The sequence below is a fragment of the Mariniflexile soesokkakense genome, assembly GCF_039650365.1.
Lineage (GTDB): Bacteria > Bacteroidota > Bacteroidia > Flavobacteriales > Flavobacteriaceae > Mariniflexile > Mariniflexile soesokkakense.
In genome coordinates this window covers 1-57,671 of sequence record NZ_JAZHYP010000003.1, presented here as the reverse complement: position 1 = coordinate 57,671, position 57,671 = coordinate 1, and the positions used below count along the sequence as shown (strand labels likewise).

Sequence of the window (57,671 nt, the reverse complement as noted above, 5' to 3'; positions counted from 1 at the left end):
TATATAAAACCAGTTGGTTCTACAGCATTTCCAGCACCTGGCCCTAATGAAGACCCATTGAATGAAACGCCTTTATTAAGGGTTTTTAGTTTAGATAAATTAAATTTCAACAACGACCCGCAATCTAAAGGAGATGGTTTTTTCGATTATGTTGAAGGCATTACCGTATTATCGCAAAGCGGAAAAATTATTTTCCCAAGTGCAGAACCTTTTGGTGAATATCTTTTCAATAAACTAGCACTTGGTGGTAGTGAAGATTACAATAATAACGCTACATACAACGAAAATCAAGCTAAGTATGTTTATGATGTGCTTTATAATAGCACTAAAACAGCTGCTTTAGAAGAAGTTGAAAAAAACAAATTCAAATTAAAAGGGCGCTATAAATCTAGCGGGGGTGATGGTATTCCTATCGGGTCGTTTAACGTGCCACGAGGTTCGGTTCGTGTTACCGCAGGTGGTCGTGTGTTGGTAGAAGGGATTGATTATACCGTAAATTACCAGTTAGGGCGTGTTCAAATTTTAGACGAAGCTTTAAAGGCATCCAATACTCCAATAGAAGTTTCAACTGAGAATAATGCGGTATTTGGACAACAAACCAGACGCTTTACAGGCATTAATGTAGAGCATAAGTTTAACGAAAATTTTGTGTTGGGTGGAACGCTTTTAAATTTAAACGAGCGTCCCATTACTCAAAAAGCAAATTACGGAACAGAACCTATCAATAATACTATTTTTGGCTTTAATGGTAATTACTCAACCAAAGTGCCATTTTTAACCCGATTAGCAAATGCCTTACCAAATATTGATACCGATGTAGAATCGAATTTATCTTTACGTGGTGAGTTCGCTTATTTAGCACCGGGATCTCCAAAAGGCACTAGCTTAAAAGGAGAGGCTACATCCTATGTGGATGATTTTGAGGGTACTCAAAACTCTATCGATTTAAAATCACAACAATCTTGGTTTTTATCAAGCAGGCCGTTAGATTTAACAGCATCGCCTGGTGATGATAATAATGGGATTCAAAATGGTTATGGTAGAGCCATGCTAAACTGGTATAATATTGATCCTATTTTTTATACAAGCCAGCGACCAAACGGGATTTCAGATAACGATTTGTCAAGTTTATACACTAGTCGTGTTTTTATAAAAGAATTATTCCCAGACAGGGATTTGGTACAAGGGCAAAATACGGTTTTAAATACTTTAGACTTAGCCTACTATCCTACGGAAAGAGGGCCTTATAATTTTGATCCTAACACAACTAACGATGTTATTAGCAATCCTGCAACGTCTTGGGGAGGTATAACGCGACAATTAACTTCAACAGATTTTGAACAACAAAACGTAGAGTATATTGAGTTTTGGTTGCAAGATCCATTTCAAGAAAATCCATCGAATGCAGGAGGGAAACTGGTGTTCAATCTTGGTAATATTTCAGAGGATATTATTAAAGATGGTAGAAAGGTGTACGAGAATGGGTTGCCTAAAGACGGAAACATCGATTTGCTTCCTGTAACGGCTTGGGGTACAGTCATTCCTCAAAATCAATCTTTAGTGTATGCGTTTGATACTACGGGGCAAGAGCGCACCAATCAAGACGTTGGTTATGATGGATATGATGATGCTGAAGAAGTCTCAAAATTTGGGGCTAGTTTTGGAAGTGATCCATCAAAAGATAATTATACCTACTTTTTAAATGCCGATGGAAATATTTTCGATCGTTATAAAAAGTACAATGGTGTTGAAGGCAATACACCTGATACCTTTTCTACTACCGATAGAGGTGCCAATACGCAACCCGATGTAGAAGATATCAATCGTGATAATACCATGAACACGATTGATAGCTATTATGAATATGAGTTGCCAATTACAAGACAAAATTTACCAATCTCTAAATCAGATTTTGATAATCTTCCCGATAATAATCCTTTAAAAGAATTCTTAGTTGATTTTAAAGATAGACCTCGTGCGCTTCCTAATGGGCAAAATCCAAACGTAAGATGGTATTTGTTTAGAATTCCTGTTCAAGGCAGTCTTGCGAAACCTGTTGGAGGTATTACAGATTTAAGGTCGGTACGTTTTACACGTTTATTTCTTAAAGAATTTACAGAGCCTACCGTATTTCGATTTGGAACGTTGGATTTAGTAAGAAGTGAATGGAGGCGTTATACACAAACATTACAAGTTGATAAAGACAATCCTGCAGACGATAATACAGAGTTTTCAGTAGGTGTTATTGGAACTTTAGAAAATGAAGGTAGTTATCAAAGACCGCCGGGTATTGACCCTGAAGAGTTATTTAATAATAACACCGTTGTTCAACAAAACGAGCAATCATTACTTGTTAATGTATGTAATTTAGAATCTCAAGATTCTAGAGGTGTTTATAAAAATATCGATTTAGATATGCGACAGTATAAGCGCATGCGTATGTTTATGCACCTTCAAGAAGAGGGCACAGGCATACCTAATAACAATACAGTTGTTGGTTTTGTTCGTATGGGTAACGACCTTACAGAGAATTACTATCAAATAGAAATTCCATTAAAAATATCTGAATCTGCATCAAGATCAGGACTTTGGCCAGAAGAAAACGAAATTAATTTGCCTATAGATATTTTGGGTAAAATTAAAGCTTTAGAAATAGCAAACCCAACATTGCCTTCTGAAAAACAAAAATTTTATGATGTTATTGATGGGAAATTGGTAGACACACCAGTTGATGAGTTTTCAACATACGTAATTGGGCAACATCGTGTAACTATAAAAGGAAACCCTAATTTTGGAGATATTAGAACCTTAATGGTTGGGGTGAAAAATGGTATTCAAAATGGTTTAAATGATGGGCCGCCACCAGCATCACCCGTTTGTGGCGAAGTTTGGTTTAACGAATTGCGTTTGTCTGATATGGATAACGAAGGTGGTTGGGCAGCAGTAGTAAGTTTAGATACCAATGTTGCCGATTTTATGAACATTAGTGCTTCGGGTAGACAAAGTACTTCTGGTTTTGGTAGTATTGAGCAAGGTCCTAGCCAACGTAGTTTGGAAGATGTAAAACAATACGATGTGGTGACGAACATTAATGTTGGGCAATTGTTACCAAAAAAATGGGGTGTTCAAGTGCCGTTTAATTATGGGCAAAGCGAAGAATTGATTACGCCTAAGTACGACGCATATTATAAAGATTTAACTTTAGATTCCCGTTTAGATGCAGCCAATACTAATGCGGATAGAGAAACTATCAAAGAACAATCCGAAGATTATACAAAACGTCAGAGCATCAATTTCATAGGTGTTAGAAAAACCAGAACCACTGAGGCAAAACCACGTTTTTATGATGTTGAGAATATTACTTTAAACTATTCTTATAATAAAGTAGAACACAGGGATTTTGAAATTGAAAATGCAGTTAACAAAACGGTACGCGTTGGCGCGAATTATGCATTTAATTTTAATCCTTTAAAAGTAGAACCCTTTAAAAAGAACGACTCCTTATTTACTGGCAAGTATTGGAAGCTTTTAAAAGATTTGAACTTTAATTTATTACCATCAAGTTTCACGATAAACTCGGATATTAATAGACAATTTAACAGACAGAAATTTAGAGAAGTAGAACTTGGGGGCGGTAATATTGGTATTGAAGAATTGTTTAGAAGAAATTATACCTTCGATTTTCAATACACCCTTAATTACAACTTAACAGAATCTTTAAGCTTAAATTTTACGGCTGCTAATAATAATATAGTTAGAAATTATTTTAAAGATAATATTTTTAATGGCGAGCAAGATGAAACCTTGGATGTTTGGGATGGCTTTTTCGATTTTGGCGACCCTAACAGACAATCGCAAAATTTGGGTGTTACATACCAAGTACCAATTAATAAAATTCCAACATTTAGTTTTGTTAATGCTACTTACCAATATAGTAGTAATTTCCAATGGCAAAAAGGATCTGATTTATATGGCGAATTAGAATTAGATGGTAATACCTACGATTTAGGAAACACCATTCAAAACGCCAATACCCATAATATCAATACAACTTTAGATATGAACAGGTTTTATAGATATATAGGTTTGGTAAAGAAACCGATTTCTAGGGCAAGAACACGAGCAACAACTCCATTAGGTGGCCCTCCTGGACCTAATCAGAATAAAACAAACCAGCCAAAAATTAAAAACCAATCGGTTACGAAGTTGCTAAATGTAGGGGTTGATATTTTAACAAGTATTAAAAGAATTCAACTTAATTATTCTGAAAATAACGGAATATTTCTACCAGGTTACTTACAAACACCAGGGTTTATTGGTACTTTAAAACCAACAACAGGTTTTACATTTGGTAGCCAAAGTGACATTAGAGATTTAGCGGCAAGACGTGGTTGGTTAACCCTGTTCCCAGATTTTAATCAGCAGTACACAACAACAAACACAAAACAATTGGATGTGTCTGCCAGTTTAGAACCTGTAAAAGACTTAAAAATTGATATTGTTGGAAACAGGGCCTATTATGAAAATTATACAGAGAACTTTAGAGTTGATCCTAATACTTTTGAATACAATTCGTTAACCCCAAATACCTTTGGAAATTTTAATATTTCAACAATTTTAATTAAAACTGCTTTTGGTACAAGTGATGAAACAGGGTCAGATGCCTTTAACGATTTTAGAACTAATAGACTTGTAATTGCACAACGATTGGCTCAAGAAAAAGGTGTTAATACAAATGATATTGATGCTGATGGATATCCTAAGGGCTTTGGTAAAAACAGTCAAGCGGTATTGCTGCCTGCGTTTTTAGCAGCTTATTCTGGGCAAGATGCAAGTAAGGTAAAAACCTCTGCGTTTAGGGATGTGCCTATTCCAAACTGGGATTTAAAATACACGGGCTTTATGAAGTATGCTTGGTTTAAAAAGAATTTCAAACGTTTCTCTTTAACACATGGATACCGTTCAACATACACCATCAATCAGTTTCAGTCTAATTTAGATTATACTCAACCAAATTTTAGTGTAGCATATGATAACCAACCAAGTGCGGTTTTAAATCAATCTGGAAATTATAAAAACCCAACACTATTTAGTAATATAAATTTAACCGAAATGTTCAGTCCGTTAGTTAGAATCGATTTTGAAATGAACAATTCGGTTAAAATATTAACAGAAATTAAAAAAGACCGTTTGTTATCACTTAGTTTTGATAATAATTTAATGACTGAAGTACAAGGAATGGAATACGTATTGGGTCTAGGTTATAGAATAAAAGACTTACGTATCAATTCTAATTTAGCGGGACCAAGTAAGCGTATTGTAAGCGATTTAAATATGAAAGCCGATATATCTATTAGAGATAATAAAACCATTATTAGGTATTTAGATTTAGAGAATAACCAAGTAACATCGGGGCAAACCATTTGGGGCTTAAAATATTCAGCTGATTATGCGTTCAGTAAAAATTTAACGGCAATATTTTATTTCGATTATACCTTCTCAGAATATGCCATTTCAACAGCATTCCCGCAAACAACTATTAGGTCTGGTTTTACTATCAGATATAATTTTGGGAATTAACGCATAATCTATTTGAATTTAAAGTTTGAATAAATACATTTGCCCAATACTAACTTAAAATAATAAAATGAACATTCCATCAGAATTAAAATATACGAAAGATCACGAGTGGGTAAGTATTGAAGGCGACATCGCGACTATTGGTATTACCGATTTTGCACAAAGTGAATTGGGTGATATTGTATATGTTGAAGTAGAAACAGTAGATGAAACATTAGAAGCCGATGAAATTTTTGGAACCGTTGAAGCTGTAAAAACAGTATCCGATTTATTTTTACCATTAACTGGCGAAATAATAGAGTTTAATAGTGCTTTAGAAGATGAGCCAGAAAAAGTAAATACCGACCCTTATGGTGAAGGTTGGATGATAAAATTGAAGTGTTCAGATATATCACAGGCAGAAAATTTAATGTCTGCGGATGCTTATAAAACCCTTATAGGTGCTTAAAAAAGGGGTGCTTTTTGTAAGCATACTTTATACTGTATTGTTAGGAACAGTTTGCTTAATTAAAATAAATAAGCTCCCTAATGTTGGTGTGTCTTTTGGAGATAAAATTTTTCATTTTTTAGCATATACTGTGTTGGCTTTTTTATGGTTTAACACTTTTTTTAGTACATTTAAGTTTGGAAAAAAGAAGGCACTAATTTATGCAGCACTTTTTTCTATAGTATTTGGTATAGTTATTGAGGTATTACAAGGAACAATAACAACATCGCGATCATCTGATTTTTATGATGTTATAGCAAATACAATGGGCGTGTTTTTTACTGTAATAATAGTATTCATTAAAAATTTGATTACTATTAAAAAACAATAAACACTTGCTTATATAATAAATAAATAGTTATTTTAGCAATCTTGAAAAACAATTAAAATTATGGAACCTAAAAAAAATCCTAAAGCAAATGTTGGACGTAACAGTTCGCTTTATTTCGCTATTGGTTTAGCGTTAATGTTATTTTTAACAAATTTCGCTATCAATTTTAAAACATATGATAAATCCGATATCGAAATAGGTATGGTAAATATGGAAGAAGAATTAGAAGAGGAAATTCCATTAACACAACAATTACAAACTCCACCGCCACCGCCACCGCCACCAGCAGCTCCAGAAATTATTGAGGTTGTAGAAGATGAGGTAGAAGTGCAGGAAACAGTTATAGAATCTACAGAATCTAATCAAGAACAAAAAATTGTAAAGGTAGAAGCTGTAAAAGTAGCGCCTTCTATAGAAGAAGATGTTGAGGTTCCTTTTGCGGTTATTGAAAACGTACCTGTGTTCCCTGGTTGTGAAGGCGGCGATAACAATGCAAAAAGAGATTGTATGTCTAAAAAAATATCCGATTTTGTGAATAAAAAGTTTAATACAGATTTAGCAGGTGAATTAGGTTTGTCAGGTAGACAACGTATTAACGTTATATTCAAAATTGATAAAACAGGCAGTATAACAGGTATTCGTGCAAGAGCACCACACCCAGGTTTAGAAAAGGAAGCAGCTCGTGTAATTGCGCTACTTCCTAAAATGCAACCAGGTAAACAACGTGGTAAAGCAGTAACTGTACCTTATTCATTACCAATCATTTTTCAAGTACAAGATTAATTTTTCTTAGTATAAAGAAGGAATTTTAAAATATAAAATCCCGTTACAAATTTTTGTAACGGGATTTCTTTTTGGTATGCTTATTGAGACTTTATCATAATATTAACATTTAAACTATAATTATTATGAGTAATCCAAAGAAAACTCACGAACCCATTCGGCAAAATGGGCAAATCGTGAAAAAGTCGCAAAAACATGAAATAAATTTACAAAAAAACTCGAGCCTTTATTTTCAAATAGGCTTAATTGTTTGTTTGCTCGCAGCCTATGGGTTGTTAGAGATGAAGTTTGAAACAACCCTTCCAAAGGTTGTTGATCTGTTACCTCCAGATGAAACCTACATGGTAGATGTTACAGTTTTTAAACCTGAAGCAGCTATTGTGGAAGAGCCGGTTAAACAAAAAACGAGTCCGTCAACAGAGAAATACAAAAAAGTTCCAGATACAGCTCCCGATGATTTTATTGATAAACCAGTAAAACCGACCACGCCCGCTGCACAACCTAATAACCCTGGAGATATTACTTTAGTAGATAAACCCGTAGAACCTGAAGATGTTATTTTTGAAAAAATTGAACAAGTACCCATTTATCCAGGATGCGAAAACAAAAAATCAAATAACGAAAAACGAAAATGTATGTCCGATAAAATAACCCAATTAATTCAAAAAAAGTTCAATACCAATTTGGGAGGTGAATTAGGCTTAACGGGTAAGCAAGTGATTCGTACCCAATTTAAAATTGATAAAACAGGGCATGTTAAAGATATAAAAGTTAATGCGACGCATCCCGATTTGAAAAAAGAAGCAGAGCGTGTTATTAATATCATTCCAGAAATGACACCAGGTAGACAATTCGATAAAAATGTAGGCGTTATTTATACATTGCCCATCATATTTCAGGTACAAGATTAAATCTATCACAATTTTTAAAAAAAAGTTAAAGCCGTTATCTATCAATCGATAATGGCTTTTTTAATTACCTATTATTAAAAATATAGTATCTTTCTACCCTAAATCCAAGTTAATAAAAACTATGAAGCAATTCGTTGTTCTATTCCTACTTTTTGCAAGCTTTACAATGTATTCTCAAAATAAGGCTTATAATGAAAAACCTCCTGTATTCTCAAATTGCGACAGCTTAACAATAGATGTGTTGCAGCAGTGTTTTGATACCAATGTTTACAATCATATTTTCGATAATTTTAAAGTGCCTGAAAAAGTTACAAAAGAAAATTATAAAGGTGAAGTGATTGTGCTTTTTGAGGTGGATACTACAGGGCAATTTAAAGTGCTTTATGTTGAGGGTATGTATGATGAATTAAAAACCGAAGTAAAGCGGGTGTTTTCATTATTCCCGAAAGTAACACCGGCAACATACAATGGCAGAAAAACCTATAAGCAGTATACCATTCCAATACGTATACCTTTAGTTAATCAAACAGCAATAATTCAAGATGTAGCTAAAGAGAATAAAGAAAACACGCTATCTAAACTAGAACAACAGGCTAAAGAAGAATTTGATAGTGTGAATACGTCTTTAAAGGTATTTGAAGATAAAGCGTATTCCAGCCAGCTTAATATCCCGTTTACACATAGCGATTATGCGAGGTTTGACAGGAGCATGAATATGGTTGGCACCAACAGCCACACAGCATCCAAACCATTTTTATATGAAGATGTTTCAAAATATTACGATTTTAAAGCTGAAAAAAATAAGTTGCTAAAAGAAATGGATACTTGGTCAGGAAGAAAACTTTGGAACGAACATTTAGTACAACTACAAGGAAATGATTATTGGTTTACTGTAGACCCCATTTTAGATTTAGAAGTTGGAAAAGATACCGAAGCCGATTTTAATTCTACATATAACAACACCCGTGGGGTTTTAATACAAGGTGGTTTAGGTAATAAATTGAATTTTTACGCATCAGTTTTTGAAAGTCAAGGGCGATTTGCCCAATATGTAAATGAGTATGCCGAAAGTTTAAAAGCTTTTGGTCCAGACCCCGCCATTATTCCTGGACGAGGTATTGCGAAGCGTTTCAAAACCGATTCGTATGATTATCCTGTGGCGGAAGCTTATTTATCATATACACCTGCTAAATTCATAAACATACAATTTGGGCACGGGAAAAATTTTATAGGTGATGGGTATCGCTCACTATTGTTAAGTGATGTAGCAAGTCCACATCCGTTTTTAAAATTGAACACCTCGTTTTGGAAAATTAAATACACCAATACTTGGATGTGGTTAAAAGATGTAAGGGATGAAGTAGTGCAAGACAAAGCCTTTTTAACCAAATACATGGCAAGCCATTATTTAAGTTATAATGTGTCTAAAAAATTAAACATTGGTTTGTTTGAATCGGTGTTATGGACCAATAGCAACGACAGGGGTTTTGATGTTAATTACTTAAACCCAGTTATATTTTATCGCGCAATCGAGTTTGAAACGGGGCAAGGCGCAGGTAATGCTATTATGGGGGCGTCGGCAAAATACAAATGGAACGACCATGTCAATCTTTACAGTCAGTTTATATTAGATGAATTTTCGCTTAGCGACATCAAAGCAGGCGAGAAAAGCTACAAAAATAAATTTGGATACCAGTTAGGGGTTAAATATTACAATGCTTTCAAAGTTGATAATTTATTGCTTCAGTTTGAATATAACCGCGTGCGCCCATATACGTATTCGCATAATACCATCGTACTAAACTATGCGCACAACAACCAATCGATGGCGCATTTATGGAACTCCAATTTTAGCGAGGTTATTTTAATAGGTAGGTATCATTACAAGCGTTGGTTTGCCAATGCCAAATTAATTTTTGGAGTAAGAGGTTTTGATATTAATAGCGAAACCGATAATTTTAGTTATGGAGGCGATATTTACCGCGATTATTTTGATAGACCATTTGATACCGGTGTTGAAATAGGGCAAGGTATAAAAACCAATATATTTAACGGAAATTTACAAGCAGGTTATTTAATTAATCCAGCAACAAACCTTAAAATATTTACCGATATAACCGTTAGAAACTTTAACCCAGAAGCCGAAAACACCACTACATTTAAAAACAATACCGTGTGGTTTAACTTTGGTATTAGAACCGATTTGTTTAATTGGTATTTCGATTTTTAACCCAATTCCTGCGAAAGCGGGAATCTCATAAATTAAATTTAAAACTTTTATTACTTGGGCGTTTTCCCCCTAGGGAACCTTATACGCTACCCTTTTTTTAAGGAGAAAAACGATGTAAAAAACAAACAGTTCATCGGTTATTTAGAAATTTAGAAACAAAATTGCTGGTAAATTAGGTAGTAATTTACAATTTTAGCCTTGTTTTTTCGTAAGAAAATAAATAGCCGATGAAATACATAAATATGGCTTATATCAGGTTCGATATTCCTTCGAGGATTCTTCGAGATTCCTTCGTAAAATAAGGGTTTTTACGAAGAATCCTCGAAGGAGCGTAGAACAAGACTCGAACAAAACCCCTAAAAGACTTTTGTGAATTATCGGTAAACGGTGAATTTTAGGAAAAAAAAAGAGGGTTTTTGTAAGTTAATATTTATTATATTCGTGTACATATAATATAGTTGCCAACCATTTGGGAACAGCACTCTGAATGAAAAATGGAAATAGAAAAAGACATTCAAAATATCATAGATTATTCGCATAAGTTTGCGGAAAAAATGCTGAATAACGCAAAGGAATATTATCCTTTCGGAGCAAAAATTAATAATAACGGAGAATTAATAGCAGTTGGATATAAAGACAACGAATCGGATTTTCCCGAAAGTCAAAAAGTGATTGACGAACTGACTGCGGAATTTGAGCGTGAACTGAATATTGGAGAAATCAAAGCTTACGGACTGACTTATGACGTGCGTGTCCAAACAGATAGTTTAAAAGACAAAACAGACGCAATTCTGATTGACATTTATCATCGAAATTCCAATGAAATCCCAAAATATTATTTCACATATTCTTGGAATAAAAATAATGAACTGATTTTTGGAGAAAGTTTCGGAATGAAAAAATAAAAACGGTTGGCAACACAGTATATAAAAAATTGCTATTTTGTGCTTAACCAATGTTAGTTGCTTTGTTTGCTTGCATCTGATTTTCCTTCGGAAAATCCTCGCACACAAACACGCAACTTTCCAAGATATAAATCAACGTTGTAACATTTGACCAAATCAACAAAATGAAGAAATACAAATTATACATTCTGACTTTTTTACTTTTATTTCCAGTTTTTGCGATTGGGCAAATACCTAATGGACATTTTTTAGATGCCGACAAAACAACTGAAAAGGGATATAAAGTAAAACCGTTTAAACAAGAAAAAGAAGGGATTTACCATTATGCTATTTTGACGGAACTACCTTTTAAAAATGACTGCGATTCTGGACTTTCAGAAAAAGAACAAATAGCTTGTTCTGAAAAGAATTTGAGAAACTTTATTTATCCTAAACTTTCTTCAGAAATTAATTTCAAAGGAAATGTTTATATTTATTTGACTATAACAGAAGATGCACAAATTAGCGATATAACTGTAAGTTCATATCCAAATTCAGAATTGACAAATAAATTAATAGAAGAAGCTATTAAAAAGGTTGAATTTAAACCAGCTAAATTTGAGAACGAAATTGTAAAATCTAGACTTTGGACTTCTTTTACATTTCCTTCATCATCAAAAGAACTTTTTTCGGAATCTTTCGAAAAGATGAAACAAGATGAAAATCCTGAATATAAAAACTATGAAAATTTGATTTTTGATGCGAGTAACTACGTTTTCTCAAACCCTATATATCCCAATGGAACTGAATTTGGAGCTGCAAACAAAATTATTGGATTTTGGAAAAATAAAGATACTGGGCTAAACATCCCAATAGGTAGTGATTTTTACAAAGTGTTAACTAACCAAAAACAACAACAGTATTTATACATGATTGCTATGATGAATTATTCACTTGACCAGAAAATAAATCATAATAGAATTTTAGAATGCAAACCAATAGAAGGTCAAAAATATAGCGAACAAGAGGATGTTAAAGAAGTTCAACTTGGCGGAGCGAAAATTTTATTGGAATTTATAGGTAACGCAAAGAACAATGTTCCAATGACTTCTAAAACAAAAATATTTTATAAAGCTTACGAAAAGAATAAATTAGACAAAGAGTTATTTTAATAAAAAAAAAGTAACAACTAACGAACCTACTTCTGCGAGAGGGATTACCCATGTATTAAATTTTGATAAATTTGAAATCGTGAATGCTCTGCATTTGCAGTGAAAAGCCCACAAAGACAAAGGAGCGAGAACTTGTAACCTTTCGACTGCGCTCAAGATAAACTTCTAGCCCGACCTGCTAAGGGCACGCCCAAATAAATGGGGCGCTTTTTCCTAAATAAATTACCAATAAAAAGCATTGCTCAAAATGCTTTAATAAAGTATCTTTGCACTCGCAATATTAAGCGGTTAAGTAAATTTACTATTGGGCAATTCAAAAACGTTGGTAACAGCACCTTCTGTAATTTCAGATTTTAAGGAAATCACTAAAATGCGATTGGCATTAAGTGTGGTGTTTTCGTCGCTTGCAGGTTATTTGCTTGGGGTTGATACGGTTGATTTTAAAACCTTGGCGTTGCTGGCATTTGGCGGCTATTTTATGGTGGGCGCATCGAACGCGTTCAATCAAATTATTGAAAAAGATTTGGACGCGCTTATGGACCGTACCAAAAACAGACCGATTCCTGCGGGACGTATGAGTGTGACCACCGCTTTTATAATAGCTTCTATTTTTACTGTTTTAGGCATTGTTATTTTATACACCATTAACAAGCAAACGGCTATGTTTGGTGCTATTTCCATCTTTTTATATACGTGCGTTTATACGCCTTTAAAAACGAAAACACCGTTATCGGTTTTTGTTGGAGCTATACCGGGCGCTATTCCGTTTATGTTGGGTTGGGTGGCAGCCACCGATGATTTTGGTATAGAACCAGGTACGTTGTTTGCCTTGCAGTTTTTTTGGCAATTCCCTCATTTTTGGGCTATTGGTTGGTTTTTGTTTGAAGATTATAAAAAAGGCGGGTTTTTTATGTTGCCAACAGGGAAACAAGATAAAGGTACTGCCGTACAAACCATTATGTACACTATTTGGACGGTATTGGTTTCCATAATACCTGTTTTCGGATTTACAGGTAGTTTAAAATTATCGATAGTTGCCGCTGTTTTAGTATTTATTTTAGGATTGGGAATGTTGTATTACGCCATTCGATTGTTTAAGGAAATGACGGAAAAAGCAGCAAAACAACTTATGTTGGCAAGTGTTTCATATATTACATTGGTGCAAATTGTGTACGTAATAGATAAATTTATAAGATAACCATGGATTTAACTCAAGGTACTTTAGAAGAAAAAAATAACAGAGCCAAAAAAATGATGCTTTGGTTTGGCATTATTTCACTTATTATGTCGTTCGCAGGGTGGACGAGCGCCTTTGTAGTAAGCAGTTCCAGACCCGATTGGTTGAAAGATTTTCAATTGCCTAATGCTTTTATAATTAGTACAATTATAATTATGCTAAGTAGCGTATCTTTTATTCTGGCCAAAAACGCTTTAAAAAACAATAATAACAAGTTAACGACACTTTGGCTATTTGGTACCCTAATTTTAGGGGTTGCCTTTGTTTTTTATCAATTTTCGGGCTTTCAGCAAATTATTGATTTGGGTTATAATTTTACTGGTCCAACCAGTAATGTTACCATGTCGTACATCTATTTAATAGCCATTGTGCATATTTTGCACGTTGTTGTAGGGCTAATTTGTTTATTGGTTGTAATTTATAATCATTTTAAACAAAAGTATAATCCAACAAAAATGCTTGGTTTTGAACTTGCAGCGACCTTTTGGCATTTTATTGATATCCTGTGGGTGTATCTCTTTTTATTTTTATATTTTATAAGATAAATAAATTGATTATTTTTGTTCAACTTTTAAATAATAACCAACATATATGAGTACTACAGTTGCAAACACTGGAACAGAAGTTAAAACTTGGGGAGGTGGTAACGAGCCTTTAAAAGCAAGTTATGGTAAAATGATGATGTGGTTTTTCATCGTTTCAGATGCTTTAACCTTTTCTGGGTTTTTAGCAGCCTATGGATTTTCAAGATTCAAATTTATTGATGCATGGCCAATTGCGGATGAGGTGTTTACTCACGTGCCGTTTTTACACGGGCAAGAGTTGCCGATGATTTATGTGGCGTTTATGACGTTTGTACTTATTATGTCGTCTGTAACGATGGTATTGGCGGTAGATGCAGGTCATCATTTAAATAAAGCCAAAGTGACTATTTATATGTTTTTAACCATTATAGGTGGTTTGATATTTGTAGGGTCTCAAGCTTGGGAATGGGCAACATTTATAAAAGGAGATTTTGGTGCTGTACAAACAAAAGGAGGTAATATTCTTCAGTTTGTTGATGCCGATGGTCATCGTGTTGCATTAAGAGATTTTGTTGTAGCGGGTGAGCATGAACGCGTACAACAAGAACGTAAAAATGGTATTTGGTTTGTAAAAGAAGGAACTTTACCAACTTATACTGTTGAAGAAGTAATACATGGCTTGGAGAAACATGAGAATGTTTTAGTAAGAACGCAAATACTTAATGAGCACGGTCATAAAACAGTGCTTAGTAGATCTGAGTCTTTAAAACAGTTAAAAGCGAATGGCACACATGTGGTTGAAGGTGCTAACTTGCATGAAAACGAATATGGGTCGCCATTATTTGCAGACTTCTTTTTCTTCATTACAGGGTTTCACGGTTTTCACGTATTTTCTGGAGTTATAATTAATATCATTATTTTCTTTAATGTGATATTGGGAACCTATGAAAAACGTAAAAGTTACGAAATGGTTGAAAAAGTGGGGTTATACTGGCACTTTGTAGATTTAGTTTGGGTATTTGTATTTACATTCTTCTACCTAGTTTAATTTTATTTAATTTTAAGAAATGGCACACGCACATAAATTAGAAATATTTAGAGGTTTAGTTAAGTTTAAATCGAATACTCAAAAAATTTGGGGAGTTTTAATTTTCTTAACTATAGTTACAGCAGTTGAGGTAGTTTTGGGTATATATAAACCTGAGGCTTTAATGGGTAAAGTGTTAGGAATGAAAGGTCTTAACTGGATATTTATTATACTAACCTTAGTAAAAGCATATTATATTACTTGGGATTTTATGCACATGCGCGATGAAACCAAAGCATTAAGACGTATGGTAGTATGGACAGGGATCTTTTTAGTTCTTTATTTAATATTTATTTTATTACAAGAAGGCGGTTACGTTTTTAATGTATACGATAATGGTTATATAAAAAGAGACTTTTAACTAATTAAAATAAGCCTGCACTGAGCGATGACGAAGTGTTAAATAGATATATAAAGGCGGTTTTTAAACCGTCTTTTTTTTATTTTTGCACTTTAATTAAAAAAATAGGTTTTTAATGAACTATAAAAAAGCAGGGCGGTATTTAATTTTAGGAATTTTGTTCTTTCTTCCTGTTACTTTTTTATTGTTTTTATACCCAGCAACGCATAATTACACACCACTTGATATTGTAAACCAGTCGGTTTTAGAAATTAATCAATTTAATTCAAATTCCGAAGAGAATATTGTTTTTGAAGACCATATTACAATCCTTGGGTTTTTAGGATTAAACCCCATAGATAATAGTATTGTAGCCTCTAATTTAAAAGAGTTGATGTACGATAAATTCAAAGGGTTTAAAAAATTTCAAGTTGTTATTTTGATGCCTAAAGGTACAGAGTCTGCAGTTGAAAAATTAAAGGCTGAAATTAGTAGTTACGAAGATTTAAGATTTTGGCACTTTGTTTTTGGTGAACCTAATGCTATTCAAAATGTATTTACAAGTTTAAAAAGCAAAACAGGTTTAACAAGTGATTTATCTACAAATGATGTGTTTATAATAGATAAAGATTTAAACCAAAGAGGCCGATTGGATGATAGAACCGACAATGAAATATCGAAGAAAGCACCAACATATATTTTAAGCTCTTACAATTGCATTGAAGTAGCTGAAATTAAAAATAAGATGAGTGACGATTTACGCATATTATTTACAGAATACAGACAAATAAGAAAAGGTGAATTCGACTCGTCAACAAGAAGAGCAAACGATTTAAATGGTACGTCAAATTAATTATGGTATCAGGTTGAGCGCAGTCCAAACCTTTTAATATATTTAAAAAAATGAGCAAAAAACCTAATTATTCATACATAGGAATAGCCTTCACCATTTTAGTTTTTGGTATCATTTTTATTCCTAAAATTGTAGATAGAATTTCTAACAGTGATGTTACTAGAAATGAAAGCAGAAGTGATTTTGCTAATGATAAAAAGACTAAGCTTTCCGATTTAGCTTTTATAGAAATAAACGGAGCAGCTAAAAAAGTGCCCAACTTTTCTTTTACCAATCAGGAAGGTGAAACGATAAGTAATAAAAATTATGAAGGTAAGGTATATGTAATTGAGTTCTTTTTTACAACCTGCCCAACCATTTGCCCAAGAATGAATGCCAACCTTATTCAAATTCAAAATGCATTTAAAGGTTTTGAAAATTTTGGAGTGGCATCTTTTACAATAAATCCAGATTATGATACACCTGAAGTTCTTAAAGAATATGCAAATCATTATGGTGTAACTAATCCTAATTGGCATTTAATGACGGGCGATAAAGATGCTATTTATAAACTTTCAAACGAAGGTTTCAATCTTTACACCGCTGAAGAGGAAGATGCTGTTGGTGGTTTTGAACACTCTGGTAATTTTGCTTTAATCGATAAAAATGGTTTTATCCGATCTAGAAAAGATGAATTTGGAAACCCAATTATATATTATAAGGGGATTGTTTCAGAATCTGAAAAGGTTGATGATGATGGTACACCCCAAGAAATCACAGCTTTAAAAGAAGATATTGAAAAATTACTTAATGAATAAATTTTGTCATTGCGAGGTACGAAGCAATCTCATAATCAGGCGTTCCAATTCAAAAGATTATTTTCAGTCGTGCCTTTTTAATAATGACGTTTTTTAAATTTTTAACAGTCCCAAAAATCAAATTTAAAATAACCGATGAATAAAAATCAAGAAATTTTAGACGATAAGAAATACAATAAACTAATTGTAGCATTATCAGTAATTATACCAATAGCAGTAGCTGTTTTGTTTGGTGTTAGAATACCTAATGTAGAACCTTTATCATTTTTGCCTCCTATTTATGCCACTATAAACGGTTTAACTGCGGTTATTTTAATAATTGCGTTTATTGCCATTAAAAACAAAAAGATAGTTCTTCATGAAAATTTAATGACAACCGCTATTTGGTGTTCAGCTTTATTTTTATTTATGTATGTAGCCTACCATATGACGAGCGATTCTACAAAATTTGGAGGTGAAGGTGCTATAAAGTATGTGTATTATTTTATTTTATTAACGCATATATTGCTGTCTATTATCGTGATTCCGTTTGTATTAATCACTTATGTTAGAGCAATAACTAATAACATAGAAAAGCATAAAAAAATAGCAAAAATAACATTTCCGTTATGGTTATATGTTGCGGTAACAGGTGTTATTGTTTATGTTATGATTTCACCATATTATGTTTAACGTCTTTGCGAGAAACGAAGCAATCTGTAAAATGAAAACTAAAATCATCTTTCTTCTCTTTTTACTTTTCTTTTATCTAGAAAGTAATGCACAATGTGCTATGTGTCGTGCTGTTTTAGAAAGTGAAGAGGGGCAAACAGCGGCAAAGGGCATTAACGATGGTATTGTTTATTTAATGGCAATACCTTACATCTTAATTGGTGGTATTGGTTTCTTTATCTATAAGAAATACAAGACGTTAAAAAAGTAATAAAAAGTTTTTTATCTATAATATGTAACATTTCTTTGTTTTAGAAGTCTAATTGTTAAGCTGTTTTAGCTTGGTTAATCAATCAAAGAATGTTAGAAATACGTCAATTACACAAATCCTATCCTATAGGAGATTCCAGTTTACATGTATTAAAAGGTATTGATCTTTCTGTTGAAGAAGGAGAAATGGTTGCCATTATGGGGTCTTCGGGCTCTGGAAAATCTACGCTACTTAATATAATTGGCATGTTAGATGAAGCCGATTCTGGCGATTATATATTAGATGGATTGACAATTAAAAACCTAACAGAAAAAAAAGCAGCGGTTTACAGAAACAAATTTTTAGGTTTTATTTTTCAATCGTTCAATCTTATCAATTATAAAAACGCGCTTGAAAATGTAGCTTTGCCTTTATATTATCAGGGCATGAAACGCAAAGAGCGTCAAGAGTTGGCTATGTTTCATTTAGAAAAAGTAGGTTTGGCTAATTGGGCACATCATTTACCTAAAGAACTTTCGGGTGGGCAAAATCAACGTGTTGCCATTGCAAGGGCATTGGCAGCAAATCCTAAATTATTGTTGGCAGATGAGCCTACAGGAGCATTGGATACTTCAACTTCACATGAGATAATGGAATTTATTCAACAATTAAATGACGAAGGGAAAACTATTTTAATAGTAACACACGAAGAAGATATTGCCAATATGTGTAATCGTATTGTGCGTTTAAGAGATGGTGTTATTATGGAAGATAAAAAAGTGAACCAAGTAAGAGCTGCTCAAAATGTTTGATTTAGACCTTTGGCGAGAAATATTCCAAAGTATCAATAAAAACAGAACTCGTAGTTTATTGTCTGGTTTTACGGTAGCTTTTGCTATATTATTATTTACCATTCTTTTTGGCATTGCAAACGGGTTACAAAACACGTTTAAGGAGGCATTTGGTACAGATGCAGTAAATTCTATTGTTATATTCCCAGGAACCACAACAAAAGCTAATAAGGGACTTCAGGCGGGAAGACGTATTCAGTTTAAAAATGAAGAACGTGATTATATAATAAAAGAATTTGGAGATAAAGTGGAATTCATCACTTCAAAAGTAAACTTAATGGTAAATGCCTCTTACCGAGGGAAAGAGAACAGCTACCAACTTAGGGCAGTACACCCAGAATATATGTTTATTGAGAACAACGAAGTAAAAGAAGGAGGACGCTACATAAACCAAAATGATATAGATAACAAAAAGAAGGTTGTAGTTATTGGGAAGGTGGTTGATGAGGATTTGTTTTCAAAAACAAACGCAGTAGGTAAGTATATTAATCTTAGTGGTATTTCATATCAAATTGTTGGAGTTTTTACAGATGAAGAGGGGTATAATGAAGAGAACGTAATATATGTACCACTTTCTACTGCTCAACAAGTATATGGAAAACACGAAGATATTGACTTTTTGCATCTTACATATAACCCCGAAATGGATTCGGATGCGGCATTATTATTTGGGAATGAGCTAACAAAAATATTGAAGGAGCGTTTTTCGGTAGCTAATAGTGATCAAAGAGCAATTCGAGTTCAAAATATGGCTCAAGGAACAAAACAGGTCGATATCATGACCTCCGGTTTAACTGTTATAATTTTGGTAATTGGTTTTGGAACGCTTATAGCAGGAATTGTTGGTGTGAGTAATATTATGATTTTTATAGTAAAGGAACGTACAAAAGAAATCGGAATCCGAAAAGCTTTGGGTGCTACACCTAAATCGATAGTTTCTATTATTTTAATTGAATCAATACTCATAACCGCTATTGCTGGATATGTTGGTTTGTTGTTGGGAGTTGGGGTGTTGGAACTTGTTGCTCCTAGTTTAGAAACCTATTTCATTAAAGATCCAGGCGTAAGCAATGGTTTGGTAATTGGAGCAACTATTACTCTTATAAGCGCTGGCGCCATTGCCGGTTATTTACCAGCGGTAAAAGCTTCAAAAATAAAACCTATAGTGGCACTTAGAAACGATTAACAATGTTTAGATTTTTAATAGATAGCGATACATGGCAAGAGGTTTTTGATAGCTTTAGTAAAAATAAACTAAGGTCTATCTTAACCATGGTAGGTGTTTGGTGGGGTATTTTGTTGCTAATTGGATTGCTGGGTTCTGCGCGTGGATTAGAAAACGCATTTAATCGTTTGTTTGGTGATTTCGCAACCAACAGTATATTCGTAATGGGGAATACTACCAGTATGCCTTTTAAAGGGTTTCAAGAAGGTAAACGAGTACAATTAACATTAACAGATATTCAAAAGGTGGAAGATAATGTTGAAGGTATTGAATTTGTGGTACCTAGAAACATGAATCAGAGCCAAGTGGTCAGGAAATTTCTTTCAGGAAGATTCAATATTATGGGAGATTATCCTATACTTGATAAAGTTCAAAAAAAGAAATTAATACATGGAAGATTCATCAATCAAAATGATATTCAAGGCAAAAAGAAAGTAGCTGTAATCTCCGAAGATATTTATAAACAACTTTTTGAAAAGGATGAAGTTGCTATAGGGGAGTACATTCAAATAAACGCTATAAACTATATTATTATTGGAGTTTATGATGCAAGTAATGTTAAATTCGGACCTAGTGAAGATGTCCATATTCCATTTTCTACTTTCCAACAAGTCTATAATAAAGGAGAGAAAATCGGGTTTCTAATGATTACCGGAAAACCAGAATACGATATTAGGCAAATTGAGGAAGATTCAAAACTCTTGCTTAAAAACCTAAATAATGTACACCCAGAAGATAAACAGGCTTTTCGCAGTTTTAATTTGGGCAAAGAGTTTGCTAAACTTACAGGTTTTTTAACGGGTATGCAGTTTTTAACTTGGTTTGTTGGCATTGCAACCCTAATTGCCGGAGTATTTGCAATCGGTAATATTTTATTAATTGCTGTAAAAGAACGCACCAAAGAAATAGGTGTGCGTCGTGCTTTAGGTGCCACCCCTTTTGAAATAAAACGTCAAATTGTTGTAGAGGCCGTTTTTTTAACCTTGGTAGCAGGCGTATTTGGAATTATAACTGGAGGATGGATTTTAATTGCTTTAGATTATTTTTTTGGACAAGGTGATGAAGCAGCTTTAGTTAACGCGTCAGTATCAATTGGCGTTGTTTTTATTTCGCTAATAATATTGGTGATTTTAGGCACATTAATAGGATTAATACCTGCATTTAAAGCAACAAGTATAAAACCAATTCAAGCATTGAGAGAAGAATAAACAATCAAGATAAAAATGAGCAAAACAGTAAAAATCAGTTTAGTATTAGTAGTTATTATACTATTAGCATTCGTATTAAAGTACTTTAAAGATGCCAACTCAAAAGCTATTGAAGATTTTAAAGTTGAAGAACCTTTTTATACCTCTATTAACACAAAAGCGGTTGCAACAGGAAAATTAAACCCCGAAGAGCAAATTGAATTAAAGCCTCAAATTTCTGGTATTGTAGATGAAATTCTTGTTGAAGAAGGCGATGTTGTTAAAAAAGGCGATTTAATTGCAAAAATTAGGGTGGTGCCAAATGAACAAAGCTTGGTAAGTGCCAGTAGCAGAATTTCTTCTACAAAATTATCTTACGATAATGCCAAAGTATTATACGAAAGAAACAAATCACTTTTTGAAAAAGGTGTTATTTCAAAACAAGATTTCGAAAACAGCGAATTGTCATTTAATCAAGCTAAAGAAACACTAAACCAAGCTCAAAACGATTATCAAATTATAAAGCGAGGATCTATTTCTGGGGGAAGTTCGGCAAACACTAGTATTATTGCACAAATTGCAGGGACCATTTTAGAAATCCCAATACGTGAAGGCGACCAAGTTATTCAAAGTAACAATTTTAATGCAGGAACAACCATTGCCATTATTGCCGATATGAGCAACATGATCTTTGAAGGTAAAGTTGATGAGGCCGAAGTAGGTAAGTTAAAAGAGGGCAAAAAGATAAAAGTTATTTTAGGTGCCATAAACGAAAAGGAATTTCCGGCGATACTTACTTTTGTAGCACCACGAGGTGTTGAAGAAAATGGAGCGGTGCAATTCACCGTTAAAGCTAATGTAACCATTGATAATACAGCCAATATTCGAGCGGGCTATAGTGCTAATGCCGAAATTGATATAGAAAGTAAAGACAGTGTTTTAGCCATAAGAGAAGCCTTACTTCAATATAATAGAATAACCGAAAAACCTTTTGTTGAATTACAAGAAAGCGAAGGTAAGTACAAAAAACAAGATGTGACTTTAGGTTTGTCTGACGGAATTAATGTTGAAATAACCGAAGGTGTAAAGAAAGGCGATAAAATAAAAGTGTGGAATAAAGCTTCGGAAGACAATGAAGACGAAGATGAACAAAGAGGAAGATAAGATGATGGACTTTAAAATATTTAAAATGAAGAACAACTTAGTTGCAGTGGCTCTTTTGTTGTGTATATCGTCATTTTCACAAAATAAAAAGTGGAGCTTACAAGAATGTGTAGACTACGCCCTCGAAAATAATATTACGGTAAAGCAAAGTGAAAACGTATTGCTTACCAACGAGCAAAACATTATAGCTGCAAAAGGGAGTTTTTTACCAGGGGTTAGTGCTAGTGCTGGCCATAATATAGGAATTGGTACGCAGCGAATTGATATTGGTAATACTCAAGTAATTGTAGATAGAACTTCTAATAGTACAAGTTTTGGAGTTGGTGCAAATCAAACCATATTTAATGGATTTAGATTAACAAATCTGTATAAACAATCGAAATTAAATTTAGAAACCAGCCAATTAGAGTTGGATAGAATTAAAGACGATGTTTCCTTAAATGTGGTTAATGCGTATCTAAACGTGTTGTTTAATAAAGAAAATCTAGCAACAGCAAACGCACAATTTGATTTTAGCGATAAACAATTACAGCAAGTTAAAAGTTTGGTTGATGCGGGCGTACAACCCAGAGCCAATATTTATGATGCAGAAGCAACGCTTAGTGCCGATGCGCAAAGAGTAACTTTAGCCGAAAACAATGTAACTTTAGCTTTGTTAACCCTATCACAATTGTTACAAGTGCCTTTTGATGGATTTGATGTGGAAGTTATTAATATTGAAAGTCCATCAGAAACATTGCTATATAATAATGTTGCTCCTATTTTAAATTTTGCTTTAGAAAATAGAATCGAGATTAAAATTGCAGAAAAAAATATTGAAAATGCACAATTAAATACTGAAATTTCAAAAAGCGGCTTTCTGCCAAGTGTATCGTTAGGATATGGTTTTAATACCAACGCTTTTTATACAAATTTAACTCAAAATGAAGGGGCTTTTTTGGAACAGTTAAATAATCAAAAATCGCAAAGTTTCAATTTGAATGTAAACATTCCAATTTTTTCTAGATTCCAAAATAAAACAGCGGTAACTAAATCTAAAATTCAAGAAGAAAATAGCAAACTTAATTTAGAGCAAGCAAAACTAAATTTAGAATCGAATATTCAACGTGCGTTTACAGATGCTAAATCTGCATTTAAGGCTTTTGAAGCAGCAAAAAAATCGTTAGCAGCTCAAGAATTGTCGTTTGAAAATTCAAAAGAACGCTTTAATATTGGTGTTATGACGTCTTTTGAATTGGACCAAGCCCGTGTGCGTTTAATAAATGCGCAAGCATCTTTAATAAATGCGAAGTATGATTTTGTTTTTAAGACAAAAGTTTTAGACTTTTACATGGGAAAATCTTTAACTAATTAACGTGTCATTAATTTTAAACATAGAAACAGCAACAACCAATTGTTCAGTATCCATTTCAAAAGAGGGTAAACCAATTGTCTTAAAGGAAGATAACAGTAAGAACTATTCGCATGCAGAAAGCTTACATGTATTTATAGATGCTGTTTTAAAAGAAACAGGCATGACGTCAAAAGATTTAGATGCGGTTGCTATTAGTAAAGGGCCAGGGTCTTATACAGGTTTGCGTATAGGGGTTTCTGCGGCTAAAGGACTTTGTTTTGCTTTAGATAAACCTTTAATTTCTGTACCTACTTTAGAAGCTTTAGCGCATCAGGTTATTTGTTCCGAAGGTGCTATTGTAGCGATGTTAGATGCCAGACGCTTGGAAGTCTATGCTGCTATTTTTAATTCAAATCATCAAGAAATAAGAGGCACCGAAGCACAGGTTTTAGATGAAAACGCTTTTGCGGAATACCTAAAGAAAGGTAAAGTGTATTTTGTAGGCAATGGTGTTGAAAAAACGAAAGCTCTAATTAATCACCCCAATGCTGTATTTATTGAAGGTAAACTACCTTCGGCAAATCAGATGAGTGTATTGGCTTTTAATAAGTACAAAAAAAGCGACTTTGAAGATGTCGCTTATTTTGAGCCTTATTATTTAAAAGATTTTGTGGCTTTAAAGCCTAAATCTTAAGCTTTCTTTTGTATTTCAACTTGATGTGGGTAAGGGATTTCTATTCCAGCAGCCTCTAAACGGGCTTTGCCTTCTTCTAAAACTAACCAGCGTAAATTCCAAAAATCTTCATTATTCGACCAATAACGTAAACTTAAGTTAACAGAGCTGTCTCCTAATTCAGACACGAATATCATTGGTTTTTTTCCTTCTAATTGAAGTGCTTCTTTTTGTTCGTTTACTAAATTGAGTAACACGTCCTTTGCAACTTTAATGTCACTATCGTAGCCTATTCCAAAAATCAAATTTTCTCTTCTTGTTCCTTCTTCGCTAAAATTAATAATATTGTCGTTTGATAATTTTCCGTTTGGAATAACCGCTATTTGGTTTTCAGAAGTGGCTAATTTTGTATTGAAGATACTAATCTCTTTTACTGTCCCTTCTATTCCTTGTCCTTTAATAAAATCACCCACTTTAAATGGTTTGATTATTAAAATAAGGACACCGCCAGCAAAATTTGCTAAAGAGCCTTGAAGCGCTAAACCAACAGCTAAACCTAAAGCAGCTAAAATGGCTGCAAAAGATGTGGTTTCTACACCAACGGTACCTAAAACAACTATAATTAAAACTATTTTTAAAGCCCAATTAATTAGGTTTAACAAAAACTTTTGAAGGCTTTCATCATAACGTCCTTTAGTCATGACTTTTTTGGTGCTTTTTAATAGTTTTTTAATAACCCAAGAACCTATAATCCATATTATTATAGCTCCAAGAATTTTAAGTCCATATTCTAAAGCTAATTCAAGCCATTTTTCTGCGTCGATGTTTTCTAAATTCATAATCATTTTAAATTTTAATATACAAAACTAAAGCTATTATAAGCTTTTAACTATTTCTTAAAGTGAAAGAATAGTTAAAATTCTATAAAGGCAACTTAATAATGCCAGAATAGCAGGAGTTTATTGAATATAAAAAAATTATATTCTTAGTAGGGTAAGCGCCGTAAATACTGATAAAAATCACAGAAGTTAAAAAGGAAGGTGGCGTTTTTAATATAAGGGAATATAAGTTCAGCCACAATAAAAACCATTGTATAAACCTTGGTTAACGGCAAGCACTTTGGTTTCTTCGGTAAGTGCTTTAGATTTTAATACCTTTTGGGGTAGTCTATAGAAACATTTTTAGGATTAAAAAAAGAAGTATTCTAGCACTATAAAGGCTATTAAACTGGTTGATAAAAGTGCCATGGTTTTTATTAAAAGCTGCATATTAAAAAAGCGTTCTGTTATTAGAACGCTTATATAGTATTTTAATAGTTAATTCACTTCAAAGGTGATTTTTAGGTTTACCCTAAATTCGGTTATTTCACCATTTGAGACACTTGCGCTTTGGTCTTGCACATATACGGATCGAATATTCTTAACACTTTTAGAAGCGTGTTTAATAGCTTTTCTGGCAGCATCTTCCCAGCTTTTATCAGAGTTGGCTAAAATTTCAATGACTTTTAATACAGACATAATTTTAAAAATTTAAGTTTTTCACTTAAATTTAATAAAATTAATGTAATTAACCGTTTATAGCTTCAACTGTTTCAACTTTGCCTTTTAGCATTTCCTTCAACATATTTTCAATACCACTTTTTAGTGTGTAAGTTGAAGAGGGGCAACCGCTACAAGCACCTTGCAACATCACACTAACATTTTTAGTGTTGGCATCATACGAAATAAACTGAATATTTCCTCCGTCGCTAGCCACGGCAGGTTTTACGTATTCTTCCAGAATGTTGATGATTTCTTTAGAAGTATCATCTAAAGATTCATAATGTGAATCTAATTGAGTGGTCGATTTTTTTAAAGTTTCAGCGGCATTAGGTAATACCACATCTTTCCCGTTTTCAATATAGCTTCTAATAAACTCGCGAAGTTCGATAGTAATGTCTTGCCATTCAGCCATGTCGAATTTAGTGATAGAGACGTAGTTTTCGTCAATAAAAACACTTTTTACAAAGGGAAAATGAAATAACTCGGTAGCTAGTGGCGATAATTTTGCTTCATCTATAGAAGTGAATTCAAAAAGGGCTGTTACTATTTTTTTATTGGCAACAAACTTCATCACCGAAGGGTTTGGAGTGCTTTCGGCATAAACCGTAACAGGTACTTTTTTTGCTTGGGCAGTTTCTTCAATCACAATGCCACCATCGTTTAAGTAGGTTTCAATTTGTTCAGCTACTTCATCTTGAACATCACTCCACTCTACTATACTATAGCGTTCTACAGCGATAAAATTTCCAGAGATATATACCTTTTTTACAAAGGGTAGGTAAAATAATTGTTGCGCTAAAGGCGATGCTTTAGCTTCATCTATATTGTTAAATTCAAAACTTTGATGTTTAGTGATAAACTCATTAAGTTCGAATTTAATTATGTTGTTATTTGATGTTTCTTGCACAGAAACCTTGAAAGTATTCATTTCAGCTAATTTTTTACAAAAATACTAAAAGAAAACTTTAGATATCCATATATTTGAGTTTTGTTGCCTTTTTTTATGGATGAAAAGACGTGGTTAATGCTATGTCTTTTTTGTGTAATTTTTTAATAATTAAGGTGTTTGTATACTTGCAAATCAACTTGAGTGAACTTATGAAGCTAAAGAATATTTTCATGGTAGCAGTTAGCGTTTTATGCGCTCATATTGCAAATTCGCAAGAAGGGTTGCCTATATATACCGATTACTTAACCGATAATTATTATTTAATACATCCCTCTATGGCGGGAATTGCTAACTGCTCGAAAGTTAGGTTAACGGCACGCCAACAATGGTTTGGACATGAAGATGCACCAAAGCTTTTAACGCTTAGTATGAATGGTAGAATTGGTGAGTCTCAGTCGGCTATTGGAGGTATTTTGTACACTGATAAGAATGGATACCATTCACAATCGGGCGCCTATGCAACCTATGCGCATCACATTATGTTTTCTAGAACTGAAACCGATTTAAATATGCTCTCTTTTGGGTTGAGCGCTGGATTTATTCAGTATAAATTAGATGAAACAACTTTTTTGTTTGATGGTCCAGACCCTATAATTGATGGCATTGTACAGAACGAGACTAACTTCAATATAGACTTAGGTTTTTCATATCATTTTCTTGATTTTTATGCACACGGTACCGTAAAAAATGTTTTGAAAAATGCAGGGGTTAATAATGACATTGAGATAACAAGTAATTTACGACGCTATTTATTTTCTATTGGAAATGTGTTTAGTAAATATGGAAGTGAATGGAGTTACGAACCCTCTTTAATGTTTCAGTATAAAGACGGCACTCAAGAAGCATCTTTAGATATTAATGCCAAAGCATACAAACAAATGGAGTTTGGTAAAATTTGGGGAGGCTTGTCGTACAGAACAAGTTTAGATGGTGCCGAATATCAAACAAGTTCTGGGGCTGTGGCCAGCCAAAAATTACAACAAATCACACCAATTTTAGGGGTTAACTATAACGAATTTATGTTTGCGTATACCTATACGTATCAGTCTAATTCGGTTGTGTTTGCCAATGGTGGTTTTCATCAATTAACCTTAGGATATAATTTTAATTGCAGACGAGAAGCTTATGATTGTAAGTGTCCTGCTGTGAATTAGACGTGATGGATTTAGTTAAGAATTCGTCAAACTGAACTTGTTTATTCATTTATATTTATTTTTTATTGGTATTCATGAATCTTTGATTTCGGTTTTTCATTATAATTGAAAAACCTCATCCTGTGATTCTGAAATAAATTCAGAATGACGCCTCAATATAATTAGTTCCAAGTATATTTCTTCTTCTTAGCTTGTTCTTTAATAGCATTGGTCATGGCGTTTTCCAATCCATTTTTAGCATCCGTTTTTTGTTCCGAAATATGGACTTTGCGTTTCGCATTTAGTTCTTGAATTTTATTTTGAATTTGTTCACGCTCCTTCCTTTTTTCTGAAATATATCTTTTGATTTCAGTAGCCGATTTTCCTTTTAATTCTTCTGGTAAGGCATCATCTTTTAAAGTTTCAACCGAAATTTCTTTTAATTCAACAGCGTCCACCAAATCCCAGGTTTCATTTTTATATAAATGCGAACTTTTGCTCACGGTTCTACTTACGGCATTGGCTTTACTATAACCTTGTGCATTGGTGTCTTGTTGTGCTTGTAGTTCCATTTTTTGTTTACCTATTTTACCATAAATAACATAGGTTTTATTTAATTTTTGATTTAGAATCAGAATCTCATCATCATAAGGCGAAACGATATGAATCGTTGTTTTGTTTTGATTAATTGCCATATAATCGCCATTTGTTAAAACAGCACCATCTTTCCATGATGTTGATATACCTTGGTTATAATCACCACAAAAAATGGTATTTATGGTAACGCCTTTTTCTTTAGCATTAACCGAAACATCTTTATAATTTACCTTTCCTTGAGTAAATGGTTCGTTGCCTGCAATAAAAACAAGTTTTAAATCATCTGGGTTTTTACCCCAGTTTAGTTGGTTTAAAGAGGTTTGAATTACTTGTCCGCAGTATTCCTCACCACCATTAGTGGTTAAAGAAAACAGTTCTTTTGATATTTCATCTAAATCATTACTGAAGGCTAAAACTTGACGGATGTAACCTTCGGCACTATTCAGTCTATCATTACCATATTCGTATAGCGCAATTTCTAAATTTGGTTTATTGGTACCACATTTTGCATAGGATAGTTCGTTTACAATATCCCAAAGTTGTGCTTTTGCTTGGTCTATTAAACCATCCATACTATTACTTGTGTCTAGTAAAAGAGCCACTTTAATATATTGCTTGGTGGGTTCGTGCTTTACAGTTTCTACTTGAGCATATTCAACAGGTTTTTTTTTGTTATTGGCATTGCAAGCTGTTAACCCAATTAACGCGATGCTTAATACGAGTGTTTTAAAATGTGTTTTCATATGTAGATATTTATTGTTTTTTTAAAGTCATATGGTATCGCTTTTTATTGATTGTTGTTTGTAGCAAACAGCTTGTTAATGGCGATTTCATGATTTTATTGTTTTTTGATTCATACCGTAAATCTAAAAACAACATAGTTCTTAAAAAACCAATAACGAGTAAAGGCTTGTGTTGAATGAGTAACAGCAACGGGTAATTGCGTAAACATATCATTTTGGTATCAAATCATCCCTGTTTTGTAAAGTCTTCATTTTATTTTATCAAGTAAAGTGCGTAAGTTTATCTATTATTACATGATAGATGCGATTAGTAGTTAAACAAATATGGTTTTTATGCATGCTGCTTTGCACAACATGTTTGTTGGGGCAAGTGAGTGATCGTTCACCCAAGTTTACCGTTAGAGGTTCGGTGGTTGAGAGTAAAACTAATAACCCCATTCCTAATGTGAATATTGAAGTGAATGGAGGTTCTTATACCACAACCGATTTGGGTGGAAACTTTAGAATTGAAGCAAAAAAAGGAGACGAGCTTACTATAAAGCACAAAGATTTTGAAACCGTTTACTACATTATTAAAAGTAATGAACGTATTAAAGTGGAAGTGCAGCCCAGTATAGAAGATATTCAATACTCTAAAAAGAAGTACTCAAGAACCAATCCTGAATTGTTTAAATCGCTTATAGATTCAGCTGAAGCGCATTTAAAAAAGGATGCTAAAAAGAGTATTCAGTTTATTGAAAAAGCGTTGGGGTCTAGTAATTCTGCTAAAGAAAACAGCGAAGCTTATGAGGTTTTAGGCGATATTTATTTGCATTGGAAACAGTATGATTTAGCAGTTTCAAACTACCGAATCAGCCTTCAAAGTATCAGTACAAACATAGTTAAGTTAAAACTGGCTTCTGCCTATAAGCTAAACAAGAACTATCAAGAAAGTCTTCAAACTTATAATGGTATTAACAAAAAGGAATTATCTAATTGGCAATTGGTAGAATTGTATGAAGGAGTTGGTGATGTGAATCTGTTAACAAAATCGTATCAATCGTCCATTAATGCGTATAATGAAGGATTAAAAGTAGCTCAAAAACATTTAATTTCTCCAAAGGTAACTGATTTAAATTCTAAAATAGCCCAGGTTTATAACGTTAAAGGTGAAACTCAAAAAGCCGAAGGATTTTTTAATGAATCCTTAAAACTTGCCAACAATCAAAATAAGCAACGTGCCGTTGAAGAAAAAATTAAAGTAGCCGATTTTAAAAATGAGACAAACAATTTTTCAAGCGAGATTCAACTAAGAAAAGAAGCCTTAAAGCAAATAAAAGACATACAAAAAGACTCTGTTTTCAATAATGAAAGTGCATTAACACCACAAAAACAAAATTATAAAATAGGGAATGCGTATGCTTTACAAAGAGATTATGTGAATGCTATTCCATATTTACAGAAAAGTATAGAAGAAGCTGGGACCAAAGAAGATTTAATCGTTCAAAAGGATGCCACTAGAAAACTTTCCGAAGTGTATAGAGAAGCTGGGGAATTTGATAAAGCACTTATGGCTTACCAAAGTTATGTAGATTTGGTAGATAAATTATATTCAAAAAAAGAACAGGAAATATCGCAAGCTGCGCGGTTTAGTAAAGATATTGTTGCAAAACAAAACAGGATTTTAAGTTTAGAAAGTGATAGAGAACTATCTGAAAGCAAATACGAGCTTAATTTAGAACAAGCCAAACGCCAAAAGGTTATTATTTACTCATTAATAACGGGTGTTATATTGTTGTTGATTGCAGGTTTTTTAATGTTTAAGTACATCAAACAACAAAGGTTGGCAAATAATTTATTGGCGTTAAAAAGTTTGCGTAGTCAAATGAATCCTCATTTTATTTTTAATGCGTTAAACTCGGTAAACAGTTTTATTGCTTCCAATGATGAACGTACTGCCAATAAATATTTAACCGATTTTTCATTGCTTATGCGTGCCGTTTTAGAAAATAGTGAAGAAGATTTTATTCCTTTGGAAAAAGAAATTGAGCTTTTAGAACTTTACACCAAACTGGAACATTTTAGGTTTCAAGATAAGTTTGATTATAAAATTACTATTGACGAAAATATTAATATCAACGATTTCGTAATTCCACCCATGTTGTTACAACCTTATATTGAAAATGCTGTTTGGCATGGTTTACGCTATAAAAAAGTAAAGGGGAAATTAGATATTGCTATTTCGCAAATTAACCTTGATGAAATAAAAATTATAATAGCCGATGATGGTATTGGACGCCAAAAATCGAAAGCTTTAAAAACCGAAAATCAGAAAAAACAAAACTCAAAAGGCATGGGCAATATTAAAAAGCGTGTCGCTATTCTAAACGCCATGTATAAAGATAAAGTGGATGTGTTTATTGATGATTTTCAAGATGAAGAAGACACAGGAACAAAAGTGGTAGTAACGCTTAAAAAAGATTAATCCTCCCTAACCCTCCAAAGGAGGGAACTATTACTCTTCTATAATTTTGATAGTAGGAGTAAACAATGAATTATAAAAATAAGAAATTAAAAGATAAAGCGAATAAAAAAACTATAATGTCACGCTGAGCTTGTCGAAGCGCTAACCATTAATCAAACTTTAAAATGAAATTCTATTTTGTATATATTGTTTTATGTTCAGACAATACCTATTATACAGGGATGACTAATGATTTGGAAAGAAGATTAATACAGCACCAATCAGGTTATAAAAAAGATGGATACACTTTTTCACGTAGACCTATTGAACTTAAATGGTATTTACAATGCACAAATCCTATCGAAGCAATAAACATTGAGAAGCAAATAAAGGGATGGTCGCACAAAAAGAAAGAAGCTTTAATTAATGACAAATGGGAAGATTTGGTTGAGTTTTCAAAGAACTATACCGAATATGGTTATCCAGATAATAGACAAGAGTCCTCGACAAGCTCGGACTGACATCTAGTTTATTAATTGGCATTTATACTAGCATTAAATTTTTAAAACATAATTATACAATTAAAATACAAAGACAAATGAAAAACGAAATGTCACGCTGAGCTTGTCGAAGCGCAAATAATAATAAATAATAAAAACATTTTAGATGAAACTAACCTCCATCATAGTAGAAGACGAAGAAACAAGCAGAGAAATTCTTAAAAATTATCTCAAAAAATACTGCCCAAATGTGTCTGTTATTGGAGAAGCTTCCAATGTTGAAGAAGCTTTGGTGTTAATCCGAAATAACGATTTAGACTTGGTGTTTTTAGACGTAGAAATGCCGTATGGAAATGCTTTCGATTTACTTGATAAGGTTGGCGATATTAATTTCGAAACCATCTTTGTAACCGCTTATAATCATTACGCTATTGATGCTTTAAATGCACACGCATCATATTATTTAATGAAACCCATCTCCATAGATGAGCTTATTAAAGCAGTCGATTATGTTACTGAATTAAAAACCAAAGAAGACGCGCTTCAAAACCAAGTGCTTGTTCCAAAAACCAATACTGTAAATGGAAAAATAACCATTCCGCAATTAGATGGTTTCGAAGTCATCAATACAGCAGATATTTTATTCTGTAAGGCCGATGATAATTACACCGAAATTCATCTAAACACCAACAAGAAAAAAACAGTAAGCAAAACCTTAAAATATTTTGAAGATATTTTGATTGATAGTAGCTTTGCTAGAGTACACAAATCGTATTTAGTAAACGTAAACGAAGTGGTAAAATACGTAAAAGGCAAGGGCGGAAGCGTGGTGCTAAGTAACGGAAAAGAAATTATGGTTTCAGCTTCCAAAAAATCCGAGCTATTATCGTATTTTCAATAAATTCTCGCATAGGCGGGAATCTCATTGATAGAAATCTAAAACTCATCATGAATACGCGAATGATTTTCTTAAATATTTGTGCATTCGTGGCAAAAAATCAAAATATAATATTAACCCCAAAAGGATATCTCAAGACCCTTTCAAGAGATTCCTTTTTTCAAAGGAATTAAATATGCCAATAATAAAACCAGTAAACGGAAAATCACCACAATTACCAGACGATTGCTATATAGCCGAAAACGCCACCATAGTTGGTGATGTTGTAGCAGGCACCCAATGCAGTATCTGGTTTAACGCCGTTATTCGTGGCGACGTAAATTACATAAAAATGGGTAACAAGGTAAACGTGCAAGATGGCGCCGTTATACACGCTACATACTTAACAGCACCAACCAATATAGGCAACAACGTATCCATTGGGCATAACGCCATCGTACACGGTTGCACCATTCACGACAACGTTTTGGTAGGCATGGGAAGCATCATTATGGATAATTGCGTAGTAGAAAGCAACAGCATCATAGCCGCAGGCGCCGTAGTAACCCAAAACACCAGAGTAGAATCCGGTAGCATTTACGCTGGTGTTCCGGCAGTAAAAATAAAAGACATAAGCCAAGAGTTAATTTCAGGACAAATAGACCGCATCGCCAATAATTATATAAAATACTCCAGCTGGTTTAAAGAATAAATAAATTCCTTTAAAAAAAGGAATCTTTTAAACATTTGGGCGTTTCCACAAGGGGTCGGGCTATACGTTGCAATCTTTTTAAAACGTCATTGCGAGGACGAAGGACGAAGCAATCTGTCCAATTTAAGTTCTCACCTAATTTGTCTGTGTCAAAGTTTTAAAAAGGATTTCCACTACTATCCCTAACGCAGAGGCAGGTTCGAATGGAATTTATTCTTTTTTATTTGTTATATATGCATGTTGGCAGTAGTTTTTATTAATTTATATACCAATTTAATTCTCCATCAATTTCGGAACATAAGCCGATTCCGGCTTTTCCTGAGTCATCATATTCCATATGGTATTCAATAGTCAAATTATTAGTTTTTACAATTGAATTTATTTCATCAAAAGATTCGGTCAATTTAGAAAATGATTCTTTTAAGTCTAGTAATTCCTTCATAACAGAATCTTTAGTTATATTTCCAAAATGGATTATGTTAGTCCATCCTGTCACTAAAAGCTTATTAGAATTTATCTTAATCGACATTTTACCCAAGTTTAATGGGACACCATCAGGAATTCTCAAAATTCTTTCTTTTAACTGATTCTTATTCATTCTTTAATTGCAGCCAACGGATGGCGGTATGAAATCGTTGGGGATTGCGGGCTACTTTCCTGTCCAGTTACACCGAACTTGATGCGTGGCAGAATGTTTAAATAACCACCTAAACCCCAATGTTTTATGCTTCGTGTTATGCTTTGTTATTTATTGTCGTTTTCTTTTTCGCATTTCACTCAAATAATCTTCTAAAATCTTTAAATCAGCCTCTATTTCATCTGAGTCAGGGGCTGATTCAATTAAGGTGCCTGAAGAATCGTGACCAGTCATGTACGTTGAACATTTCTTCATATTCTCTTCAATAAGATTATAGTCACCATCTGTCAAATCAGTTAGAACTTTAATTCTTAATGTTTGAATTTCTCTTCCGAATCTTTGCACAACTTTGTTTAGTAATATTTCCTCAACAAACCTTTCCCAAGTTTCTCTCAACCTACCATAAAATGGTTTTGTTCTTTCTTTATAAATTTCTTCAGTTTCGTTTTTTTCTATTGATTTTAACTTAACTAAATCGTTTTTTAAAATGCCAATACGTTTTTTTACGGGAAGTGCATCCCAAGGTGGATTTGTAGCAATTATACCAGTTTCAATTTTTTTTCTAGTAAGACTTTTTACTTCTAATGGACAATTTAATTTTTCTGAATTTTCCTCAATCATTAAAAGAAAAGTAATGTCATGAGTAAATACAATCACTTGCCTTTCCAAAGCTTCTTCGGCAATACGTTTCGATATTTTATTTCTCCATTTATGGTCAAGAGATGAAACGGGGTCATCAAATATTATAGAGCTTTTATGCTCCGATATTGATAGTTCAGATAAAAAAGTTGCTAATGAAATACATCTATGTTCTCCTTCACTAAGAATATCTTTTAAGGCAATTCCGTTTGCATTTTCTTCATCAAGACGCAAATAGTGATATTGTTTCCCTCTTTGCCCCTTGGTTTCAGCTTCAATTTTGATGTTTTTAAAACCGAGTTTATTTAGCTCGTCTTTGAAATTACGTTTGAGGTTTTGATTTATATATTTAGTTGTCAAATCATTACTTAGCGTTGTGATAGTTCTAGTATTACACTTACCAATACATTGATTCAATAGGTTAATTTTCTTTTGTCTATAAATTTCGCGACCTAATTTAGGTTTATAATCAAAAATCTTTTTTTCTCCTTTTAGCTGATTTAATTCTTTGATTAGAGGTTTTAAATCTTCATCAATGGATTGAACTCTCAATTTTTCATTTGTTTCATTCAATGTTTTGATGAGTTCCTGAATCAAAGTTTTAGGCGTATTATCAATCTCAATTGAGTTAATAATGTCAACAGATTTCTTTGAATTGAATAGTCCTATTAAGTAATCTTTCTGTTTTGAAAGTGTTTCTAAGTATTCAACTTGTTTTTCAGAGTACTTCTCTATCAACTCATCAAGTTCATTTGATATTGGTTGTTGCTCGTCGAAATTGAACTTAAGCCTATTCAAATTCTCAATAACCAATTCATATTTTTCAAGTGCTTCATCATAAGATTTCTGAATGTCATTTTTTACAAATTCTTCAAATTTAGAAAACCTTTCTTTTGCTTCATCACCTAAGTTTTGAAGACATAGAGGACAATTACTATCATTAGCAACTTTAGGAAAACTCTCAGTCTTAGCGCTTTCATTGTAAAATTTTCTAGCACTTTCCCATAGTAGTTTCCATGAACTATTTCCAACTCCTTCGATTGGTAAATCTGAAAAAGCTTTAGTTGAAGATTCCTCAAGTGCTTCTTTAGTTGAAGAATAATTATTTAATGTTTGCTTTAAGCTTATTAAAGCTTGTCCTGTTAAGCTGTTTTCTAAAGATTGAAATTTGTTTTTTAAAATTTCAAATCGTTTTATTTTTTCTTCATTCGTCTTTAAACTTGTTTTTGGGTCAGTTGCTTTTAGTTTATCAATTTCTTTGGACAGAGTTTCAATTCTTGAATTTTTCGTAATATTCCAGTCAGACTCAGCTCTTAATTCATTTAGTGTTGAATTTGAACTTAAACTATTTAGAAATACTTTTGCTGTTGTATCATCAGAAACTTCCAATAGTTCATAATCGAATTTTTTCAAAGAAGGGGCTGACAAATCAAGATTTAATAGTGCTTCAATTTTTTTAACCGCCTCAGCTAATTTCTCGACAATTGATAAACCTTGTGGGATAAACGCAATTTCATCTTCTCCCTCTATATAATGATTTGCACTATAGGTGTCAAACACATCAATTTTTTTTAGAGTATTATCATTTATCGTTTCATTGATAAGATTGACAATTGAAAAATTTGTTCCATCAATAGTGTATTCTATATCAGCCTTTTTATCATTCCCGAAACAAGTTGGGTCAAATAAATTATCATTTATTCTTGGTTTTTGACCTCTAGTGTTACAAGAGTGTTTTAATATGCTTACATAACTGGATTTACCAGAACCATTATCTCCATAAACTACAGTAAGCCCGCTTGGTGCAAATTCTAATTCACTTGTTTTAGATAGTGCATTTATATTGTCGATATTAGTAATTTTAGAGAGTCTTATATTATCATTACTAGTTGAGTTATCGGCAAAACCTCTCAAATCTTCGAAATCAACTTCATTAAAATCAAAGTCCGACAATTCGTAATCAACTTTACATATTTCTTTCAGTTCAGAAATGTCATTACCTGTTAACTCATTGTTTCGGATTAAGCGGTCAATTGCAACTTGCCAGAAAGCAGGTTTGTTTTCTACCCAATCTATTATGTCATTAAGTATAGGCATTTGTTTAATTGCTAGGTTTGTTTATAATAAAGCATAACTCGTTATATATTAACATTTATTACTCATATCCCGTAAATAAATCAGGATATGGTAAGTTTCTTGTTATCCCGTAAATATAAATTTTATTTCTGTAAAAAAATACATCAAACTTTAATATAGTAATACTACTAAAAATTAACTTGGTTTATGGTAAGCTGCGTTAGGGATTACTCATGCATATTATTTTTAAATCAATGAAATCGTGAATGCTACGCATTTGAAATGCAAATCCTTTTTAAAACTTGGCAGTAAAAATTTAGGTTAGAAACTAAAAAATTGGCAGATTGCTTCGTCGTTCCTCCTCGCAATGACGTGTTTTAAAAAGATTGTAATGGATAGCCCGACCCGATAGGGGAACGCCCAATAACAACTGTTTTAGGGTCAATTAAAAATCCAGATATTCAACCTCAAATTCATTATTTAAAATCGAAGCCAAAACTTCGGTTTTTCCGTTTGTAAAAAATTTGCACTTTCCTTTTGCTAGGCTCGTGTTCAATAAATCGTTTTTTTCTAAAACAACTTTGGTTTGTCGTGCTACAGCTTCCCCTGAATCTATAATTTTAACGTTATTGGGAAGGAGTTCTACTAATAAAGGCATTAAATACGGGTAATGCGTACAACCCAATACTAAATAGTCAATATTGGCATCTATCATAGGTTTTAAATAAACTTTCAATAAGTTTCTCATGGCTTCAGAGTGCAATTGTCCACTTTCAATAAGTTCTACAATACCTTCACCAATGCGTTCAATAACTTTAATATTGCTAGCAAACAAATCGGTCGTTTTATGGAACAGCTCACTAGATAGCGTTCCTTTGGTAGCTAAAATACCTACAGTCTTGGTTTGGGTGTTAAGCGCTGCCGGTTTTATAGCAGGTTCAATACCAATAATAGGAATATCATAAATTTCCCTGAGTATGTAAATGGCGTTAGTAGTAGCTGTGTTGCAAGCCACCACTATAATTTTACAACCTTGGTTAATGAGGTGCTCAACATTCTTAATACTTAGGTTTATTATGGTTTCTTTAGTTTTTAAACCATAAGGTGCATTGGCACTATCGGCTAAATACAAGGTGTTTTCGTTTGGTAAAAGCATATTGATTTCTTTCCAAATAGAAGTGCCACCAACACCAGAATCGAAAATGCCAATAGGTTGTTTGCTCATAGGTTAAATGCTGATTTTTTGTAACATTGGACGTTGTCGAGATGTTTTTATAAACTTAAAATCATCAAGTTCTCGACTGCGCTCGAACGGACATGTAACAAAAATAAAAAAGCTGCTTTGTAAAAAGCAGCTTTTTGTAAATTTTATTTAGGTGATAAATTATTTAGATACCTAATTCTTTTTTAACATCGTCCAATAAGTTTTTACCATCAGCTAAAATAGTAACACCTTGAGAAGCATCTAATACATAATCAAAACCTTGTGCTCTACCAACTTTTAAAATAGCAGCTTTTGCTTTTTCGGTAATTGGTTGTAACAGATCCATTTCTTTTTTCTGTAAATCTTTTTGAGCGTCTGATTGAAATTGTTGAATTCGTTGTTGTTTTTCTTGAATTTCTTGACCTCTTTTAGCGTTTTCTTCTTCTGTTTTAGTAGCAGCTTCTGCTTCGTATTGTTTTAACAATGTTTGAAACTCTGTAACAGAGCTTTGAATATCTGTTTGGTAGGTTTTGCTTAAGGTTTCAAGTTGCTTTTGTGCATCTTTCATTTCTGGCATTGCCGTAATTAATTCTTGGGTATTTATATGAGCAATTTTGCTTTGGGCGTTAGAGAAACTAACAGTTCCAATACATAATGCAGTTGCTAATAAAAGTGTTTTTAATTGTTTCATTTTTAAATAGTGTTAAGGTGTGTTATAAATTGTTATTTGTTGTTTATACTGTCTTTAGCTTTTTGGCGTTCTTCAAGAATTTTCTTTTTTCTTTCTTCCAATTCTTTTTTTCTAGCTTCTCTTTCGGCTAATTTTTTTTGTCTGTTTTCTTCAATAAGTTGTGCCTGAGTTTTAATTTCTTCAACTTTTGGTTCTGCTTCGGTTTTTGTTCCAACCGATTGAGATGTTTGTTCTGCTTTTATCTCTGGTTCCTCGGGCGTTTTTCTGGCATCTAACTTTTCTTGTTTTGCTTTTTCGCGCTCTTCTAATATTTGTTGGCGCTTTTCTTCGGCCGCTTTTACTTTTGCTGCACGGGCATCTAAAATTTCTTGTCGGCGTTTTTCAACAGCACTTTCACGTTCTTCTTTTTTCTCTTCCAACGCTTTTTCTCGTGCTTCTAATTCATAATTTATTTCTGGTACTAGCTCTTCAGCTTCAGCAGCTTTTCGTTCTGATTTACTTTGTGCTTGTGTGCGTTTGGCACTTCTTGTTATGCTTCGTACTACTTGATCGCTTAAATCTAATTGTCTTGCCGAATATAGCATAATGGTTTCAGATTTATCTAAAATGATATCATACTGTTTTGTTGCTGCCAAATCTTGAACCGCTGCAAAAATTTGGTCTTGGATAGGCTGCATCAATTGTTTTTTTTGAATAAATAAATCGCCATTGGGTCCAAAACGTTTTTGCTGGTAATCTAAAATTTCTCTTTCTTCAAAAGCAATATCTTCTTCGCGTTCATCAATAAGTTCTTTTGTTAAAAGTGCTTTTTCGTTGCTTAAATTTTTTCGTTTTTGTTCTATGGCACTTAATTGGGCATCAATATCGTTTTTCCATTTGTTAGCCTTATCATTTAATTGTGCTGTGGCTTCTTGGTATTCTGGTATGTTTTCTAAAATAAACTCCGTATCAATATACCCAATTCGCACACCTCGTTGTGCATTAACTGAAAAGCTTGTCATAAAAACTAATGTCAGTAAAAAAAGAACGTTATTTTTCATCTGTTTGTATTTATTGTTTTTATAAGACAGATGTAATTTGCATAATAAATATTTCGATATTTTTTGAAATTCTCGTTATGCTCATTTCATGTGTGTCTGTTTTTTTTAATATTTAATTTACTTTTAAATTCTAAAAAACCGACAGATGATTTATTGCTGATTCTGTCATTTTTTGAATTATATCTTCAAAATTAACGAAATTTAATCTTAAAAATTTTATTTGGCATTTAAATCATCAAAGTGTTATTAGAAAAAATCGTGCCAAATTAAAATTGTTGTCCAATTATGAAGTGAGTTTCCCATCCATGTTTTTTAGTTTCACCTAATGATTCTAAAGGATCGAAGCCATGACCAAAGTCAATTCCTAACAATCCGAATGCTGGCATAAAGATGCGAATACCTAAACCTGCAGAGCGTTTAATATCAAAAGGATTATAATCTCTAAAGTTAGTAAATGATGCACCACCTTCTAAAAAGCCTAAGGCATAAATTTTTGCTGAAGCTTTTAATGTAATAGGGTAGCGTAGCTCTAGTGAGAATTTATTATAAATAGTTCCACCATCATTATCAGACAACGATTGGTTTGGGTAACCACGTAATGCAATGGCTTCTCTACCATCTAAACTATAACTCCCTAAACCATCGCCACCCAAATAGTAACGTTCAAAAGGGATAACACCTCTTTCGTTATTATAGGCGCCTAAAAAACCAAATTCTACACTTGGTCTCAATACTAAGTCTTTTACTATTTGTGTATACCAATCACCTTTAAAGCTTACTTTGTAAAATTCTAACCATTTGTAGCGTTCTTGGTCTATCTCTCCAGCACGTTTGTAATCGGGAGTGCCGCTCACAGACCTGTCTAATTCATTATATTCTTCACTTAGTGCTTTGTAATCAACACCATCAAATAATGAATACGGAATTGATAATTTGGCATTAACCGCAAAGCTTGAACCTGCCGTTGGGAAAATAGGGTCTACACTGGTATTGTTTCTGCTTAAACCTACAGAATAATATAAGTTATTAGAATAACCATTGCCAAAAGTAAAAAGTCCTGTATTATAATTGTTTAAATCGTAACGTTGATAGCCAACTGCTTGCGATAGTACAAAAAAGTCGTCTGGTACTTGCAAGCGTTTTGCTAAACCAAAGGTAATACCCGTAATGTTAAAACTTTTAGATTTGTCAGCATTTCCAGTAAGGTAATTATATTGAAACTGTTTTGTATGGGATATAGATGTTGAAAACTGTACAGGGCGCTTGCCACCTAACCAAGGCTCGGAAAATGAAAAGCTATAGGTTTGGTAAAAGCGGCTGGCTTGTAAACGTAATGCCAATTTTTGACCATCGCCCATTGGGATAGGTTTGTAAGCATCTTTTTTGAAAATGTCTTTAATAGAAAAGTTGTTGAACGATAATCCTAAAGTACCTATAAAGCCACCGCCACCGTAACCACCTTGTAATTCTATTTGGCTAGACCCCGTTTCTTTAACCGAGTATTCCATATCGATGGTGCCCTCGTTCGGGTTTGGATTGTTAAAGTTAGGTGATATTTCTTGGGCATCGAAAAAGCCTAATTGACCAAGTTCTCTAACGGTTCGTACCACATTGGCTTTACTGTATAATTGCCCTGGGCGTGTTCTTATTTCGCGGTATATAACGTGGTCGTTTGTTTTATCGTTGCCTACTACCGATACATTGTTAAAATAAGCAGGTTTTCCTTCTGATATTCTAATTTCCATATCAATAACATTATTGGCAGCACTAACTTCAACGGGGTTGATACTTGAAAATAAATAACCGTTATTTTGGTATAGGTTTGTTATGTCATCGGCGTCTGGTTTTGATCCATCTGCAATTCTTTTTTGTAATAATACACCATTGTATGTGTCGCCTTTTCTAATACGCAACATTCTGGTTAACTGCTCATTTGTGTAAACGGTATTACCAATAAAAATGATATTTCCAAAAGTATATTGTGTGCCTTCGCTAACTCCTATTTGTAAGGAGATGGTTTTATCGTCATTATAAATAATGCTATCAGATATTATACGGGCGTCTCTATAACCATTCTCTTTGTATTTTTCAACGACATTGGATAAATCGGCTTGATAAGCAGAATCTATAAACTTAGAGCGTTTTAATATACGAAGGCGGTTAATCTTTTTTGTGCCTTTCATACTTTTACGAAGGTATTTATCGCTTAAAACTTCGTTGCCTGTAAACACAATGTCTTTTATTTTTACTTTTTCGCCTTTATCAATATTAAGTACCATATTAACTCTGGCTGTTGGTGTAGAGTCTTTAACTTCAATAGTGTTAATGTGTACTTTAGTGTTTAAAAAGCCTTCTTTTTTGTATTTTTTAGTTAAGAAGTTTTTTGTTGTAGTAATAAGGTTTTCGGTAACTTTTACACCTTTTGTTAATTTGGTATCTTTAACAATGCCTTCAACTTTTCCCTTTTTTACACCATTAATTTTTAATTCGTTAAGTTGTGGTAGGTCAGACAATCTAATTTCTAAGTAAGCCACATCTCCTTCTATGTGGGTGATGTAAACCTCTATGTCGCTAAATAATTTTGAGTTCCAAAGTTTTTTAATGGCATCGCCAATATCTTCACCAGGGATAGCCATGACTTTTCCTTTGCTTAAGCCCGAGTAGGTAATAATGGTTTGTTCGCTAAATGAAGTGTTTCCAGATACAGAAATATCACCTAAAATGTATTTTTTACCGTTACTATATGGTAATTCTTGTGCTTGAATACTAATACTGCTTACTAAAAGTAATACGGTAATACAATGTTTTAAAAATGTTGTCAAAGATAAAATATTAGCTAAGTTGTTCACTTGTTTTCCCAAATCGTCGTTCTCTTTTTTGATATTCAATAATAGCTTCATACAAATGCTGCTTTGTAAAATCTGGCCATAATACGCTAGTAAAATACAATTCGGCATAAGCTATTTGCCAAAGTAAAAAGTTGCTTATACGTTGTTCCCCACTGGTTCTAATAAGCAAATCTACGTCTGGTAAATTTCGCGTGTAAAGATGCTCATTTATAATTGATTCATCAATTTTTTCGGGCGAAATTATATTATTTTTAACTTTAATACTAATCTCTTTAACGGTATTTAGCAATTCTTCGCGAGAGCCATAGCTTAAAGCTAAGGTTAAGGTCATTCTGGTGTTAGAGTCTGTTTGTTCTATAACTTCGTGAAGTTCTTTAAAAACCTTTTTAGGTAAGCTGTTTAAATTGCCAATGGCAGAGAGTTTTATGTTGTTCTCTTGAAGTGTTTTAATTTCTTTTTTTAATGAAGACACTAATAGCTTCATAAGCGTTTGGATTTCTAATTTTGGACGGTTCCAGTTTTCGGTAGAAAATGCGTAAAGTGTTAGGTTTTCTACGCCAAGTTCAGCACAAGCTTCAACTGCTTGTTTAACGGATTTTGTGCCATTTTCATGTCCAAAAGCCCGCATCATGCCTTGTTGTTTAGCCCAACGCCCATTGCCATCCATAATGATAGCAATGTGTTTTGGTAAGTTTTTGCTAAGTACTTCTTCTTTTAAATCCATTTTAATTTATACAATAACATGGGTTTTCACCAAATGTATAGGTTAATGTAATGCCCGAAAATACATACCAGTCGTTATTATTAATATTACCAAATAGATGTGGCAAGTGGTTCGGGTCGTCAGGAAAACTTCCGTCTAATTCATCTGAAAACGTATAACGAGCGCCAACTTCAATGCCTAAAATAAGATTGCCCAGAAAATTTGTTTTAAACCCTAAAGCCATAGGAATACCATAGGCCCAACTAGAATTGTTTTCAGAAGTTTGTACCCCGTTAAAAAAATAATAATTGTCGTGGTGAGCCACACTTATTCCGGTATATAAATAAGGTGTTGCTACTTTTTCGCCAGAATGAAGGTTGAAATCCATAAAGGTGAATTCTATTCCTGCTGAAATTTCCGTGATTTTAGTTGAATATTCATAGCCTCTTTGAATACGTCTTGGGTCGTCTGAATTTACATCAATGGCTTCTAAATCGCTAAAAATTATAGAAGCACGGTATGAGTGCCTTTTACTTCTGTTCCATTTGTAAATACCTCCAATGGCAAATTGATTGGGTGAAATAAAGTTGGTAGCACCTACATCGCCTATAAAATTACTGCCTCCTACAAAAACACCTAATTCGTTAATTTGAGAGTGGCTTAGTTGAATGGCTAAAATGCTTAATATCAATATGGTTAAATGCCTCATAAATATTCAAAAGTTTGCAAATATAATAAATAAGAAATGTCTAATACAATTTGAACTGAATTGTATTAGTGTAAAACAGCATTTCTTTGAAAATATTGCCTAATTGCGTTTGTCTTCGCCCCAAAGGAGTTTTTTTCGAAGCGTGTCTAAAAAGCTTTCGTTTAAAAGGTCAATCATTTTAATTTTAAAATCGGCTTTTTTAATTTTAATGATGGTGCCATTTTCTAAAGTTGCAATTCTGGAATCTAAAGATATTAAATGGCTTTCTTCGCGTCCTTCAACTTTGAGTTGAATTTCAGTAGAATCGGGAATAATAAGCGGGCGTGCACTTAAATTATGTGGTGCAATGGGAGCTAAAACAAAACTGTTGGTATCGGGTGTTATTACGGGTCCACCACAACTTAGTGAATAACCAGTTGAACCTGTTGGTGTTGAAACGATGAGGCCATCACTCCAATACGATGTTAAGTATTCGCCGTTTAAATAGGTTTCAACGGTAATCATGGAGGTGGTGTTTTTTCGGCTAACGGCTATTTCGTTTAATGCGAAATTTAATGATTTAATATCCTCGTTTTCTGGCGATGTTTCTATTGAAAGTAAACTACGTTCGGAAATTTTATACTTACCATCAATTATGTTTTGAATGGCATTTTCTATTTGATTGACTTGTATGGTTGCTAAAAAACCTAATCTGCCGGTATTGATTCCTACAATGGGAATGCCCATATCTTTTACAAAAATAATGGCTCTTAAAATAGTGCCATCGCCACCTACGCTTACCAAAAAATCAAATGATTTATCTAAAGTATCGAATGTTTTAAAAGATTTGTAATCGTCAAAGTTTGGAGCTTTGCTTTTTATAATATTGAAAAATTCGGTTTCAATATAGGCATCGGCGTTTTTCTTTAATAAATAATCAAATAATCGTTCTACAGAAGTTGTAGTGGTTTCGTTGTAAAATCGTCCAAAAACGGCAACTTTCATGTGTAAATTTTTATTGTTTTTTATAGGTCACATGGTATATCCACATAATCATTTTTATTTCAAGCCAGCGTTGGGTAATTGATGGTTTGCGTTTTATATATTTAAATACTTATTCAAATAATCTGAACGTTCTTTTAAGCTTTCCAAATAGCTGTCCTCTTCATGTCCAGATATAATACTATAGCTGTATCGGCGAAAGGTTTGAATGATTTCGTTAAGTCCTGTATTGCCTATTTTTAAGGTGATTTGAACCAAATCAGGTTTCATTTTGGACATAAAAGCACCTAGTAACTTCCCATTGTTAGACTCTACTATTTGACTAATTTCGCTAAAGGAATAGTCGTTTATGCCTTTTTCAATTACCAAAATGCCGCCAGGTTCAGAGAAAAAGGGCGATTCGCTAAATAAGCTAATCACTTCCTTCAATTCATAATACCCTAAATACAGGTTTTGATCGTTTAAAACAGGCATAATATTAGTTGAATTTATAGCAAAAGCTTCTAAAACATCGAGCCACATTGTGGAATCGCGCACAAAAAAGTTTTCAATGGCATTTTTGTAATCGTTAACTGTTTTGTCGCTTTCAAAACAATGCGCATCGTTTTCTGAAAAACTACCTAAATAGATTTTATTGTCATCTTGTATAGGAATGTGGGAATAGGTTAATTGATTAAATAGCTGTTGCAAATCGCTTATTTTGCTTTTGCTATTTAATGGCTTTATATCGTTAATAATAAATTCTGATAGTCTCATCTGTTCGTTTTGTTTTTAAATTTATGTCAGATGCAAATTGCTATTTGTTTATTGAAATGATTCTCAAATTTATAGGTAAGGCTTATTTTATTAGCCTATGTATATGAATGCAAATTAATCAAAAAAAAAGTATATAAGCCTGTTCTACTTTGTATTTTTGTCATTTAAAACAGTGATTCATGACAAAGTTAAGTGTAAATATTAACAAGATAGCAACGTTAAGAAACTCTAGGGGCGGCGATGTGCCTAATGTGGTTCAGTTTGCAAAAGATGTGCAACGTTTTGGTGCTGAAGGTGTAACCATACACCCGAGACCTGATGAACGCCACATCCGGTATCAAGATGCCCGCGATTTAAAACCCGTTGTTTATACCGAGTATAATATTGAAGGAAACCCTGTAAAGTCGTTTTTAGATTTGGTTTTGCAAGTGAAACCAACGCAAGTTACTTTAGTGCCAGATGCTGAAGATGCTATTACCAGTAATGCTGGTTGGGATACTATTAAACACAAAGGTTTTTTGGTAGATGTGATTAAGGAATTTCAAAATAATGGTATTAGAACGTCCATTTTTGTTGACCCCGTTTTAAAGCAAATTGAAGGTGCCAAAGCCACAGGTACCGATAGAATTGAATTGTATACCGAAGCTTTTGCACATCAATACGGTTTAGGAAATGAAAACGCGATTAAACCTTATGCTGAAAGTGCAGCATTAGCCAATAATTTAGGATTGGGCGTTAATGCAGGTCATGATTTGTCATTAGATAATATTAAGTTTTTTAAGAAAAATATGCCAAATTTATTAGAGGTTTCCATAGGTCATGCCTTAATAGCTGAAAGTTTGTATTTGGGTATTGAGAACGTTATCCAGATGTATCTTCAAAGGCTCAAGTGAAGCGTCAGTCATGAAACGTAAGTCGTAAATTAATAAATCGTAAATTAAAATAATGCTTTTACATTCAAATATAATAGGCGAAGGCCAGCCATTTGTTATTCTTCATGGTTTTTTGGGAATGAGTGATAATTGGAAAACACTCGGTATTCAATTTAGTGAGGAAAATTTTCAAGTGCATTTGGTCGATCAGCGCAACCATGGTCATAGTTTTCATGAAAACGAATTTAATTACGAAGTTTTAGTTGAAGATTTAAAACGCTATTGTGAGGCACATCAGCTTGAAGATATTATATTATTAGGGCATTCCATGGGTGGTAAAACATCGATGCTATTTGCTGCCAAATATCCAGAAATGGTTTCAAAATTAATAATTGCAGATATTTCACCACGTTTTTACCCTGTGCATCACGATGGGATTTTAAATGGGTTGAGTGCGTTGAATTTTGATGTGATAAAAAGTAGAGGAGAAGCGGATAAAGTGTTAAGTGGTTATGTGTCCGATATGGGAACTAGGCAATTTTTGCTAAAAAACCTGTATTGGGTTGAAAAAGGAAAGTTAGGGTTGCGAATGAATTTGGAAGTTTTAAAAGATGAAGTAGCTGAAGTAGGTGAGCCATTGCCATCGCAAGCAACCTTTAAAAAGGACACCCTGTTTTTAAGGGGCGACCGTTCAGAATATATAGGTGTTGATGATGAAAGTATTATTACGAACCATTTTCCAAAAGCTAAAATTATTACCATTTCAAACGCAGGTCATTGGCTTCACGCCGAAAACCCAAAAGATTTTTTTGATGCGGTGATAGATTTTTTATAGTAAATTACATAAAGAATGAAAAAAACAAAAATATTGCGTAATTTATGGTATGGATTAAGTTCCAACCAAAGATTTTTAATACGCAGATTATATTATTTGCCCGTTGATTTATTTGATAAAATCACGGGAAAAACAAATAAATACGTCCCTCCACGAGGCTGTATTTATACGGGTTCGCCATCTAGTGCCGAAAACTACTTAAAACAGGGCGATTTTCAACTAGAGTTATTAATAGAAGAAATTGATTTAATGCCTTCCGATAAGGTTTTGGATATAGGTAGCGGTGTAGGAAGAACCGCTATAGCACTAACTACATATCTTGACAAGAGTGGAAGTTACGACGGGTTCGACGTGGTTAAAAAAGGGGTGGATTGGTGTAATTCGGGAATAGGGAACGACTTCCCAAATTTTAAATTTAAGTATGTTTCGCTTTTTAACGATTTGTACAATACATCAAAAAATAGTGCCCTAGATTTTGTTTTTCCTTATCAAGACAACAGTTTCACTAAAATCTTTACATTTTCGGTTTTTACCCATATGATGCTGGAGGAAATTCAGCATTATTTTAAAGAGATCCAAAGAGTTCTTACAAAAGATGGGCAGTGTTTTTCTACTTTCTTTTTATACGATTCAGAAGATGAGGATTATGCGGGAACTAGAGCGCACTTAAATTTCCCTAAAAAGGGAGATGATGGATTTAGGTTAATGCATGAAAATGTTAAATCTGGAAACATTGCAATTCATAAAACGAAGCTAGATAACATGCTTAAAACGGCAGGCTTAATAAGGGTGAAAACAATTGATGGTTTTTGGAAAGATGAAGTACAAGACCTGTCAAAAAAAGAATATCAAGATATTGTGATATTTAAAAGTATTTAGATTCATATAATCTATAATACAAGGAAATAGAGTAATTATCGTAGTGTTTTTTAGCATATAAAAGGGAACTTCCAAATAGTAAATCATTTTACGAAAGCTCAGATTATTAACATTTCAAACGCAGGGCATTGGTTGCATGCCGAAAACCCAAAAGATTTTTTGAAGCTGTAATGCTGTTTGTTTAGTTATTTATTTTGTATTTTTATTAAAAACGGAATATTATGAGTTTAATTCTTAGACTTCTTTTAACGGCTTTTGCCGTATTTATTTTAGCATATTTTTTGCCAGGAGTTACCTTATCAGGAGATGTTTATGTGAATGCCATAGTTGTAGCTGTGGTGTTAGCGGTTTTAAATGTATTTGTAAAACCTATTTTGGTTATTTTAACATTGCCTATTACCATAGTTACTTTGGGCTTGTTTTTGCTGGTAATTAATGCGTTAATTATTTTATTGGCAGATAAATTAATAGACGGTTTTTCAGTAAGTAGTATCTGGACAGCTGTCTTATTTAGTATACTGCTTTCTATACTACAGTCTTTTATGTATTCGCTTTTAAAAGAAGATAAAAAACCGCTTTAAATCAAGCTGTTAAAAACTTTGTTGGGTTGCAAAAATGTTATATTTTTGCAACCCAATTTTGATTAAATAAATTGGGTTTAAAAATAAATAGTATTTGTTAAATGCCTAATAAAAGGCTTTATATCATTTAAAATGAATATTACAAGAGAAAACGTTGATGCATTAAATGCTGTAGTAAAAGTAGATATCGCTAAGGAAGATTATAGCGCTAAAGTGGAAAAAATATTAACAGATTACCGTAAAACAGCAAACATTCCTGGTTTTAGAAAAGGCCAAGTGCCAATGGGAATGGTTAAAAAGCAATACGGAAAGGCAGTGTTGGTTGATGAAGTAAACAAGTTATTACAAGATGCACTAAATAAATATCTTACTGAAGAAAAGTTAGATGTTTTAGGACAACCGTTGCCTAAGCCTCAAGATGCTATAAATTGGGATGCTGAAACACTTTCGTTTGAATTTGAATTAGGTTTAGCGCCAGAATTTGAAGTTAATTTAAATGCTAAAGATGCTATTACGCAATACAACATTATTGCCGATAACAAAATGATTGACGAGCAAGTAGAGCGTATCCAAAAACAATACGGGAAATTAATTTCTCAAACAGCTGTAGAAAAAGATAGCGAAATAACAGGGATATTTAAAAATGAAGAGCGCGAAATAGAAAATAAAGTAACTTTAACTTTAGATAAATTTAAAGAAGAGTCTACCAAAAAACTATTTATTGATGCAAAAGTTGGTGATGTTATTAGGTTACAAACTAAAGGTCTTTATGACGATGAGCATGAATTAATGCACGCTTTAAAATTAGGTCATGACGATGTACATGGTTTAGATGTTGAAGTGAATTTTACAATTGAAGAGGTTAACACACGTGAGCTTGCAGATTTAGATCAAGAATTATTTGATAAATTATTTGGTAAAGACACGGTGAAATCTGTTTCAGAATTAAAGGATAAGATTAAAGAAGACGCTGAAAAACAATTTTCACAACAAGCAGACCAGAAATTTTTAAATGATGTAACAGAGTATTTAGTTGAAAATACTAAGTTCGATTTACCCGCAGAGTTTTTACAGAAATGGATGCAAACTGCTGGAGAACAACCATTAGATAGCGATCAAGCAAAAGAAGAATACGAGAAATCTGAAAAAAGTTTACGTTACCAATTAATTGAAGGTAAATTAATTACAGACAACAACATACAGGTAACTATGGATGATATTAAAAATCATTCAAGAGACATGATAAAAGCGCAAATGGCTCAATTTGGCCAAATGAATCCTTCTGATAAAGAATTGGATGATATTGCTGCACGTATTTTATCAAACCAAGAGGAAGCGCGCCGTATTTCAGAGCAGTTAATTAGTCAGAAATTATTGGCTCTTTACAAAGAGAAAGCAAATCTTAAAGTAAAAGAATTAAGTTACGAAGATTTCGTAAAGGAAGTGTACGGCGATAAATAATCCTGTGCCTTTAAAGAATAATTCATTATATTTAGGCGCTATAATTAGCTAATTATAGCGCCTAATTTGTTGAGTAAATTTAGCTTCAAAGATTAAAATTAATTTTAGAATCTTTATTGTAAAATAATTCAATTGATAATTAAGGTCTTAACCAAAAACAACAACAAAAAACAATTATGGATTACGCAAAAGAATTTGAAAAATTCGCGATAAAAGATCAAGGAATAAGCAGTACGTACTACAATAAAATTATGAGTAGTATGTATCCAACTAGCTTAACACCAAATATTATTGAAGAGCGCCAAATGAACATCGCTATTTTCGATGTATTTTCTCGTTTAATGATGGATCGCATCATTTTTATGGGAACCGCTATTAATGATCAGGTAGCCAATATTATTCAGGCGCAACTTCTGTTTTTAGAAAGTACAGACGCATCAAAAGATATTCAAATTTATATTAATTCACCAGGAGGAAGTGTATATGCAGGTTTAGGTATTTACGATACCATGCAGTTTATAAAACCAGACGTCGCAACTATTTGTACAGGTATGGCAGCTTCTATGGGTGCTGTATTATTATGTGCAGGTACTAAAGGAAAACGTAGTGGTTTAACCCATTCTCGTGTTATGATTCACCAACCATTAGGTGGTGCACAAGGACAAGCGAGTGATATTGAAATTACAGCAAGAGAAATCTTAATTTTAAAAGAAGAGCTTTACAAAATTATAAGTAAGCACTCTGGGCAAGATTACGACAAAGTATATGCGGATAGTGATAGAGATTACTGGATGAAAGCTGATAAAGCTAAGGAATACGGTATGATTGATGAGATTTTAGCACGTAATTAAATAATAATTCGTAATTTTAAAGAATTGTTATAGAGGGATTTACAATAATTTTTCCCTGAAAACATAAAAGATTAATGGCAAAAGAAGAATTAGAATGTTCGTTTTGTGGTCGTAAAAAACCTGAAACTAACTTGTTAATAGCAGGATTAGATGCTCATATATGCGATAGATGTATAGAGCAAGCACATGGTATTGTTTTAGAAGAATCGAAACAAAGTGACAGTAACGATTTATCGGCAGAACTAAAACTCCGCAAACCACAACAAATCAAAGCATTTTTAGACGAATATATTATAGGGCAAAACATGACCAAAAAAGTAATGTCTGTGGCCGTATACAATCATTATAAACGTTTATTGCAACCTGTAACAAAAGACGATATCGATATTCAAAAAAGCAATATCATTATGGTTGGTCAAACAGGAACAGGTAAAACTTTAGTTGCAAAAACAATAGCTAGAATGCTTAATGTACCATTAGCTATAGTTGATGCAACTGTTTTAACTGAGGCTGGTTATGTTGGTGAAGATGTAGAAAGTATTTTAACACGTTTATTACAAGCAGCCGATTACAATTTAGAAAAGGCAGAAAAAGGTATTGTTTTTATTGATGAAATTGATAAAATAGCTCGTAAAAGTGATAACCCATCTATAACACGTGATGTTTCTGGTGAAGGTGTGCAACAGGCACTTTTAAAACTTTTAGAAGGAACCGTAGTTAATGTTCCGCCAAAAGGTGGGCGAAAACACCCAGATCAGAAATTTATTGAAGTTAATACTGAAAATATTTTATTTATAGCTGGTGGTGCTTTTGATGGTATAGAACGCCATATATCAAAAAGATTAAACATGCAGGCGGTAGGTTATAGTGCTTCTGTATCAGATAATGTTGTAGATAAAGAGAACCTGCTTCAGTATATTATACCAAAAGATTTAAAAGACTTTGGGTTAATTCCTGAAATAATAGGACGTTTACCTGTGCTTACCTATATGGATCCGTTAGATGCAGAAACATTAAGAGCTATTCTTACAGAGCCTAAAAATGCCATTATTAAACAATATCAAAAGTTGTTTTCTATGGACGATATTGATTTTACAATTACTGATGGCGCTTTAGATCATATAGTAGAAAAAGCTATTGAATATAAGTTAGGTGCTAGAGGATTACGCTCACTTTGTGAGGAAATTTTAACAGATGCCATGTTTGAAATGCCTAGTGGTAACGATAAGAAATTAAATGTAACTAAAACCTATGTTGAAGATAAATTGGTTAAAACCACTTTAAAGAAGCTAAAGGCGGTTTCGTGAAAAGGTAAAGAGTAAAGTAAATTATAAAAAAAACCACGCTATTAGCGTGGTTTTTTATTTTTATGGATGTTAATTAATAAAGGACATTATGGGGATTTTTTCATAGTGTTTTTAAAAACTTAGTTAAAAGTATATTTATTTTAGTTCCTCACAATGCTTTCTTATTAGCTTTTAGATGATAAGACGAAATACTCGTTTAAAACACTTTTAGCCATGTTTTTAATCGATACATGCTAATCTAAGATAACAAATTCAACACGTCTGTTAGCTTGCGAGTCCTCATCGGTACAATTGCTTTTACAATCAACCAACGGTTTGGTTTCTCCAAAGCCTTTAGATACTAAACGGTTTTTGTTAATACCTTTGCGAATTAAATATTTTACAGCTGATGCAGCACGTTTGTTTGACAGATTTAAATTGTAGGCATCTTTTCCAACATTATCTGTATGGGCATTTATGGCTAGTTTCATATCTGGGTTTTCTTTAAGAACCTTAGCAATTTTGTTCAATGAAATATAAGATTCTTCTTTTACACTATATTTAGCGAAATCAAAATAGATGTTTTCAATAACAATTCTTAGTTCTTTGTCTACTTCAGCAATAATAGGTTCTGTAGTTAATAGTTCAATGTCTTTGGTGTAAGACGTGTTGTAATTTCTATCCGCGAAAAAGTCAAAATCACCTTCTTTAAACCCATCTTTTATTGCTGCAATACTGTAAGATTCAAAAGGGGAAACATCAAATTTATAAATAGCATCTTCTTTGGTTTTGGTTCTTGCTACTTCGTTGCCTTCTTCATCTTTTAAAATAACGATGGTGTTTGGTAGTTTTATTTTAGTTTCTAAATCTAATATTCTTCCTTTTATAGTTTGAATAATTTCTTCGTTGGTAGCTGTGTATATATCGAAACCACCTTTGCCATTTGGCCTGTTTGATGACACATAACCATCTTTTTTATTGGCTAAAAAATAGGCTACTTCATCGTAAGATGAGTTTATGGTATTGCCTAAGTTTCTAGGCGTTTTGTAGCTGTTCGATAAAATTTTACTTAAAAATAAATCGTATCCTCCAATATTTTCATGTCCTTTTGAAGAAAAATACAGATACTTGCCATCTTTTGAAAGCGAAGGGTATTTTTCGTCTAGTTTGGTATTTATAGTGCTACCTAAATTTTCAGGATTGCCTAAGGTACCATCAACATTTATTTTAGAAACATAAATATCAAAACCACCTAGTGCATCAGCCATATTAGAAGCGAAGTATAAATTTTTACCATCAGGACTTACAAATGGAGTTTCTATTGAAACGCCTTCTCTATTAATATTTAGCAATTCCTGATTTATCCAGTTTCCATGTGAATCTTCTTCTAAAACAGCTTTATATAATTTGTACTCCATGGAGTTTTCATTACTGCTTCTTGTAAAGTAAACTGTTTTTTGGTCTGGAGAAAAGGTTAACAGGTCTTCGCTGTCATTAGTGTTTAAGATTCTAGAGAATAATAACGGAAGGCTTAATTGCCCATTAGAAGAAATATCTAAACAGAACAAATCTTTATAGGCTTCGCGTGTGTTGGGGTCTATTTTAGCCAATCCTCCTAGTTTTTTAGAGGATACCATAATAAGTTTATTTCTAAAAAAACCAGAACCGAATTCTGAGTACTGGCTATTTACGCCAGCATCTAAAAGTTCAAAATTAAAACCATTAGAACCAATAGCTTTAGCATTGGAAATGATGTTTTTGTATGATAAATTATTTGCTGTAACAAAATTTGAAGTGCCTTGACTAAATAAAACATGCGAAATGAGGCAAATGAAAATTGAGAGGGTTGGTTTCATTTTTAGAGGGATTAATGATTAACAAGTCTATAAATATATTACTGAAACCAAGTTCTCTAAAATTTCTTAGACCAACAACATGATTAATCGTTAAGTGCTTGTTTCATAGGTGGTTCTGTGTTTTTGTGGCACAAAGTGAAATACTTAATAGTTTAATTTTGTTAAGTCGTCTAAATATAAGCGGGTATTAGATAGTCTAGGGACTTTATGTTGCCCGCCCAATTTATTGTTTTGTTTTAACCAATCATAAAACAAATTTTTGCGCGCTATATTAATTTTAGGTTTGTTAAGTGTGATGTTGTTGTAACGCTTCGCTTCATAATCAGAGTTTAAAGCCTTTAAGGCATTGTCAAACAATTCATTAAAATAGTTGATGTCTTTTGGGGGTGTTTTAAACTCAATCAGCCATTCGTGGGCACCTTTTTCTTTGCCTTCCATAAAAATAGGGGCAGCTGTATATTCTACAATTTCAGATTTGGTACGTTTGCACACTTTTTTTAGGGCTTCTTCGGCATTTTCAATAATAAGTTCTTCGCCAAAAACATTTATAAAATGCTTTGTTCTTCCGGTAACCTTAATTCTATATGGGTTTAACGATGTGAATTTAACGGTATCCCCAATTTTATAACGCCACAAACCAGCATTAGTAGTAATAATTACAGCATAATTTTGATTCAGTTTTACCTCGCTTAAAGGAATGGCTTTTTCTGCTTCGGTAGCATAAATATCCATAGGGATGAATTCGTAGAAAATGCCATAATCTAACATCAATAATAATTCGTTAGAGCCGTTTTGGTCTTGAATTGCAAAAAAACCTTCCGAAGCATTATAAATTTCATAATACCTAAAATCTTTTTTAGGAAGCAATTTTTTGTATTGGTCTTTATACGGCGTGAAGCTTACACCGCCATGAAAATATACTTCTAGATTTGGCCAAACGTCGTGCAGATTTTGTTTTCCTGTAGTTTCTAAAACATTATTAACTAGCACTAGCATCCATGATGGAACACCCGCAAGACTCGTAACGTTTTCGTTCATGGTTTCATTTACAATGGCTTGCATTTTATGTTCCCAATCACTCATTAAAGATACTTTGTTGCTTGGGGTACTGCTAAATTCTGCCCAAAAAGGCATGTTATCAATTAAAATAGCCGATAAATCTCCAAAAACGGTTCCATTTTCTCGGTACAACTCTTTACTACCACCCAACCGCAAACTTTTGCCAGTAAATAATTGTGAATCTTCATTGTTATTAAGGTACATACACAGTAAATCTTTACTGGCTGCGTAGTGGCAATCTTCGAGCGATTCTTCGCTTACTGGTATAAATTTGCTTTTAGCACGTGTGGTACCACTAGATTTTGCAAACCATTTTATAGGTGTTGGCCAAAACAGGTTGGTTTCACCCTTCATAGAACGCTCAATAACATCTTGCCAGCCATCATAGTTTTTTATGGGGATGCGTTCTGCAAACATTCTGTAATTTTTTATGGAAGCAAAATCGTACTCCTTACCTATTTTGGTGTCTTTAGCGATGTCTAAAAGTTCTAATAGCAATTCGTTTTGAACTTCGTTGGGGTATTTTAAAAACAATTCAATTTGATGAAATCGCTTTTTTAGGAACCAAGAAGCAATGGAATTTACTATAGGGATTGGCATATTTGTTTTATATTTAAGTTCTTAAAAATAATACTTTTTTTTATGACTTATCAAGGTGTTTTAACAAAAATGGAAACTGAATTTTCAAGTCCTATTGAATACTATTTGGTGTTTGAAAGCGATTTTTTAAATATGAATCAGTTGTTGGGCAAAACCATTACAATTCAATTTGTTAAATACCAATGTTTAAACTGTGGCTTGGATAAGCCTATATATAGACAAGGGTTTTGTAAAAGTTGTTTTTTTGAAATTCCACAAGCAGCCGATTGGATTATGCGACCTGAACTGAGCACAGCACATTTAGATAAAGAAGACCGCGATTTAGCATACGAAAAGAAAGTACAGCTACAACCACACATTGTATATTTGGCAAATTCCAGCAATGTAAAAGTGGGTGTAACTAGAAAAAGCCAAGTGCCAACACGTTGGATAGACCAAGGTGCACACGAAGCTATTGAAATTGTTGAAGTACCAAACCGCTACTTAGCAGGTATTACAGAAGTGGCTTTAAAAGACCACGTGGGTGATAAAACAAATTGGAGAACCATGCTTAAAAACGATATTGTAGATGAAAATTTAGTTGAATGGCGCGAACGTTTGAAGCAATATATTCCAAAGGAAGCCAAAGCGTATTTTATTGAAACCAATACCGAAACCAACTTAGAGTTTCCAGTTGAAAAATATCCGGTAAAGCCTAATAGCTTAAATTTAATAAAGGAACAAACATACACCGGCAAATTAACTGGAATAAAAGGTCAGTATCTTATTTTTGAGGACGATACAGTGTTTAATATTCGTGCCAATGAAGGGTTGGTGGTTATGATAGCAATTACTCATTAATTTTATATTGATAAATTGGAAATCGTGAATGCTCTGCATTTGAAGTGAAAAGTCCGTAGTGAGGCACGAACAAGGACTTGCAACGTATAGCGCGACCCTTTAGGTAATGCAAAAAAAAAACCCACTCACAACGTATTGTAAATGGGATAATCTTTTTTTGCCTAAAGCCTAAAGCCTAAAGCCTAAAGCCTAAAGCCTAAAGCCTAAAGCCTAAAGCCTAA

51 protein-coding genes (1 of these 51 running past the window's edge) are annotated in these 57,671 nt (G+C 33.1%); 35 read left to right on the top strand and 16 right to left on the bottom strand.

The window, feature by feature from the left end:
• The 22 genes from sov to tsaB all read left to right on the top strand — a co-directional run.
• A protein-coding gene (gene sov / locus VP395_RS07035) for a T9SS outer membrane translocon Sov/SprA (RefSeq protein WP_346241072.1) crosses the window boundary here: on the top strand, nucleotides 1–5,580 show its 3' portion. 1,674 nt of this gene lie to the left of the window's left edge; the window shows 5,580 of its 7,254 coding nt (coding positions 1,675–7,254); its start codon lies beyond the left edge, outside the window; it ends in the stop codon at nucleotides 5,578–5,580.
• 67 nt (nucleotides 5,581–5,647) lie between these two features.
• Nucleotides 5,648–6,028 (top strand): glycine cleavage system protein GcvH, encoded by a 381-nt coding sequence (gene gcvH / locus VP395_RS07030; protein ID WP_346241071.1) that lies wholly within the window; start codon nucleotides 5,648–5,650, stop codon nucleotides 6,026–6,028.
• Nucleotides 6,021–6,398 carry a VanZ family protein gene (locus VP395_RS07025; RefSeq protein ID WP_346241070.1) on the top strand — a complete coding sequence of 126 codons (378 nt, stop codon included), beginning with the start codon at nucleotides 6,021–6,023 and terminating at the stop codon, nucleotides 6,396–6,398. The genes gcvH and VP395_RS07025 overlap by 8 nt, the downstream gene beginning before the upstream one ends.
• Before the next feature lie 60 nt (nucleotides 6,399–6,458).
• Complete coding sequence (locus VP395_RS07020) at nucleotides 6,459–7,181, top strand: energy transducer TonB (RefSeq protein WP_346241069.1); 723 nt, start codon at nucleotides 6,459–6,461, stop codon at nucleotides 7,179–7,181.
• A 125-nt stretch (nucleotides 7,182–7,306) separates the two neighbouring features.
• The gene (locus VP395_RS07015; protein WP_346241068.1) at nucleotides 7,307–8,092 is read left to right on the top strand and encodes an energy transducer TonB; all 786 of its coding nucleotides are present in this window, start codon (nucleotides 7,307–7,309) and stop codon (nucleotides 8,090–8,092) included.
• Between the two features lie 121 nt (nucleotides 8,093–8,213).
• A complete protein-coding gene (locus VP395_RS07010) occupies nucleotides 8,214–10,322 on the top strand; it encodes an energy transducer TonB (RefSeq protein WP_346241067.1) in 2,109 nt (702 codons plus the stop codon).
• Between the two features lie 494 nt (nucleotides 10,323–10,816).
• Complete coding sequence (locus VP395_RS07005) at nucleotides 10,817–11,227, top strand: hypothetical protein (protein WP_346241066.1); 411 nt, start codon at nucleotides 10,817–10,819, stop codon at nucleotides 11,225–11,227.
• A gap of 164 nt (nucleotides 11,228–11,391) precedes the next feature.
• The gene (locus tag VP395_RS07000) at nucleotides 11,392–12,378 is read left to right on the top strand and encodes an energy transducer TonB (protein ID WP_346241065.1); all 987 of its coding nucleotides are present in this window, start codon (nucleotides 11,392–11,394) and stop codon (nucleotides 12,376–12,378) included.
• Nucleotides 12,379–12,682: 304 nt separating this feature from the next.
• A complete protein-coding gene (gene cyoE / locus VP395_RS06995; RefSeq protein WP_346241064.1) occupies nucleotides 12,683–13,576 on the top strand; it encodes a heme o synthase in 894 nt (297 codons plus the stop codon).
• Nucleotides 13,577–13,578: 2 nt separating this feature from the next.
• Complete coding sequence (locus tag VP395_RS06990; protein ID WP_346241063.1) at nucleotides 13,579–14,160, top strand: cytochrome c oxidase subunit 3; 582 nt, start codon at nucleotides 13,579–13,581, stop codon at nucleotides 14,158–14,160.
• A gap of 46 nt (nucleotides 14,161–14,206) precedes the next feature.
• Nucleotides 14,207–15,187: a cytochrome c oxidase subunit 3 gene (locus tag VP395_RS06985; protein ID WP_346241062.1), complete on the top strand. Its 981-nt coding sequence runs from the start codon at nucleotides 14,207–14,209 to the stop codon at nucleotides 15,185–15,187.
• A gap of 19 nt (nucleotides 15,188–15,206) precedes the next feature.
• Entirely contained in the window at nucleotides 15,207–15,587 is a 381-nt protein-coding gene (locus tag VP395_RS06980) for a cytochrome C oxidase subunit IV family protein (protein WP_346241060.1), read from the top strand.
• A 115-nt stretch (nucleotides 15,588–15,702) separates the two neighbouring features.
• Nucleotides 15,703–16,419: a hypothetical protein gene (locus tag VP395_RS06975; RefSeq protein ID WP_346241059.1), complete on the top strand. Its 717-nt coding sequence runs from the start codon at nucleotides 15,703–15,705 to the stop codon at nucleotides 16,417–16,419.
• A gap of 50 nt (nucleotides 16,420–16,469) precedes the next feature.
• Nucleotides 16,470–17,216: an SCO family protein gene (locus tag VP395_RS06970; protein WP_346241058.1), complete on the top strand. Its 747-nt coding sequence runs from the start codon at nucleotides 16,470–16,472 to the stop codon at nucleotides 17,214–17,216.
• A 135-nt stretch (nucleotides 17,217–17,351) separates the two neighbouring features.
• Complete coding sequence (locus VP395_RS06965) at nucleotides 17,352–17,888, top strand: DUF420 domain-containing protein (protein WP_346241057.1); 537 nt, start codon at nucleotides 17,352–17,354, stop codon at nucleotides 17,886–17,888.
• A 31-nt stretch (nucleotides 17,889–17,919) separates the two neighbouring features.
• Nucleotides 17,920–18,138 (top strand): hypothetical protein, encoded by a 219-nt coding sequence (locus tag VP395_RS06960; RefSeq protein WP_346241056.1) that lies wholly within the window; start codon nucleotides 17,920–17,922, stop codon nucleotides 18,136–18,138.
• An 89-nt stretch (nucleotides 18,139–18,227) separates the two neighbouring features.
• Nucleotides 18,228–18,929, top strand: a complete 702-nt coding sequence (locus tag VP395_RS06955; protein WP_346241055.1) for an ABC transporter ATP-binding protein — start codon at nucleotides 18,228–18,230, stop codon at nucleotides 18,927–18,929.
• Nucleotides 18,922–20,154: an ABC transporter permease gene (locus VP395_RS06950; protein ID WP_346241054.1), complete on the top strand. Its 1,233-nt coding sequence runs from the start codon at nucleotides 18,922–18,924 to the stop codon at nucleotides 20,152–20,154. The genes VP395_RS06955 and VP395_RS06950 overlap by 8 nt, the downstream gene beginning before the upstream one ends.
• A gap of 2 nt (nucleotides 20,155–20,156) precedes the next feature.
• A complete protein-coding gene (locus tag VP395_RS06945) occupies nucleotides 20,157–21,401 on the top strand; it encodes an ABC transporter permease (protein WP_346241053.1) in 1,245 nt (414 codons plus the stop codon).
• 15 nt (nucleotides 21,402–21,416) lie between these two features.
• The gene (locus tag VP395_RS06940) at nucleotides 21,417–22,544 is read left to right on the top strand and encodes an efflux RND transporter periplasmic adaptor subunit (protein WP_346241052.1); all 1,128 of its coding nucleotides are present in this window, start codon (nucleotides 21,417–21,419) and stop codon (nucleotides 22,542–22,544) included.
• Entirely contained in the window at nucleotides 22,513–23,898 is a 1,386-nt protein-coding gene (locus VP395_RS06935; RefSeq protein ID WP_346241051.1) for a TolC family protein, read from the top strand. Before VP395_RS06940 ends, VP395_RS06935 begins: the two co-directional genes overlap by 32 nt.
• Nucleotide 23,899: 1 nt before the next feature.
• The gene (tsaB, locus tag VP395_RS06930) at nucleotides 23,900–24,571 is read left to right on the top strand and encodes a tRNA (adenosine(37)-N6)-threonylcarbamoyltransferase complex dimerization subunit type 1 TsaB (protein ID WP_346241049.1); all 672 of its coding nucleotides are present in this window, start codon (nucleotides 23,900–23,902) and stop codon (nucleotides 24,569–24,571) included.
• Here the strand turns inward: tsaB and VP395_RS06925 are convergent.
• The 3 genes from VP395_RS06925 to VP395_RS06915 form a co-directional block, all read right to left on the bottom strand.
• Nucleotides 24,568–25,389 carry a mechanosensitive ion channel family protein gene (locus tag VP395_RS06925; RefSeq protein WP_346241048.1) on the bottom strand — a complete coding sequence of 274 codons (822 nt, stop codon included), beginning with the start codon at nucleotides 25,387–25,389 and terminating at the stop codon, nucleotides 24,568–24,570. The genes tsaB and VP395_RS06925 overlap by 4 nt on opposite strands.
• A gap of 477 nt (nucleotides 25,390–25,866) precedes the next feature.
• Nucleotides 25,867–26,067, bottom strand: coding sequence for a dodecin family protein (locus VP395_RS06920; RefSeq protein WP_346241047.1), 201 nt, complete (start codon nucleotides 26,065–26,067; stop codon nucleotides 25,867–25,869).
• Nucleotides 26,068–26,116: 49 nt separating this feature from the next.
• Nucleotides 26,117–27,019 (bottom strand): NifU family protein, encoded by a 903-nt coding sequence (locus VP395_RS06915; protein WP_346241046.1) that lies wholly within the window; start codon nucleotides 27,017–27,019, stop codon nucleotides 26,117–26,119.
• Between the two features lie 170 nt (nucleotides 27,020–27,189).
• On the opposite strand from VP395_RS06915, the gene VP395_RS06910 reads away from it, so the two are divergent.
• On the top strand, nucleotides 27,190–28,194 hold the full coding sequence (locus tag VP395_RS06910; RefSeq protein ID WP_379884202.1) for a PorP/SprF family type IX secretion system membrane protein: 1,005 nt from the start codon (nucleotides 27,190–27,192) through the stop codon (nucleotides 28,192–28,194).
• Nucleotides 28,195–28,355: 161 nt separating this feature from the next.
• On the opposite strand, the gene VP395_RS06905 is transcribed toward VP395_RS06910, so the two are convergent.
• The gene (locus VP395_RS06905; protein WP_346241043.1) at nucleotides 28,356–29,513 is read right to left on the bottom strand and encodes a vWA domain-containing protein; all 1,158 of its coding nucleotides are present in this window, start codon (nucleotides 29,511–29,513) and stop codon (nucleotides 28,356–28,358) included.
• 301 nt (nucleotides 29,514–29,814) lie between these two features.
• Here VP395_RS06905 and VP395_RS06900 point away from each other — a divergent pair, with 301 nt between their 5' ends.
• The 4 genes from VP395_RS06900 (at nucleotide 29,815) to VP395_RS06885 (ending at nucleotide 34,045) form a co-directional block, all read left to right on the top strand.
• On the top strand, nucleotides 29,815–31,977 hold the full coding sequence (locus VP395_RS06900; RefSeq protein WP_346241042.1) for a histidine kinase: 2,163 nt from the start codon (nucleotides 29,815–29,817) through the stop codon (nucleotides 31,975–31,977).
• A gap of 164 nt (nucleotides 31,978–32,141) precedes the next feature.
• Nucleotides 32,142–32,477 carry a GIY-YIG nuclease family protein gene (locus VP395_RS06895; RefSeq protein WP_346241041.1) on the top strand — a complete coding sequence of 112 codons (336 nt, stop codon included), beginning with the start codon at nucleotides 32,142–32,144 and terminating at the stop codon, nucleotides 32,475–32,477.
• A gap of 145 nt (nucleotides 32,478–32,622) precedes the next feature.
• Nucleotides 32,623–33,357, top strand: a complete 735-nt coding sequence (locus tag VP395_RS06890) for a LytR/AlgR family response regulator transcription factor (protein WP_346241039.1) — start codon at nucleotides 32,623–32,625, stop codon at nucleotides 33,355–33,357.
• A 172-nt stretch (nucleotides 33,358–33,529) separates the two neighbouring features.
• Nucleotides 33,530–34,045 (top strand): gamma carbonic anhydrase family protein, encoded by a 516-nt coding sequence (locus VP395_RS06885; RefSeq protein ID WP_346241038.1) that lies wholly within the window; start codon nucleotides 33,530–33,532, stop codon nucleotides 34,043–34,045.
• Between the two features lie 256 nt (nucleotides 34,046–34,301).
• Here VP395_RS06885 and VP395_RS06880 read toward each other — a convergent pair whose 3' ends face one another.
• The 10 genes from VP395_RS06880 to VP395_RS06835 all read right to left on the bottom strand — a co-directional run bounded on the left by VP395_RS06880 (nucleotide 34,302) and on the right by VP395_RS06835 (nucleotide 46,330).
• Entirely contained in the window at nucleotides 34,302–34,574 is a 273-nt protein-coding gene (locus VP395_RS06880) for a hypothetical protein (protein WP_346241037.1), read from the bottom strand.
• A gap of 219 nt (nucleotides 34,575–34,793) precedes the next feature.
• Nucleotides 34,794–37,418: an AAA family ATPase gene (locus VP395_RS06875; RefSeq protein ID WP_346241036.1), complete on the bottom strand. Its 2,625-nt coding sequence runs from the start codon at nucleotides 37,416–37,418 to the stop codon at nucleotides 34,794–34,796.
• 424 nt (nucleotides 37,419–37,842) lie between these two features.
• On the bottom strand, nucleotides 37,843–38,622 hold the full coding sequence (murI, locus tag VP395_RS06870; protein ID WP_346241035.1) for a glutamate racemase: 780 nt from the start codon (nucleotides 38,620–38,622) through the stop codon (nucleotides 37,843–37,845).
• A 163-nt stretch (nucleotides 38,623–38,785) separates the two neighbouring features.
• Nucleotides 38,786–39,292, bottom strand: a complete 507-nt coding sequence (locus tag VP395_RS06865) for an OmpH/Skp family outer membrane protein (protein ID WP_346241034.1) — start codon at nucleotides 39,290–39,292, stop codon at nucleotides 38,786–38,788.
• Nucleotides 39,293–39,324: 32 nt separating this feature from the next.
• Nucleotides 39,325–40,293: an OmpH family outer membrane protein gene (locus tag VP395_RS06860; RefSeq protein WP_346241033.1), complete on the bottom strand. Its 969-nt coding sequence runs from the start codon at nucleotides 40,291–40,293 to the stop codon at nucleotides 39,325–39,327.
• Between the two features lie 305 nt (nucleotides 40,294–40,598).
• Nucleotides 40,599–43,232, bottom strand: a complete 2,634-nt coding sequence (locus VP395_RS06855) for a BamA/OMP85 family outer membrane protein (RefSeq protein ID WP_346241032.1) — start codon at nucleotides 43,230–43,232, stop codon at nucleotides 40,599–40,601.
• A complete protein-coding gene (gene uppS / locus VP395_RS06850; RefSeq protein WP_346241031.1) occupies nucleotides 43,165–43,905 on the bottom strand; it encodes an undecaprenyl pyrophosphate synthase in 741 nt (246 codons plus the stop codon). The genes VP395_RS06855 and uppS overlap by 68 nt, the downstream gene beginning before the upstream one ends.
• A gap of 1 nt (nucleotide 43,906) precedes the next feature.
• A complete protein-coding gene (gene porG / locus VP395_RS06845) occupies nucleotides 43,907–44,593 on the bottom strand; it encodes a type IX secretion system protein PorG (RefSeq protein ID WP_346241030.1) in 687 nt (228 codons plus the stop codon).
• A gap of 99 nt (nucleotides 44,594–44,692) precedes the next feature.
• Entirely contained in the window at nucleotides 44,693–45,577 is an 885-nt protein-coding gene (locus VP395_RS06840) for an NAD kinase (RefSeq protein WP_346241029.1), read from the bottom strand.
• 93 nt (nucleotides 45,578–45,670) lie between these two features.
• Complete coding sequence (locus tag VP395_RS06835; RefSeq protein ID WP_346241028.1) at nucleotides 45,671–46,330, bottom strand: CBS domain-containing protein; 660 nt, start codon at nucleotides 46,328–46,330, stop codon at nucleotides 45,671–45,673.
• A 179-nt stretch (nucleotides 46,331–46,509) separates the two neighbouring features.
• Between VP395_RS06835 and VP395_RS06830 the strand changes: the two genes are divergently transcribed.
• The 7 genes from VP395_RS06830 to clpX all read left to right on the top strand — a co-directional run bounded on the left by VP395_RS06830 (nucleotide 46,510) and on the right by clpX (nucleotide 53,116).
• A complete protein-coding gene (locus VP395_RS06830; RefSeq protein WP_346241027.1) occupies nucleotides 46,510–47,223 on the top strand; it encodes a pyridoxine 5'-phosphate synthase in 714 nt (237 codons plus the stop codon).
• A 52-nt stretch (nucleotides 47,224–47,275) separates the two neighbouring features.
• Nucleotides 47,276–48,037 carry an alpha/beta fold hydrolase gene (locus tag VP395_RS06825; protein WP_346241026.1) on the top strand — a complete coding sequence of 254 codons (762 nt, stop codon included), beginning with the start codon at nucleotides 47,276–47,278 and terminating at the stop codon, nucleotides 48,035–48,037.
• A 15-nt stretch (nucleotides 48,038–48,052) separates the two neighbouring features.
• Complete coding sequence (locus VP395_RS06820; protein ID WP_346241025.1) at nucleotides 48,053–48,916, top strand: class I SAM-dependent methyltransferase; 864 nt, start codon at nucleotides 48,053–48,055, stop codon at nucleotides 48,914–48,916.
• Nucleotides 48,917–49,137: 221 nt separating this feature from the next.
• Nucleotides 49,138–49,497, top strand: coding sequence for a phage holin family protein (locus VP395_RS06815; RefSeq protein WP_346241024.1), 360 nt, complete (start codon nucleotides 49,138–49,140; stop codon nucleotides 49,495–49,497).
• A 132-nt stretch (nucleotides 49,498–49,629) separates the two neighbouring features.
• Complete coding sequence (tig, locus tag VP395_RS06810) at nucleotides 49,630–50,958, top strand: trigger factor (RefSeq protein ID WP_346241022.1); 1,329 nt, start codon at nucleotides 49,630–49,632, stop codon at nucleotides 50,956–50,958.
• A 176-nt stretch (nucleotides 50,959–51,134) separates the two neighbouring features.
• Nucleotides 51,135–51,809, top strand: coding sequence for an ATP-dependent Clp endopeptidase proteolytic subunit ClpP (clpP, locus tag VP395_RS06805; protein WP_346241021.1), 675 nt, complete (start codon nucleotides 51,135–51,137; stop codon nucleotides 51,807–51,809).
• A 74-nt stretch (nucleotides 51,810–51,883) separates the two neighbouring features.
• A complete protein-coding gene (gene clpX / locus VP395_RS06800) occupies nucleotides 51,884–53,116 on the top strand; it encodes an ATP-dependent Clp protease ATP-binding subunit ClpX (RefSeq protein ID WP_346241020.1) in 1,233 nt (410 codons plus the stop codon).
• Between the two features lie 233 nt (nucleotides 53,117–53,349).
• Here clpX and VP395_RS06795 read toward each other — a convergent pair whose 3' ends face one another.
• Both VP395_RS06795 and VP395_RS06790 read right to left on the bottom strand, forming a co-directional pair.
• Nucleotides 53,350–54,951 carry an OmpA family protein gene (locus VP395_RS06795; RefSeq protein ID WP_346241018.1) on the bottom strand — a complete coding sequence of 534 codons (1,602 nt, stop codon included), beginning with the start codon at nucleotides 54,949–54,951 and terminating at the stop codon, nucleotides 53,350–53,352.
• Between the two features lie 144 nt (nucleotides 54,952–55,095).
• Nucleotides 55,096–56,610, bottom strand: a complete 1,515-nt coding sequence (locus tag VP395_RS06790) for a GH3 auxin-responsive promoter family protein (RefSeq protein ID WP_346241016.1) — start codon at nucleotides 56,608–56,610, stop codon at nucleotides 55,096–55,098.
• Nucleotides 56,611–56,652: 42 nt separating this feature from the next.
• On the opposite strand from VP395_RS06790, the gene VP395_RS06785 reads away from it, so the two are divergent.
• Nucleotides 56,653–57,450 carry a DUF2797 domain-containing protein gene (locus VP395_RS06785; RefSeq protein ID WP_346241015.1) on the top strand — a complete coding sequence of 266 codons (798 nt, stop codon included), beginning with the start codon at nucleotides 56,653–56,655 and terminating at the stop codon, nucleotides 57,448–57,450.
• Nucleotides 57,451–57,671: the final 221 nt, after the last annotated feature.

What these genes read in the sequence shown, in the direction of transcription:
- gcvH (WP_346241071.1), top strand. Translation starts at nt 5,648, where the DNA reads ATGAACATTCCATCAGAATTAAAATATACGAAAGATCACGAGTGGGTA.
- VP395_RS07020 (WP_346241069.1), top strand. Translation starts at nt 6,459, where the DNA reads ATGGAACCTAAAAAAAATCCTAAAGCAAATGTTGGACGTAACAGTTCG.
- VP395_RS07015 (WP_346241068.1), top strand. Translation starts at nt 7,307, where the DNA reads ATGAGTAATCCAAAGAAAACTCACGAACCCATTCGGCAAAATGGGCAA.
- VP395_RS07010 (WP_346241067.1), top strand. Translation starts at nt 8,214, where the DNA reads ATGAAGCAATTCGTTGTTCTATTCCTACTTTTTGCAAGCTTTACAATG.
- VP395_RS07005 (WP_346241066.1), top strand. Translation starts at nt 10,817, where the DNA reads ATGGAAATAGAAAAAGACATTCAAAATATCATAGATTATTCGCATAAG.
- VP395_RS07000 (WP_346241065.1), top strand. Translation starts at nt 11,392, where the DNA reads ATGAAGAAATACAAATTATACATTCTGACTTTTTTACTTTTATTTCCA.
- VP395_RS06990 (WP_346241063.1), top strand. Translation starts at nt 13,579, where the DNA reads ATGGATTTAACTCAAGGTACTTTAGAAGAAAAAAATAACAGAGCCAAA.
- VP395_RS06985 (WP_346241062.1), top strand. Translation starts at nt 14,207, where the DNA reads ATGAGTACTACAGTTGCAAACACTGGAACAGAAGTTAAAACTTGGGGA.
- VP395_RS06980 (WP_346241060.1), top strand. Translation starts at nt 15,207, where the DNA reads ATGGCACACGCACATAAATTAGAAATATTTAGAGGTTTAGTTAAGTTT.
- VP395_RS06975 (WP_346241059.1), top strand. Translation starts at nt 15,703, where the DNA reads ATGAACTATAAAAAAGCAGGGCGGTATTTAATTTTAGGAATTTTGTTC.
- VP395_RS06970 (WP_346241058.1), top strand. Translation starts at nt 16,470, where the DNA reads ATGAGCAAAAAACCTAATTATTCATACATAGGAATAGCCTTCACCATT.
- VP395_RS06965 (WP_346241057.1), top strand. Translation starts at nt 17,352, where the DNA reads ATGAATAAAAATCAAGAAATTTTAGACGATAAGAAATACAATAAACTA.
- VP395_RS06960 (WP_346241056.1), top strand. Translation starts at nt 17,920, where the DNA reads ATGAAAACTAAAATCATCTTTCTTCTCTTTTTACTTTTCTTTTATCTA.
- VP395_RS06955 (WP_346241055.1), top strand. Translation starts at nt 18,228, where the DNA reads ATGTTAGAAATACGTCAATTACACAAATCCTATCCTATAGGAGATTCC.
- VP395_RS06950 (WP_346241054.1), top strand. Translation starts at nt 18,922, where the DNA reads ATGTTTGATTTAGACCTTTGGCGAGAAATATTCCAAAGTATCAATAAA.
- VP395_RS06945 (WP_346241053.1), top strand. Translation starts at nt 20,157, where the DNA reads ATGTTTAGATTTTTAATAGATAGCGATACATGGCAAGAGGTTTTTGAT.
- VP395_RS06940 (WP_346241052.1), top strand. Translation starts at nt 21,417, where the DNA reads ATGAGCAAAACAGTAAAAATCAGTTTAGTATTAGTAGTTATTATACTA.
- VP395_RS06935 (WP_346241051.1), top strand. Translation starts at nt 22,513, where the DNA reads ATGAAGACGAAGATGAACAAAGAGGAAGATAAGATGATGGACTTTAAA.
- VP395_RS06925 (WP_346241048.1), bottom strand. Translation starts at nt 25,389, where the DNA reads ATGAATTTAGAAAACATCGACGCAGAAAAATGGCTTGAATTAGCTTTA.
- VP395_RS06920 (WP_346241047.1), bottom strand. Translation starts at nt 26,067, where the DNA reads ATGTCTGTATTAAAAGTCATTGAAATTTTAGCCAACTCTGATAAAAGC.
- VP395_RS06915 (WP_346241046.1), bottom strand. Translation starts at nt 27,019, where the DNA reads ATGAATACTTTCAAGGTTTCTGTGCAAGAAACATCAAATAACAACATA.
- VP395_RS06910 (WP_379884202.1), top strand. Translation starts at nt 27,190, where the DNA reads ATGAAGCTAAAGAATATTTTCATGGTAGCAGTTAGCGTTTTATGCGCT.
- VP395_RS06905 (WP_346241043.1), bottom strand. Translation starts at nt 29,513, where the DNA reads ATGAAAACACATTTTAAAACACTCGTATTAAGCATCGCGTTAATTGGG.
- VP395_RS06900 (WP_346241042.1), top strand. Translation starts at nt 29,815, where the DNA reads ATGCGATTAGTAGTTAAACAAATATGGTTTTTATGCATGCTGCTTTGC.
- VP395_RS06895 (WP_346241041.1), top strand. Translation starts at nt 32,142, where the DNA reads ATGAAATTCTATTTTGTATATATTGTTTTATGTTCAGACAATACCTAT.
- VP395_RS06890 (WP_346241039.1), top strand. Translation starts at nt 32,623, where the DNA reads ATGAAACTAACCTCCATCATAGTAGAAGACGAAGAAACAAGCAGAGAA.
- VP395_RS06885 (WP_346241038.1), top strand. Translation starts at nt 33,530, where the DNA reads ATGCCAATAATAAAACCAGTAAACGGAAAATCACCACAATTACCAGAC.
- VP395_RS06880 (WP_346241037.1), bottom strand. Translation starts at nt 34,574, where the DNA reads ATGTCGATTAAGATAAATTCTAATAAGCTTTTAGTGACAGGATGGACT.
- VP395_RS06875 (WP_346241036.1), bottom strand. Translation starts at nt 37,418, where the DNA reads ATGCCTATACTTAATGACATAATAGATTGGGTAGAAAACAAACCTGCT.
- murI (WP_346241035.1), bottom strand. Translation starts at nt 38,622, where the DNA reads ATGAGCAAACAACCTATTGGCATTTTCGATTCTGGTGTTGGTGGCACT.
- VP395_RS06865 (WP_346241034.1), bottom strand. Translation starts at nt 39,292, where the DNA reads ATGAAACAATTAAAAACACTTTTATTAGCAACTGCATTATGTATTGGA.
- VP395_RS06860 (WP_346241033.1), bottom strand. Translation starts at nt 40,293, where the DNA reads ATGACAAGCTTTTCAGTTAATGCACAACGAGGTGTGCGAATTGGGTAT.
- VP395_RS06855 (WP_346241032.1), bottom strand. Translation starts at nt 43,232, where the DNA reads ATGAAGCTATTATTGAATATCAAAAAAGAGAACGACGATTTGGGAAAA.
- uppS (WP_346241031.1), bottom strand. Translation starts at nt 43,905, where the DNA reads ATGGATTTAAAAGAAGAAGTACTTAGCAAAAACTTACCAAAACACATT.
- porG (WP_346241030.1), bottom strand. Translation starts at nt 44,593, where the DNA reads ATGAGGCATTTAACCATATTGATATTAAGCATTTTAGCCATTCAACTA.
- VP395_RS06840 (WP_346241029.1), bottom strand. Translation starts at nt 45,577, where the DNA reads ATGAAAGTTGCCGTTTTTGGACGATTTTACAACGAAACCACTACAACT.
- VP395_RS06835 (WP_346241028.1), bottom strand. Translation starts at nt 46,330, where the DNA reads ATGAGACTATCAGAATTTATTATTAACGATATAAAGCCATTAAATAGC.
- VP395_RS06830 (WP_346241027.1), top strand. Translation starts at nt 46,510, where the DNA reads ATGACAAAGTTAAGTGTAAATATTAACAAGATAGCAACGTTAAGAAAC.
- VP395_RS06825 (WP_346241026.1), top strand. Translation starts at nt 47,276, where the DNA reads ATGCTTTTACATTCAAATATAATAGGCGAAGGCCAGCCATTTGTTATT.
- VP395_RS06820 (WP_346241025.1), top strand. Translation starts at nt 48,053, where the DNA reads ATGAAAAAAACAAAAATATTGCGTAATTTATGGTATGGATTAAGTTCC.
- VP395_RS06815 (WP_346241024.1), top strand. Translation starts at nt 49,138, where the DNA reads ATGAGTTTAATTCTTAGACTTCTTTTAACGGCTTTTGCCGTATTTATT.
- tig (WP_346241022.1), top strand. Translation starts at nt 49,630, where the DNA reads ATGAATATTACAAGAGAAAACGTTGATGCATTAAATGCTGTAGTAAAA.
- clpP (WP_346241021.1), top strand. Translation starts at nt 51,135, where the DNA reads ATGGATTACGCAAAAGAATTTGAAAAATTCGCGATAAAAGATCAAGGA.
- clpX (WP_346241020.1), top strand. Translation starts at nt 51,884, where the DNA reads ATGGCAAAAGAAGAATTAGAATGTTCGTTTTGTGGTCGTAAAAAACCT.
- VP395_RS06795 (WP_346241018.1), bottom strand. Translation starts at nt 54,951, where the DNA reads ATGAAACCAACCCTCTCAATTTTCATTTGCCTCATTTCGCATGTTTTA.
- VP395_RS06790 (WP_346241016.1), bottom strand. Translation starts at nt 56,610, where the DNA reads ATGCCAATCCCTATAGTAAATTCCATTGCTTCTTGGTTCCTAAAAAAG.
- VP395_RS06785 (WP_346241015.1), top strand. Translation starts at nt 56,653, where the DNA reads ATGACTTATCAAGGTGTTTTAACAAAAATGGAAACTGAATTTTCAAGT.